This is a genomic window from Vicinamibacterales bacterium (assembly GCA_036496585.1).
GTDB lineage: Bacteria > Acidobacteriota > Vicinamibacteria > Vicinamibacterales > 2-12-FULL-66-21 > JAICSD01.
The window spans coordinates 1-57,671 of record DASXLB010000007.1; the positions used below are offsets into that span (position 1 = coordinate 1).

Below are 57,671 nucleotides of genomic sequence, written 5' to 3' on the forward strand. Positions count from 1 at the left end.
TCTTCGATGAAGTCGCCAAGATGCGAATCTTCCTCCTCGCCGATCGGCGTCTCGAGCGAGATCGGCTCCTGCGCGATCTTCAGGACCTTGCGGACCTTGCTGACCGGGATGTCCATCCGCTGCGCGATCTCTTCCGAGGTGGGCTCGCGGCCGAGCTCCTGCACCAGCGCTCGCGAGGTACGAATCAGCTTGTTGATCGTCTCGATCATGTGGACCGGGATGCGAATGGTCCGCGCCTGGTCGGCGATGGCGCGGGTGATCGCCTGGCGGATCCACCACGTCGCGTAGGTCGAGAACTTGTAGCCGCGGCGGTACTCGAACTTGTCGACCGCCTTCATCAGGCCGATGTTGCCCTCCTGGATCAGATCGAGGAACTGCAGGCCGCGGTTGGTGTACTTCTTCGCGATCGAGACGACGAGACGGAGGTTGGCCTCGACCAGCTCCTTCTTCGCCTGCTCAGCCTGTGCCTCGCCCTTCGAGATGGTCTCGAGCGTGCGGAGCAGCTGCTCGGGCTTCTCCTCGAGTTCTGCCGCCATCGTGTTGACCTGCAGCTTCAGCTCCTTCTGCTGCTTCTGCAGGTTCTTGCGGTCGTCCTCTTTGAGCTTGGGGCGGCGGTTCTTCATCGTCAGCTGCCGCTCGATGTAGGCGATCTGCCGCTGCAGGCTCTGGACGGCCGCGACCTTGTCCTTGATCTGCTCGATCATGCGCCGCTTGATCGTCTCGGTGAACTCGATCTTGCGGATCAGGCGCGAGACCTCGATCTGGGCGCGCATCGACTCCCACCGCACCTTGCGGTACTTCTTTCTCTCCCGCGCGGTGGAGCCCTTGGCGGTGTCGGCGAGCTTCTCCTTGCACTTCTCGGCCGCCTGCCAGGCTTTGCGGACGTTGTCGATCTGGCGCAGGACCTGCTTCTTGCGGTCGTCGATCTTCTCGTCGGTCAGCTCGTCGTCGATGAAGGTGACCAGCTCGCGGATGCTGCGCTCGTCATTGCGCAGCTGATCGCCCATCTTCATGATCTCGCGCGCGATCGTCGGGGTGCGCGAAATCGACTTGATCACCGCCAGCTTGCCCCGCTCGATGCGCTTGGCGATCTCGACTTCCCCTTCGCGGGTGAGCAGCGGCACGGTGCCCATCTCGCGCAGGTACATGCGCACCGGGTCGTTCGTCTTGTCGAGCGCGCCCGGCGTCAGATCGAGCTCGAGCTCCTCGGCGCCTTCGCCGGTCCGATCGAGCAGCTTCTCTTCGCGGTAGGTCTTCTCGGAATCGACGACCTCGATGCCGGCGCTCCCGAACGTGCTGAACAGATCGTCCAGTTCGTCGGACGAGGTGATGTCTGCCGGCAGCAGCTCGTTGACCTCGTCGTAGAGGAGATAGCCCTTCTCCTTGCCCATGGAGATGAGTTGCCGTACCTCGTCGTATTTTTCTTCAATCGACAACGCCGTGTCCTCCTGACACCGGACCTCGCGGTCCGGGCCGCGTAATATTAGTGCGCGAGCCCTTCAGTATGACCGATCCGCTGAAGCGCTTCCTTCTTTCTGAGCAATTCGTTCAAACGTTCGCCGTCGCGCCCTGCCGGACTCTCCTGCAGCCGGTCGATTTCCTGCTGGATGAACGCCCGCTCCCGGTCGTGTCGTTGTTTGCGCAGGGTGCCGACGCAATCAGACACCTCGGCCGGAGCCCGCTTGTCCGCCGCAATGTTTTGAACCACCGCGGTTTCCCCTTCGTTTAGACGCTCGAACAGCGCTTCCGGTATCGCGGCCGGCTCCCAGGCGTGCAGGGATCGGGCCTGCCCGAGAATGGAAGCGGTCGCTAATCCTTGTAAATCCTCGGTTTCCAGCTCAGCAATGGCCGCCATCGCCTTGGCGGGCTCACGGATCAGACCCCAGATGAGCCCGCGCTCGGCCACCTTTATTTGACCCAGCGCGGGGACCCGGCGTTCCACCTGCGCGACGTCGGTCTGCCGCAGGACGGCCGCCTTCCGAATCTCGGCCCTGACAACCTCTTCCGTAATCCTCGCCTTGTGGGACAGCCGATCGGCGAACTGGTCGCGCTGCGCCGCGTCGGGAATCCGGGCCGCCACCGCCAGCATCTTCCCTAGGAACGACCGACGCCCCTCATCCGTTGACAGGTTTTCGGCGGCCGCCGACCGATCGAGCAGATAATCCAGATACTGTCGGGACGCCCGCAATTGTTCCTGGTAGGCGGCGGCCCCCTGCTTGCGGATGTAATTATCGGGATCATCGCCGGCGGGCAGCACGGCGACGTTCACCTGAAAACCCTCCGTCACAAAGAGTTCCGACGTCTCGGCTGCCGCCTTCTGGCCGGCCGCATCCGGATCGAAGCTCAGCACCACCTTGGAGGCATACCGCTGCAGCAGCTTCACCTGCGCGGATTTCAGGGCCGTCCCTGAGGAGGCCACGACGTTCTGAATGCCCGCCTGCCAGGCCTGCGCCCAGTCGAAGTACCCCTCGACCAGGACGGCGAACTTCAGCCGCGCGATTGCCGGCTTGCTCCAGTTCAGGCCATACAGCGTCCGCCCCTTGACGTAGATGGGCGTCTCCGGTGAGTTGAGGTACTTCGGTTCCTGGCCCGCTTCCATCGCGCGCCCGCCGAAGGCGATGACGGTCCCCGTATCGCGGTGAATCGGGATCATCAGCCGGTTGCGGAACCGGTCGCGCGGCTCGCCGCCGTCGCGCGGCACGACGAGCCCGCTCTTCATCAGCAGCGGATCGGCGAAGCCGCGCTGCAGCAGGTGCGCGCGCAGGCCGGTGTTCGGCGCGTAGCCGAACCCCAGGAGCTCGATGGTCTCGCCGGTCATGCCGCGCTCGCCGACGACCCGCAGCGCGGCCCGTCCGACGGGGGCGTGGAGCTGCGCGGTGAACCAGGCCGCGGCGACCTCGTGCACCTTCAGAATCGCTTCCCGCTCGCGCGCGCTCTCGGCGTCGGCCTTGGCGTCTTCCGGTTCCGGCACCGTCAGGCCGGCACGCCCGGCGAGCTGGCGGACGGCATCCGGGAACGTCAGCGTGTCCATCCGCTTGGCGAACTCGAACACGTCGCCCGTCGCGCCGCAGCCGAAGCAGTGGAAGAACTGCCGGTCGCCGTGGACGACGAACGATGGCGTCTTCTCGCCATGAAACGGACACAGCCCCTTCCACGACGCGCCGCCGGCCTTCCGCAGGTGCACGCGTTCGCCGACGATCTGGACGATGTCCAGGTGCGACTTCAACTCGTCGACGAAGGTGGCGGGGAAAAGCGGCATCCTAGTTCTGGAGTGGCGGGGGCGTCATTCTTTCAGCTCCACCACCGTGACGCCGCCGCCACCCTGGTTGTTGGGGGCCGGGCCGAAGTGCGAGACGAACGGGTGCTCGCGCAGGAATTCGGCGATCGAGCGCCGCAGGGCGCCGGTGCCGTAGCCGTGGACGATCCGCAGACTCCTGAGCTCGCCGATCGCCGCCTCGTCGAGGAACCGTTCGACCCGGCCGACCGCATCGTCAGAGGTGGCGCCGATGACGTTGATCTCGGAGGCGATTGCCGCGTCGCGCCGCGCCAGTTCGACGTGGACGCGCACCTGCGGCTTCGGTGGAGTGCCGCCGCCACCAGCCAGCACGCGCAGATCGTCGACGCGCGCGCGCATGCGCTTGCCGCGCACGTCCACCTCGGCTTGATGATCGTGGATCGACTGGACGACCCCCTCGAGTCCGAGCGGGCCGACCGCCACTCTGTCGCCGACCGCCGCGGGCCGCTGGGGGCCGGCCGGGGCCACGGGCGCCGCGCTCAGACCGCTCGACGCCTCGCGCGCCTTGCTGCCGGCTTGTTCGATCGCCGCGCGCGCGTCGGCCCGAGCCGAGCCGATCTCGCCGGTCGGCACCAGCCGCGCAGCGCGCCGCTCGGCGTCGGCGGCGATCGACGAGGTTCGCGCTTTCAACGCGTCGACCACGGCGTCGATCTCGCGGCGCGCCTCGCGCAGCCGCTCGTCGAGCTTCTGATCGAGGCGGCGCCGGAACGTCTCCTCGCGATCGCGCAGGTCGTGCTCGCGCCCCTGCAGCTTCGCCTGCGACGCTTCGAGCATCTGCCGCTCGCGCGCCACGAGCCGGCGCTCGTGATCGAGCGACTGGACCTCGCGCTCCACCTTGGCCAGGTGTTCGGCGAGCTGGGCCTCGCGGGCCGTGCGCTGTGCCCGCGCCTTTTCGATGATCGCGGCCGGCAGGCCGAGACGCGTCGCGATCTCGAGCGCCAGGCTGCTGCCCGGCGATCCGTAGTGCAGGCGGTAGGTCGGGGCGAAGGTCTCGGGGTTGAAGCCGAAGCCCGCCGAGCTCACGCCCTGGGTGGTCGACGCGTAGGTTTTCAGCACGTCGAAATGCGTGGTCGCCACCACCATCGCGCCGCGCTGGCGGAACTGGTCGATGATCGCCGTCGCCAGCGCGCCGCCCTCGTTCGGATCGGTGCCGCCGCCGGCTTCGTCGAGCAGGACGAGCGCCGGCAGCACCAGCGCCCGGTCGGAGGCGACGATGTTGGCGATGTGCGCGGAGAACGTGCTCAGGCTTTCGGCGATCGATTGCTCGTCCCCGATGTCGGCGAACACGCTCCGGAAGACCGGCACCTGCGATCCCGCGGCGACCGGAATCAGCAGCCCCGCCTGCGCCATGAGCGGCAGCAGGCCGGCGGTCTTCAGCGTCACGGTCTTGCCGCCGGTGTTCGGGCCGGTGATCACCAGGACCCGCGCAGGCGGGACGAGGAGGATGTCGACAGGGACGACATCCTTCGCCGGAGCGGGCCGGCCCGATCCCGCCGAACCGGCGAACTTCGTGACGAGCAAGGGATGCCGCGCTCCGCGGAGCTCGAGGCGCCCGTCCTGGGACCCGGGCTTCGCCCCGGCGGCCCCCGCCCAGGCGGACCCCGCCGTTCGTTCGCTCACGGCGACGGAGAGGCGCGGCTCGATTCCCCCGATACTCAGCGAGTAGCGGGCCTTCGCCTGAAGGACGTCGAGCGCCGTCGCCGCCTGGATGGTGCAATTGAGATCGGCGCCGCGCTGGCGGAAGGCGTCGGTCAGCATCAGCAGGATCCGCCGTACCTCCTCCTGCTCCTGCTGCTCCAGCGCCACGATGTCGTTGTTGATCTCGACGGTACTGAGCGGCTCGAGATACAGGCTCGCGCCGGTCGCCGAGCTGCCGTGGACGATTCCCGGAATCGCCGTCCGATGCTCGGCGCGGACGACGAGCACGTAGCGGCCGTTGCGATCGGTGACGATCTGCTGCTGCAGGTACTTCGACGTGTCCTTGCCGCGCAGGTACGATTCGAGCGTCCCGCGCAGACGCGCGCGCTGCTTGCGGAGCCGGTCGCGCAGGCTCCTCAGCTCCGGGCTGGCATCGTCCACCACTTCGCCGGCGGGATCGATCTTGCGCCGGACATCGGCGGATTCCCGATCGAAGCCGGCCGCGTGCTCGGTCGTGGCGGCGAGCAGGGGAAAGGCGGCCTGCTGCCGGCGTATGCCGCCGACTGTCACGTCGATGGAGGCGAGAAGGGTCGAGAGTCCCAGCAGCTGCAGGGCCTCGAGAGCGCGTCCCTCGACGGCGAGCGCCGTCAGGATCGTGTCGAGATCCGCCGGCGCGCGGAGCAGGATCTCGCCGCTGCCGGAGAGGAACCGCGCCGTTTCAGCGGTCTCGGCCAGCGCCGCTGCAACCGCGTCTGCGGCGTCGGCGGGATGCAGCGCCGCCAGACGCAGCGCGCCGGGCGGCGTCTGCGCCAGCCGGGCGACGGCGTCGACGATCCGATCGAACTCCAGCGCCTTCAGCGCTCCAGCGTGCATGGATGCGACAGGGGATTGCGCCGGGGCGAAGCGCAATCCTCAAGTATATGTGGAAATTTGGAGATGTGGAAAGGTGGAAATGTTCACATTTTTACATTTCCACATCTCCACATTTCCACATCACCCCAGGTGGTTGATCGATGAGGCGATGGCGGCCGCACCGAAGCCGTTGTCGATGTTCACAACCGACACTCCCGTGGCGCAGGAATTGAGCATGGCCAGGAGCGCGGTCAATCCCCCGAAACTGGCGCCGTAGCCGACGCTGGTCGGCACGGCCAGCACAGGCACGTCCACCAACCCGGCCACGACGCTGGGCAGGGCTCCTTCCATTCCGGCGCAGACGACGATTACGCGGGCGGCCGTGAGGCGGGCGTGCTCCTTGAGGAGCCGATGCAGCCCCGCCACACCAACGTCATACACGCGGTCGACCGTATTGCCCATAATCTCCGCGGTGACGGCCGCTTCCTCGGCGACCGGCAAATCGGCGGTGCCGGCGGCGGCAATGACAATGGTGCCGTGTCCTTTCGGGGCGGGGTGCACCTCGCAGGTGATGCAGCGGGCGACCTCGTGGAAGCGCGCGGCAGGCACCTCCGACGCGACGGCGCGGTGTGCGTCGGCGACGGTGCGTGTCACCAGGAGGTTCTGACCGGCGCCGACGAGGGTCTTCCCGATGGCGGCGATTTGTCCGGGTGTTTTCCCCTGGCCGAACACCACCTCGGGGAATCCCTGCCTGAGCTGGCGATGATGGTCGACGCGGGCGAACCCCAGGTCCTCGAAGGGGCTCTGGCGCAGGAATTGAAGGAGCTGCTCGTGGGCCGCCTCGGTCGTGGTACCGCCCGACCGGACGTCGTCGAGGAGAGTGCGGAGCTGCTGGCGGTTCATTGCGCCAAGTTGCTCAAAATGTTTGACTTTGCCGTGAGCTGGACCATAACATCATCGATTGGACTGCCTGTGCCCTTGATCCCTTCATATGCCGTCGCTGACTGAGACACTCATCCTCGTTCTGTACTTTTTCGTCCTGAGCATTCTGGCGATCTACGGCTGGCATCGCTACTACCTGGTTTATCTATACATGAAAAACCGGGAGCGGGTCCCGCCGGCTCTGGCGCCGCTGCCGCTCGCCGATCTGCCGTGCGTCACCATCCAGCTGCCGATCTACAACGAAATGTACGTGGCGGACCGGCTGATCGACGCGGTCTGCGAAATGGACTATCCGCGGGATCGGCTGGAGATTCAGGTGCTGGACGACTCGACCGACGAGACGACCGACATCGCCGAGCTCGCAGTCCGCCGGCACGCGGCGCGCGGCTTCGACATCCAGTACCTGCACCGCGTGGATCGCACCGGCTACAAGGCCGGCGCGCTCGAGGCCGGCCTGAAAGCCGCCAAGGCCGACTACATCGCGATTTTCGACGCCGACTTCATTCCGCCGCGAGATTTCCTGATGAGGACGTTGCCGCACTTCGCCGACGCCACGGTCGGGATGGTGCAGGCACGCTGGGGACACATCAACCAGGACTATTCGCTCCTGACCAAGGTGCAGTCGATTTTGCTCGACGCGCATTTCATCCTGGAGCACGGCGGCCGCAACCGTTCGGGCTGTTTCTTCAACTTCAACGGCACCGCCGGCATCTGGCGGCGCGCCGCCATCGATGCGGCCGGCGGCTGGCAGCACGACACGCTCACTGAGGATCTCGACCTCAGCTATCGGGCGCAGCTGGTCGGATGGCGTTTCGTATTCCTGCCGCAGGTCGTCTCGCCGGCCGAAGTGCCGGTCGAGATGAACTCGTTCAAGTCGCAGCAGCACCGCTGGGCGAAGGGGTCGATCCAGACGTGCATGAAGCTGCTGCCGCGCATCCTGCGCTCTAAGCAGCCGTTGAAGGTGAAGGTGGAGGCGTTCTTCCACCTGACCGCCAACTTCAACTACCTGCTGATGTGCGCGCTCTCGGTGCTGATGTTCCCGGCCATGTACGTCCGGTACAACATGGGCTGGACCGAGATGCTGCTCATCGACATCCCGATGTTCTTCGCCGCGACGATGTCGTTCTTCAATTTCTACATGGTGTCGCAGCGCGAGCTGCACGCCGACTGGCGGTCGCGCCTGAAGTACCTGCCGTTCCTGATGTCGATCGGCATCGGCCTGTGCGTGAACAACACACGCGCGGTGCTCGAGGCGATGTTCCACAAGGAAAGCGAGTTCGCGCGCACGCCCAAGTACGGCATCGAACGCCAGAGCGACGAGTGGGCCGGCAAGAAGTACCAGCAGAAGGTCGGCGTGCAGTCGCTGATCGAGCTGGCGCTGGGGCTGTATTTCACCGGTACGGTGTTCTACGCCCTCATCAACCAGATCTACGGCACGCTGCCGTTCCTGATGCTCTTCCAGGTCGGCTTCCTCTACACGGGACTCCTCTCGATCCTGCAGCAGTTCTCCGGAGGCGAAGAAATGTCGCCGGAAATCGCCAAGTAGGCCCGCCAGGGGCCTTTCCCCTGCCCCGCTCCCGCGACTTGATATGATCCGGTCATGGCGGTAGAAGAAGCGAAGCCGAAGGCAGGGCTGGAAGACGTCGTCGCCGCGACCTCGTCGATCTGTTATCTCGACGGGAATCGCGGCGTTCTCGCGTACTACGGCTACGACATCCACGATCTGGCCCAGGGCGCGACGTTCGAGGAGACCTGCTATCTCCTCTGGCACGGACGGCTGCCCACCCGCGCCGAGCTCGGCGACCTGCAGTCGCAGCTCGCCGCGGCGCGTCCGGTTTCGGAGCCGATCCTGCGACTGATGAAGCAGCTGCCCCCGTCCGACGGGATGGACATGCTGCGGACGCTGATCTCCGCGCTCGGCCAGTACGATCCGGAAGTCAACGACAGCTCCCCGCAGGCCCAGTACCGCAAGGCCGTACGCCTCACCGCACAGATGGCCAGCATCGTCGCCACCTGCGGGCGGCTGCAGACGGGCGGCGGACCGATCCAGCCTGATCCGGCGCTGGGCCACGCGGCCAACTTCCTCTACATGCTGAAAGGCGAACGGCCCAACGCGCTGGCGGTGCACGCGTTCGACATCGCGCTCACCCTGCACGCCGATCACGAGCTGAACGCGTCGACGTTCGCCGGCCGCGTGATTGCGGCGACGCTCTCCGACATCTACTCGGCCGTGGTTGGCGCGATTGGCGCGCTGAAGGGGCCGCTGCATGGCGGCGCCAACGCCGACGTCATGCGCCTGCTCATCGAGATCGGGCCGGAGGCCCCGCCGGAGCGTATCGACGAGGCCGTCCGCGGCAAGTTCGCCAAGAAGATCAAGATTCCTGGCTTCGGCCACCGCGTCTACCGCACCGAGGATCCGCGTGCGACGCACCTGCGCCGCATGTCGAAGGAGCTGGGCGAGCGCGCCGGCAACACGCACTGGTACGAGATGTCGCAGCGCATCGAACAACTCGTGACCGGCGAGAAGAAGCTCTATCCGAACGTCGACTTCTACTCGGCGTCGACCTACTACACGCTCGGCATCCCGATCGATCTGTTCACGCCGATTTTCGCGGTGAGCCGGGTCTCGGGCTGGACGGCCCACTGCCTCGAGCAATACAAGAACAACCGCTTGATCCGCCCGCGCACCGACTACATCGGTCCGTCGTACCCGCAGACGTTCCTGCCGATCGATCAGCGGTAGGCGGCGGGCCTGAAGGCCCGCGCTACGAAAAGGGGAGCAAGCCCGCGGTGGCTTTTCGGCCGCGACCTCGATCAACAACGTCGCCTTCGCCGCGACCGGCGGCGCGGGTGGCGTAGCGCGGACCTTCAGGTCCGCTCGCGCATTCGGCGGGGCGGGTGACGTAGCGCGGACCTTCAGGTCCGCTCGCGCATTCGGCGGGGCGGGTGGCGTAGCGCGGACTTTCAGGTCCGCTCGCGCATTCGGCGGGGCGGGTGGCGTAGCGCGGACCTTCAGGTCCGTTCGCGCATTCGGCGGGGCGGGTGACGTAGCGCGGCCCTTCAGGTCCGCTCGCGCATTCGGCGGGGCGGGTGACGTAGCGCGGCCCTTCAGGTCCGCTCGCGCATTCGGCGGGGCGGGTGACGTAGCGCGGCCCTTCAGGTCCGTTCGCGCATTCGGCGGGGCGGGTGACGTAGCGCGGACCTTCAGGTCCGCTCGCGCATTCGGGCAGGTCCGCCTCAGGCCGCCTACCGCCGGCGCAGGACCAGGATGGTGATGTCGTCGAACTGCGGCGCGCCGGCCACGAACAGATCCACGGCCGCGAGCACGGCGTCGGCAACGACGTCGGGTGAGGCGCCCGCGTGTCGCGCGAGCAGTTCATAGAGCCGGCACTCGCCGAATTCCTCACTGTCGCCGTTCTGCGCATCCGTGACACCGTCGGAATACAGCACCACGAGATCGCCGGCGGCCAGCGTCTGCGTCGTCTCGGTGTAGGGACCGCCGCCCTCCATCAACCCGAGCGGCAGACCGGTCGATGCCAGCGGTACGATCGAACCGTCGGCTCGGACGATCACGTTATCGAGATGCCCGGCGCCGACGAACCGCAGGCTGCCGTCGGCGGTCGCGATCCTGAGCAGCGCCGCCGTCACGTACTTCTCCGGAGCGGTCGCCGCAAACAGCAGATCGCTGGCGCGCTGCGCCAGCTCGGGCAGCGGCAGGCCGCCGCCGGCCAGCGCCCGCAGCGTCGCCTGCATGTTGCTCATCACCAGCGCCGCCGGCAGCCCCTTGCCGGCGACGTCGGCCACGCACAGCAGCAGCTCAGCGCCGCCGTCGGCGGTGACGAGGGCGTCGTAGTAATCGCCGCCGCAGTAGCGGGCAGCGCGGTTGCGCGCCGCGAGATCGTAGCCGGCCGCCTGCGGCAACTCCGACGGAAACAGATCGGCCTGGATGCGTGACGCCACGGTCAGCTCGCTCTGCAGCTTCGCCCGCGCCAGCTCGGTCTGCTGGTTGAGCGCCAACAGGCGTTCCCGTTCGCGCGCCGACTCCATCGCGCGTTCGAACAGCCGGGCGTTCTCGATGGCGGTCGCCGCCTGGAGGCCGAGCGTCGTCAGCAGCTTGAGTTGCGCGGCGGTGTAGGCCATCGGCACCGTGCTGCCCAGCGCGATGATGCCGATGATGCGTTCGCCGACGGTCAGCGGCGCGCAGACGACGGCGCGGATGCCGGTGGTGTCGACGGCGCGGCGGCGATCATCGGCGACGTCGTTGACGATCTCGCCGTTGCCGCTCGCCGCCACCGCGCCGATGATGCCGCGGCCGCGGCGGAATCCGCCCAGCTCCGGTTCGTCGCCGAAGCCGGCGACGCGCGCCAGCGTCTCGCCATCCTCGGCCACCAGCATCAGGACGCCGTCGGTGGCCACGATCATCTGGCGGGCCTGCTGCAGGGTCAGCGCGGCGACGCGCTCGAGGTCGAGCAGGGCGGCGAGCTTCTCGGAGAACGAGTAGATCAGATTGATTTCGCGGTAGAGGTGCAGGACTTCGGCGCCGAGCGCGTGGCGTTCGGACTCGCGTCCGGCCAGATGCGCGACCAGTGCCGCGACGGCGGCGGCGCGATCGCCGCCCGCGACCCATCCGAGGTGGGTTTCCCCGACGACCACCGGTACGCGCGCCGCGGCGCTGGCCAGCGGATCTCCGAACAGGGCGCGGCCGTCGGCGTCCTCGATGGCGACCGGCGCGGCGAGCGCGTCGGCGATCGTCGACACCAGCGTCCGGGTCTGGCCCGCCTTGCCGAGCAGGGCGCGGAGCGGCGCGGCTGCCATCGCCTCAGAGACCGAGCACGTCGCGCGCCTTCTGCAGCAGGGCGTCGGGGTCGAAGGGCTTGGTCATGTAGAGATCGGCGCCGACTTCCTGGCCGCGCTGGCGATCGAACTCCTGGCCCTTGGCGGTGAGGAGCACGACGTAGACGTCGGTCAGGCCGAGATCCCGCTTGGCGCGCTGGCAGACGTCGAAGCCGTTCATCTTCGGCATCATCACGTCGAGGAAGACGAGCTGCGGCCGCGCCGACTCGATGGCGGCCAGCGCCTCCTCGCCGTTCGCCGCGGTCAGCAGTTCGACGCCTTCGTCCTCGAGATCCTCCAGGGTCTGCTGGATCAGGGTGCGCAGATGCGCCTCGTCGTCCACGATCAGAATCGTCGCCATGCAAATGGTCCTCTACTGATAGACCAGGAAGAGCACGTGTTCCATGCCCTTTTCGAAGCGGAGCAGTCGCACCGCGTCGGCCTGGGCCGGCGACAGCGCGTTGAGCAGGATGATGTCGGGCTGGCTGGCGACCGCGCGCTGGATCAGGTCGCCACCGCGCGCCTCGACGACGGTGTAGCCGCGCGCCGTCAGCACGTCGGTGAGCGTCTTGACCGTCGAGGCGTCCTCGTCGACGACCATCACCCGCTTGTGCGATTTCTTCTGCTCGATGAGCGCGCCGACCTCGCGAAAGAGCAGGTCGGTGTCGATCGGCTTGGTCAGATAGCGGTCGATGCCCAGCCGGAAGCCGCGCTCACGGTCCTGGACGATCGACAGGATGACGATCGGAATGTCCATCGTCTGCGGATCGTTCTTGAGGACCGCGGCGACGTCGAAGCCGTTCATCTCCGGCATCATGACGTCGAGCACGACCAGGTCCGGCCGCTCGCGGCGGACGACCGTCAGCGCTTCGCGGCCGTTGGCCGCCGACAGCACCTGGTAGCCGGCGTCGGTCAGCTCCTGGGTCAGGAGTTCGCGGATGTTCGGGTCGTCGTCGACCACCAGGATGCGCGACTGCCGCTCGCCCGACTGCGGCGTGCTGACCAGCACCTCGTCGCGGAACTGGCGGATGAGCGCTGCCAGTTCGACCGGAGTGCTGGCGTCGGCGGCCGCGGCCGCGGGCAGCGGCAGCGAGAAGCTGAAGGTGCTGCCTTGGCCCGGCACGCTCTCCACCCAGATGCGGCCGCCGTGGTGATCGACGATCTCGCGGCAGATCGGCAGACCCAGGCCGGTGCCCTTCGGCTTGTCGGTGAGCGTGTCGCCGACCTGCTTGAACCGCTCGAACACCTTCGGCTGATCGGCCGGCGCGATGCCGACGCCGGTGTCGGTGATGCTGACGACGATGTTGCCGCCGCGCCGCGCGGCGCGGCAGGTGATGGTGCCGGCCGGCGTGAACTTGACGGCGTTCGAGACGAGGTTGATCACCACTTGGATCAGCCGGTCACGATCGCCGACGATCGCCGGCAGTCCCGGCGCGACCTCGCTCGCCAACCGAAGCCCCTTCTGCTCGAAGAGCGAGGCCGTGGCGGTCGTCGCGCGCTCGACGACCTCGGCGACGCTGACCGGCTCCATATGCCACTCGAGTTTGCCCGCCTCGATCTTCGCCAGATCGAGCACGTCGTCGATCAGCTTGGTCAGGCGCTCCCCTTCGCTGATCACCACGCCGAGGTTGTCGTCGACCTGGCGGATGGTCTGGGCGACGCGCGGCTCCGGGTTGGTGATCATCGGGAAGATCCGATCCTCGAGGCGCTTCTTGATGATTTTCGCGAAGCCGAGCACCGAGGTGAGCGGCGTGCGCAGCTCGTGGCTCACCGTCGAGAGGAACGCGCTCTTGGCGGCGTCGGCCTCCTCGGCAACGGCGCGCGCCTTCTGCGCTTCCTCGAAGAGCCGGCGGATCTCGTGCTCGTGCTCGTTGAGCTGGCGATAGGCGTCGGCGTTGTCGAGCGCGATCGCCGTATACGAGGCGAGACTGCGCATCACGTTGAGGTGATGCGGGGTATAGGCGTTCTTGCGAAGGCTCTGGATGGTGATGACGCCGAGCACGCGGTCCTTGCTGACCAGCGGGAGATAAATCAGCGACTGCGGCTGCTGCGACATCGAGCCGTCCTCGAGTGCCTGGCTGTTCTCGCGGTAGCTGGCGATGTAGCGGCCGTGCTCGGCGACGACGTCGTTGATGAACACCGGCTCGCGATGATCGATGCACCACACCGGCAGCTGGTTGGGATCGGTCGTATCGCGCGTATACGGCGCGTAGCGCTTGCCGTTCTCGATGGCCAGCCGGTACTCGATCTCGTGCCGGTCCGGGCGATAGAGGCCGACGCCGAACACGTCGGCGTCGGCGAGCTGGTTGACGTGTTCGTAGAGCTTGCCGAAGATCGTCTCGATCTCGAGTGACGAGGTGATCTCGCGGCCGATCTCGCTCAGGAGCTCGACGTTCTTCTTGCCCTCGCGTTCGGTCTGGGCCAGCGATTCCGCGGCGTCGGCGCGCAGCTTGGCCTCGGTGAGCTGCGACCGCTGGCGTTCGCGCGCCACCGCGCGGCCGCGCGTGACGCGCGTCAGCGTGAGCAGCCCCAGCCCCGCCAGCAGTGCGTAGGCCGCGTAGGCCCACCACGTGCGGTACCACGGCGGCAGGATCGCAAAGGCGAACGGCGCCTCAGCGGCGCCGGCCGCCGCCGAGTTCCGCGCTTTCACGCGAAACGTGTAGGAGCCGGCTCCGAGGTTCGTGTACTCGCGGAACGCCTGATGGCTCCACGCCGACCACTCCGTGTCGAAGCCGTCGAGGCGCGTCTGGTATTCCGGGCCCTCCTCGTCGAGATAGGTCTGCGCCGCATACTCGAAGCGCAGGCTGTTGGAGGTCGACGCCAGCGAGAGCGGGGGCCGTGTCGAGCCCCTGAGGTCGAACAGCAGGCGGCTGTCGGTGCCGGTGACGCGGCTGATCGACACCGGAAACGGCGTCGGCTGCGAGCGCGCCAGGCTCATGTCGAAGCGGATGAGTTGACCGTCGCCCGACGCCAGCCAGACGACGCCCGGCGGGTCGGCGACGAGGCCGCTGAGCAGCGCGCGGCCAAGCGGCTGGAAGGTCGATTTTTCGGAACTCCAGTGTCCGCCCGCCTGTTTTGTGAAGACGGCGGTCTCACGGCCGGCGTTGGCATATACCGCGTGGCCGTCGGTCTCGAAGAAGCCGCCTGCCGCGGGATTGACGGCGACGACGTTATCGAAGTCGGTCTGGCGGACGAATCGCCGCGCGGCCGTGTCGAACGCGAATATCTGGTTGTCTTCGAGGCCGCCACTGAACAGCGGCAGGCCGTCGACGGCGATGATCGCGATGCCGCCTGCGGGCAGGCCGTCTTTCGTGCCGTACGTGTCCACGGAGGCGGCCGGGCGCGGGACGCCCGCGACCGGCGGACTGGCGAAGCGCACGCGGAGGGCGCCCTGCGACTGCGTGCCCGCCCACAGCGTGCCGTCCGCACTCTCGACCAGCGTCCGCAGCTGTTCGCCGATTCCGTCGATGCGCCCCTCGTCGATCCAGCGTCCGCCGACCCAGCGGAGCGATGAGAGGCCGTCGAACTGGCCGACCCAGACGCGGGTCGGATCGATTTTGGACTCGGTAAAGGCGGAGGGTCTGAATGAGAGATCGTCGTGGTGCAAGGTGGGCACCAGTTGATCGCCGCGCACCTCCCACAGCGTGGTCGTGCAGCCGAGGATGGTGCTGGTGTTCGAGGGCGTCGCCGGATCGCTGCGCGATGCGAAGTCCCAGCATTGGCCCGAGGCGGGCAGCAGCTTGACGAACGCCGCCGGTGAGGAGCCGTCCGGCGCGGCCGGACGCAGGTAGGCGGCGCCAACGCCCAGGGCGGCATAGAGGCGTCCGCCGATCCGGCGCAGCCGCTGCACACCCGGCTCGTCGAAGTGGGTGAGCGCCGACGTCATGTCGACGCGCGCCACCCCCTGCGCCAGACCGAGCCACAGCGCCCCTTCGCGGTCGGAGGTGATGAAATAGATCGTCGAATCGTTCAGGCCGTTGCGCGCGTCGAGATGGCGGCGCAGGCGGCCATCGTGGCCGAAGACGAACAGGCCGGCGCCGATCGTGCCGATGGCGAACGAGCCGTCGGGAAGGGACGCCGCGCGATAGACGTAGGCCTGTCCCAGCTGGCCGCCAAAGGACAGCGGAAAGGGCATGGCCGAGGTGCCGTCGTGCAGGACGAAGGCCCCCGCGCGAGTGCCGAGCAGGAGATGGTGGTCGTCGTACTTCAGGACGATCGGAAACGGTTCTGTCGCGAGCGCCATCGTGCCGGGCACCGGCTCGACGTGATCGCCCTTGAGCATCGTCAGGCCCGATTCCGGCGTCGCCACGAAGATCCTGCCATCGACCATCGAGGCCCGGCTGAAGCGCGACGCCGGTCTGATGACGGTCAACGTCTCGTTGGCCCACCGAAAGATGGCGCGCTCGGACTGGAAGACGATGCCGGTATCGGTGACGAACACGCGCCAGACGTCGCCGAACGCGACGTCCTTCGGCACGTGGCCGGCGAGCGACACGGGTTTCAGCGTGCCCGAGGCATCGGCTGTGAAATAGCCGAAGTCGGCGGCGGCGCCGTACCAGAGGCGGTTGTCGGCATCCATCGCCACCGCACGAGTCGTCGCGCCGGCGCCGACGCCGAAACGCTGCCAGCGGCTGCCGTCGTACTCGAGCACCGCGCGGTTGGTGGCGAAGTACATCGCACCGTCGCGCCCCTGGGTGATGGACCACGTCTGGTCGCCGCCGCCGATGTCGAGAGGTCCGTAGTACCGGACGAATGGCTGGCCAGCTTCGGGGCTCTGCGCCGCTCCCGGCGACGCGGGCGGAGGCGTGGCCGTTTGGGCGAGGCTGGACGCAGGTAATGACAGCAGCGCCAGCAGCGCCACGTAACTCGTTCGGATCATGCAGGCCACTCCAGCGGGCCGGATGTCGAGGATTGCGCGTGGATTCTATCGCATGGTGATGGCTTGATCCCGAGAAGCCGCCGGAAACGGCGCAAAAGTGGCGGTCCACGCTGCCGGAGGTCGCCCGACATGCTGAAGGACATGGTGGCGGAAGCGCGGGCCGCGAGGCCGGCAAAGGAGATCCGACCGCGGCAGTCTCCCTTCGTCCGTAGTAGCTGCGATAAGATTCGCAGAGCGTGCGTTCCCCGGTCGCCGTCGTTCTGTTACTGCTGGCTGGTGCTCCGGCCGTCGCGCAAACCCGTCCGGCCGACGGTCTGACTGACGGCGCCCAGCTCTTCGCCGCCGGCTGCGCCGGTTGTCACGGTCCGGAGGGATCGGGCGCCCTCGCTTCCACGATCGGTTTCGAGAAGCCGCCCACGTATCCCGAATTCACCGCCTGCGACCAGACGAGCCCGGAGGTCGAAGCCGACTGGTACGCGACGATCCACGACGGCGGCAAGGCGCGCGGCTTCTCGCGGATCATGCCGGCGTTCGGCGACCTGCTCAGCGCGGATCAGATCACGGCGCTGGTGAAATTCATCCGCGGTCTCTGTCACGACAAAGCGTGGGCGGCGGGCGAGTTGAACCTGCCGCGGCCGCTCTTCACCGAGAAAGCGTTCCCCGAGAGCGAGACGGTGTTCGCGTCGAGTATCGCCCCCGCCGCCGAGAGCGGACGCGGCCACGACGCGACCTATGCGCTCCAGTACGAGCGACGCTTCAGCGCGCGCGGACAGCTCGAGCTGTCGATCCCGATGGCGGTGAGCCACGACCAGACGGGCGCGTCGCACACGGGCGTCGGCGACGTCGAAGTCGGCTGGAAGCAGGTGCTGTGGTCGAGCCTCCACAGCGGCTCGATCTTCAGCGCCCAGGGAGTCGTAACCGTCCCGTCGGGCAATCAGGACAAGGGGCTCGGCTCCGGCACCACGGTACTCGAAGCGTTCCTTGCCGCCGGACAGCTGCTCGGCCGCGGCGGCGGCTTCGTGCAGGGACAGCTCGGCTTCGAGCAGCCGACCGACAGCAGCGTGCTGGCGCGCGCGATCTACGCGCGCATGGCGGCCGGCAGGTCTTTCCGCGCGGATCGCGGCCTCGGCCGCATGTGGACGCCGATGGCCGAGCTCATCGTCGATCGTGACCTCGAGAGCGGCGCGCCTTCGAACCTCGACGTCGTCCCGCAGATGCAGGTGACGATCAATCGCCGGCAACACATCCGCGGCAGTCTGGGCGTGCGGATGCCTGTCAACAACCGCGACGGCCGAGCCAACTCCGTCGGCTTCTACCTGCTGTGGGACTGGTTCGACGGCGGCTTGTTCGACGGCTGGAAATGACGCGGACGGCACTTCTCCTCACCGTGACGATTGGCGCGCTGGCCTGCGTGGCCCTGGCCGCCCAGTCGGTCAAGCCCGGCGCCGCCGCGCCCGCCTCGTTTCTGACCTCCGATCGCTGCATCGCCTGTCACAACGGCCTGACGACGGCGTCGGGCCAGGACGTCTCGATCGGGTTCGACTGGCGCGCGACCCTGATGGCGAACTCGTCGCGCGATCCGTACTGGCAGGGCAGCATCCGCCGCGAAACAATCGATCATCCCGAATCGACGGCGGAGATCGAGGACACGTGCGCGCGCTGCCACATGCCGATGGAACGCTACACGGCGAAGATCCAGGGGCGACAGGCGCAGGTCTTCGCGCAGTTGCCCTTCAAATCGCGCCGCGACGGCGGCAGCCTCGCCGAAGACGGCGTGTCGTGCGCCTTGTGCCACCAGCTGAGCGCCGGGCATCTCGGCGAGGCCGCGACGTTCACGGGCAACTTCACGATCGATCCACCCGACGCGCAGGGCAACCATCACGAGTACGGTCCCTATCAAATCGACCACGGTCACATGCTGGTGATGAAGACGTCAACGGAAGGGTTTGAGCCCACCACGGCCGCGCACATCCGCAAGTCGGAACTGTGCGCCAGCTGTCACACCCTCATCACCGAGACGCTTGGCCCCGGCGGCAAACAAATTGGACGGCTGCCGGAGCAGGTGCCGTTCCAGGAGTGGCTGCACAGCGACTACAAGGACACCGAGAGCTGCCAGTCGTGTCACATGCCGGTCGTCAGCGAGCCGGTGTCCATCACGCGCGTGTTCGGCGAGCCGCGTCAGCTCGCGCGCCACGTGTTCGTCGCGGGCAACTTTTTCATCCAGCGGATGCTGATGCGCTACCGCGACGCGCTCGACGTGGCGGCGCTGCCGCAGGAGCTCGACGCCGCCGCGGCGCGCACCGAGCGGTATCTGGCCACCCAGGCCGCACGCCTCACGCTTGGCGAGGTCAGAGTGGAGGGCGGCCGGCTCGAGACCACCGTTGCGATCGAGAACCTCGGCGGCCACAAGCTGCCGACCGCCTACCCGTCACGCCGGGTCTGGATCCATTTCACCGTCAGCGACAGCGGCGGCCGCGTCGTCTTCGAATCCGGCAGGGTGAACCCCGACGGATCGATCGCCGGCAACGACAACGACGCCGACAAGACGAAGTTCGAGCCGCACTACGCGGCGATCCGTGACAGCGGCGAAGTGCAGATCTACGAAAGCATCATGGGGGACGCGAACGGCGGCGTGACGACGGGCCTGCTCAACGCGTCGCAATACGTGAAGGACAACCGACTGCTGCCGAAGGGATTCGACAAGCACACGGCCGAACCCGACGTTGCCGTCCACGGCGCGGCCGCCGAGGACGCGGATTTTACCGGCGGCGGCGATCGCGTCCGCTACTCGGTCGACGTCGCCGGCGCGTCCGGCCCGTTCACGGTCGATGTCGAGCTGTTGTATCAGCCGATCGGTTTCCGCTGGGCGCAGAACCTCAAAGCCTATTCCCAGGCGTCCGAGCCTCGCCGCTTCACCGAGTACTACGACGCCATGGCTGGCGGCACGACCGCGACGCTGGCGCGCGCCACCTCACGCAAGTAACACTTTCCCCCGGCTCCGGTGTTCAATCAGTAACGTGAGGGACCTCGACGTCGAGGCGCTGGCCCGGCGGTACGGCCCGATGGTGCTGCGCCGCTGCCGGCGGCTGCTCCGCGACGAGGAGTCGGCGCTCGACGCCTGCCAGGACGTCTTCGTCCGCGTGCTCGAACACCGCCTGCGGCTCGACGTCCGCTACCCCTCGAGCCTGTTGTATCGGATCGCCACGAACGTGTGTTTGAACCGGCTCCGCGACGACCGCCGCGAACCGGTGACACACGACGAGGCCATCCTGGCGGAGATCGCGAACGCGGAGGAGCCCGGCGGCGCCAGCGAAGCCCGACTGCTCCTGGCGCGCCTGTTCGGCCGGCACCCGGAGTCCAGCCGGACGATGGCGGTACTGCGCTACGTGGACGGCTTGACGCTGGAGGAAGTCGCCGCCGACACCGGCATGTCGGTGTCGGGCGTGCGGAAGCGCCTGCGGGCGCTGCGGCTGTCGCTGACGGAGATGATCGATGACGCGAACCATCCCTGACCTGCTGCTCGAACGCTACGCCCTGGACGAACTGCCTCCCTCCGCAAGGGCGGCGCTCGATCGCGAGATCGCCGTCAACCCGTCGGCGCGCGCAGGGCTGCTGGCCATCGCGCGTTCCGACGCGGAGATCTGGCGGCGCCACACGCCCGCCGGTCTGGTTGGCGTCGCCGCGGCGCCGTCGCGATCGGCGCGCGGCATAGCGCTGGCGATCGCGTTGGCGACCGCGGTCGTCACCATGCTGGCGGTGATGCCGCACCTGCCGTCGCCAACGGATCGGATCAAGGGTTCGGCCGGCGACCGGCCGTCGCTGGCGCTGTATCGACGCACGCCCGCCGGCAGCGAGCGGCTCGCCGACGGCGACGTCGCACGCGCGGGCGATCTGCTGCGTGTCGGCTATCAGTCCGCGGGGCGCGGCTACGGCGTCATTCTTTCGATCGACGGCCGCGGCGCCGTGACGCTGCACCTGCCGCCGGCCGGCGCCGAAGCCGTGCCGCTCGCGCCGGTGAAGATGACCCTGCTCGACAGCGCCTACGAGCTCGACGAAGCGCCGCGCATCGAGCGCTTTTATTTCATAACCGGCACGCGGCCGTTCGCGGTCGCGGCGGTTCTGGCCGCCGCGCGCGCCGCCGCGACGGCGCCTGCCACGCTGCCGCTTCCCCCCGGCCTCGAACAGGCCACGTTCGCGGTGCAGAAAGAAGGACGACGATGAAAACCAGTTTCGCGGCCCTGACGTGGGCGATCGCCATGACCGGCGCGGCCGCCGCGGCATCCGCGGCGGTGCCGGTGCAGCGCTTCGTCCTCGTGGTCGGTGCCAATCTCGGCGGCGGCGACCGGGCGAAACTGCTGTACGCGATTTCCGACGCCGAGCGCTTCGCGCGCGTCATGCTCGATCTCGGCGGCGTGCCGCAAGCCAACGAGGTCGTGCTGCGGCAGCCGAAACTCAACGAGCTGATCGACGCCCTCGACGCACTGAACGCGCGCGTCGTCGAGGCGCGACGCCTGAAGGAGCCTGGGCGCATCGAAATCATCGTCTACTACTCGGGGCACGCCGATGAACAGGGGCTTCTCATCGGCAGCGACCGCTACTCGTATCGCACGCTGCGCGATCGCCTCGATCAGATTCCGGCTGACGTCCGCATCGCCGTGCTCGATGCCTGTGCGTCGGGCGCCTTCACCCGGCTCAAGGGCGGCAAGGTACGCCCGCCGTTCCTGGTTGACGAGTCGGCCGCGATGCGCGGCCATGCCTTCCTGACCTCGAGCGCCGAGACCGAGTCGGCGCAGGAATCGGATCGCATCCGAGGCTCGTTTTTCACCCACTACTTGATCTCCGGCTTTCGCGGCGCCGCCGATCTCTCTGGCGACGGCAAGATCACATTGAACGAAGCCTACCAGTTCGCCTTCAACGAGACGCTGGGCCGCACGGTCGACACGCGCGGCGGCGCCCAGCATCCCTCCTACGACATCAACCTCTCCGGCTCCGGCGACGTCGTCATGACGGACGTCCGCCAGACGACGGCGACGCTGGTGCTGGGAGAAGACCTCGAGGGACGCTTCTTCATCCGCAACGCCGCGCAGGAGCTGGTCGTCGAGCTCTACAAGCCGTACGGGCGGAAGATCAATCTCGGCGTCGAGCCTGGCGCCTACGAGGTACGGCTCGATCGCGACAAGCAGTCGATGCTGGCGAAGACGCGGGTGGAGGACGGCGGCACGGTGACGCTCGAGCCGAAGCAGTTCGGCCAGGTGACCCTGGAAGCGACGAAGAAGCGCGGCGACAGCGTGCCGCCCGTCAAGTTCGCCGTCAACGGCCGGTACCGCATCGAGGTCACGGTCGGCGGCGCGCACGGGCTCGACGCGTCGAATACGCCTTCGGGGGTGCTCGTCTACAGTACCAACACCGCACTCATCGTCGGCGGGCTGCAGTTCACGACGTTCATGCGGGAAGGCCTGGCGCTCACCGTCGGTGCCGACGCGCGGACGGGGTCCGCAGACAGCACCGTCAGCGCGCACAGCATGTCGGCGAGCCACACGTCGCTGGTGGCGGTGCCGATTGGCGTGCGCTGGAATCCGTTCACGTCGAACCGCCCCTCGTCGGCGGTCAAGCCGTTCATCGGCGCCACGCTTGGACCGGTGTTCGGCTCGACGTCCCAGTCGGTCGTCGCGTCCGGCGTCGTCTCCAGCAGCAATTCGACGCACTCGACGGTTGGCGGCGACGTCCTTGCCGGGGCCGACTTTCACATCGTGCGCTGGCTGTCGTTCGACGTCAACGGCGGCTACAACTGGATGGCGAATTTCGACGAGCCCGGGTTGCGTGGCAACCACAACGGCGCGAAGTTCACGGTGAGCTTCGGGTTCCTCTGGGGACACGGGCGGTAGACGTGGGGCAGACTCCAGGCCCGCCGTTTGGACCGCGCGCAGCCGAACGCGGGCGCGCGGCGTCTAAAATGATGGAGCACTGGCGTGGCCACTTTCCCCCTTCTCGTGCTGCTGTTGGCGCAGGCGCCCAGCCTTCCGGCCCTCCCGGCCCAGGACACGCCGCAACTCGACCGCATCCGGGACGCCGTCGCCGAAACGCCGGCGATCACGGTCCAGGCTCAGCCCGACGACAGCGGCAGGCAGGTGTTCCGCGTCAAGGTCCAGGCCTGGACGTTCACCGGCCATCCGTGGGACCAGGACGCGACGACGGTGCCTGACTACGTCCGGCCGACGATGCCGCTCGCGCACTACGAATTCCTGCAGATGGTGACGCCGGAGGCCTTCCGGGCCAGCACGCTGTATCACCCCATGGCGGGCATGAGCTTCGATCCCGGCCAGGTGAAGGCGCTCATCGCCAAGTGGCATCGCGCGGCTGTCGAGCGGTCCGCGCACGAAGAGGTCCGCCGCGATTTCGACGCCTACCTCCAGGCCCGCGCCGCTACCGAACGCTAAATCCTCCTCCAACCTCCCGTCCTGCTACAATTTAGTGCTCACGATGGACCAGTCCAGGATCCGCAATTTTTCCGTCATCGCCCACATCGATCACGGCAAGTCGACGCTCGCTGACCGCTTCCTCGAGATGACCGGCGCGCTGCAGAAGCGCGAAATGGAAGCGCAGGTGCTCGACTCGATGGATCTCGAGCGCGAGCGCGGCATCACGATCAAGGCGCACGCGGTCCGGCTGACCTACCACGCCGACGACGGTGAGACCTATATCCTGAATCTGATCGACACGCCGGGGCATGTCGATTTCTCGTACGAGGTGACGCGCTCGCTCGCCGCCTCCGAGGGGGCGCTGCTCATCGTCGACGCATCGCAGGGGGTCGAGGCGCAGACACTCGCCAACGCCTATCTGGCGGTCGAGAACAACCTCGAGATCGTCCCCGTCATCAACAAGATTGATCTGCCGGGCGCGCAGCCCGACGAGGCCAAGCGACAGATCGAAGACATCGTCGGGCTCGACGCGAGCGGCGCCATCCTCGCGAGCGCCAAGGAAGGTACCGGCGTCCACGAGATCCTCGAGGCGATCGTCCACCGGCTGCCGGCGCCGAAGGGTGATCCCGAGGCACCGCTGAAGGCTCTGGTCTTCGACTCGTGGTACGACCCGTATCGTGGCGTGATCATCCTGACGCGTGTGATCGACGGCTCCGTCCGCGCCGGCATGAAGATCAAGTTCATGCAGAAGGGGCAGGAGTACCAGGTCGAGCAGGTCGGCACGTTCTCACCCAAGCCGATGCCGGTCGAGGAATTGGGCGTGGGTGAAGTCGGGTTCGTCTTTGCGGGGATCAAGACCGTCAGCGACGCCCAGATTGGCGACACCATCACCGAGGCCGCGCGGCCCGCGCTCGAGGCGTTCCCCGGCTTCAAGGAAATGAAGCCGATGGTGTTCGCGGGGCTCTATCCCGTCGAAGGCAGCGAGTATCCGCAGCTGCGCGATGCGCTCGAGAAGCTGCGCCTGAACGACGCCTCCTTCCACTTCGAACCCGAGACCTCGCTCGCGCTCGGGTTCGGATTCCGGTGCGGCTTTCTCGGCCTGCTGCACATGGAGATCATCCAGGAGCGGCTCGAGCGCGAGTTCGACGTCGACCTGATCACGACCGCGCCGGGCGTCTTGTACCGCGTGACGACGACCGACGGCGGCGTGCAGGAGATCGACAGCCCAGCCAAGCTCCCTGACGCCGGACGCATCGAAAAAATCGAGGAACCGATCATCACCGCGATGATCCTGACGCCCTCGATCCACGTCGGCGGCATCCTCGAGCTGTGCCAGGAGAAACGCGGCATCCAGAAGGGTCTCGAGTACCTGTCATCGGACCGGGTCCTCGTGACCTACGAGCTGCCGTTCAACGAGGTCGTCCTCGACTTTTACGATCGCCTGAAGACGATTTCGCGGGGCTACGCGTCGCTCGATTATCATGTGACCGGCTACTGGGAATCGCCGCTCGTCAAGATGGACATCCTGGTCAACGAGGAGCCGGTTGATGCGCTCTCGATCATCGTGCACCGCGACGCCGCCTACGCCCGCGGCCGACAGCTGGCGTCGAAGATGCGCGAGCTGATTCCGCGGCAGATGTTCGAGGTGGCGATCCAGGCGGCCATCGGCGGCCGGATCATTGCGCGCGAGTCGGTCAGGGCGATGCGCAAGAACGTGCTCGCCAAGTGTTACGGTGGCGACATTTCGCGCAAGCGCAAGCTGCTCGAGAAACAGAAGGAAGGCAAGAAACGCATGAAGCGGGTCGGGCGCGTCGAGATCCCGCAGGAAGCGTTCCTCGCCGTCCTCAAGATGGATACCGAATGACGACGACGCCTGCCGCCCCGTTCAAGAAATCCGTTGCGCGCGAGTACTTCGAGTCGATCGTCATCGCCGTCGTCCTGGCGCTGTTCGTGCGCACCTGGGTGGTGCAGGCGTTCAAGATCCCCACCGGGTCGATGGAGAACAACCTGCTGATCGGCGATCACCTGCTGGTCAACAAGTTCATCTTCGGGCCGACACCGCTGGCCATCGGCCGCCACACGCTGCCGGTCCGCACCCTGCGCCGCGGCGACATCGTCGTCTTCAAGTACCCCGAGGAGCCCGACCGCGATTTCATCAAGCGAGTCATCGGCCTGCCGGGCGACACCGTGGAGCTGAAGGCCAAGCGGGTCTACATCAACGGCCAGCCGCTCGACGAGCCATACGTGCACTTCCTGACGCCGCCGTCGAACGACCTGCAGGAGGTGACGTCGGCCGACGTGCGGGAGCGCTTCGGCCCGGTGACCGTCCCCGACGACCGATACTTCGTGATGGGGGACAATCGCGACAACTCGCAGGACAGCCGCTATTGGGGGTTCCTGCCGCGCGAGTACGTCAAGGGACGGGCCCTGCTGATCTACTGGTCGTACGAGTCGGGCCGCGAGGACTATCTGGACGAGGGGCTCGGCGCGTCGATCAAGCGCCTCGGCTCCGTCGTGATGCACTTCTTCACCAGAACGCGGTGGGAGCGGTTGTTCCACCAGATACGCTGAGCGTCACGTGATCATCAAGCGCATCGTCAGCGTCGTCATCTTCCTGCTGCTCGGGCACGCGGTCTATCGCCTCGGCACCCTCTACTTCCACGATCAGCAGTTCAAGGACGCCGTCCGCGAGTACGCCATCCTCGCCGGCCAGCCGCCGGCGAAGGGCGACGAGGTCGTCAAACAGAAGGTGATGGACCTGGCGCAGGAGAACCAGATTCCGCTCGATCCCGACTACATCGAGGTGTCGCGCCAGAACGGCGCCGGCCTGGGGGAGAAGATCACGATCAAGTTCGCCTACGCCGAGATGGTGCCGTTGGTGCCGGGGTTCGACAGGCGCTTCGACTTCTCCTACACGACACCGTAAGCGCGGCCCGTCGCGCGCGGGCTATCCGTTCTGGAGCACGCGCCCCGCCGCGGCCGATTCGTGGCCGATCGCGCGCGCGAACTCGGTCAGGTCAGCCTTCACCTTCCCGACGTAGTCCGCGTCCTTCACGCTTCCCAGATTGATTTCGACATTGAGCGCGGCGCCGCGCAACCCGGCGTTGAGGAGCTCGAGGCCGACCCGCAGGTCGCTCGACGCGGACGGGTTGCCGAGCGCGGCCACGACCACGGCTTGTTCGGCGGCGCCGGCGCACGCGCGCATCACGGCGAGCGGGGCGGCGATCGCCTCGCGCATGGCGGCCTGAATCGCGGCGGACCGGGCAGCCTTGTCCTCGTCGGTCACCTTGGGCCGCTTGTAGGCGGCCATCACCAGATCGTAGGCGGCGCTGTCGACGTCGACGAGTCGCTCCAGCTCGACGGCGATCCCCCCCGAGCGATCACCCGCGGCGCGCAGGCGCTGCACGTCCTCTTCGGTCGCGGCTGTTGGTTTGGGCAACCCGGCGACCATCGCGACGAGCGATGCGCCCATCGCGCCGGCCAGGGCGGCGGCCGACCCGCCGCCGGGCGTCGGCGTCGCCGCGCGGAAGGCGGCCAGCACATCCGAGACGGATTGTTTGACCAGGAGCATCGGGATGTGATCGGATCCTACCAGCATGACCGACCCGCACCTCGCCGAGTGGGAGAACTTCTACGTCATCGTCGGCTCGTCGGCAGCGGCGCTGACCGGGCTCCAGTTCGTGGTGATCGCGCTCGTCGCCGATCGCGGCCTGGGCGACCCGACCGCGACCAGCAGCTTCTCGACGCCGACCATCGTCCACTTCTCGGCCGTGCTCGCCCTGTCCGGGGTACTCAGCGCGCCGTGGCACGGCATGACCGTGCCGCTCGCGACGCTGACCGCCCTGGGCATCGCCGGCTGTGCCTACGTCGTGTCGATCCGCCGCGCCGCGCGCCGGCAGCGTGAGTACCGGCCCGTGCTCGAGGACCGCATCTTCCATTGGTGGCTGCCGTTTGCCAGCTATGCCGCGCTCGCGGCGAGCCTGGCATTCCGGCACGACGTCGATACGCTGCTCTTCGGCCTCGGCTTCGTGGCGATGCTGCTGCTGTTCATCGGGATCCACAACGCCTGGGATTCCGCCGTCTACGTCACGCAGCGCGGTAAGCCTGAGGGTGCCGCGAAACAGCCGACGGCGTCCGAAGACTCGGGCGACTGACGACTACTCCGGCGCCCCCGGGGTCCGGTCCGGTGTCCACGGACGCAGCCGCGGCACGATGCGCGGCACGTGGCGGCAGTACTCGCGATAGGCCTCGCCGAAGCGGGCACGCAGCATCGGTTCTTCGAGGAGGGGCGTGGACACGGCGTTGATGCCAAGAAACGTCAGGGCCCAGAGTCCGTGCGGGCGGGAGAGGAGCAGCATCGCCTCTGCCGCGAGTACGAAGAGCACTCCCGAGATCATCGGATTGCGCACGTAGCGGTACGGCCCGCCGACGACGAGGTGTTGCGGCGGATCCCAGGGAGCGAGCGTGCCGTCGCCTTCCGATTCGAATCGCCGCAGCGACGACACGAAGAGGAGCAGGCCGACCGCGAGCACGCCGACACCAGCGGTTTGCAGCAGGAGTTCGGCGGCTGTCGCGCCGAGTCTCGGGATGGTCGTCTCGTCGCGCGCGATCCACAGCGGCACGAGTACCGTCACGGTGAACGGCAGCACGGCGATCGCCAGCAGGTGGCGGAGCGCTCTCATGGCCGGCCGCCCCTATAGCAGGCGCCCCCGCTTGACGACGCGCGCGATCGACGCGGCGCCGACGCGAATCAGGTCGATCGCGTCGCCCCGCACGAGCACCGCGTCCATCTGCTTGCCCGGCTCCAGGCTGCCGAGCGAAACGTGGCGATCGAGCGAGAACGCGCCATTGATCGTCGCGGCGACCAGCGCCTCCTCGAACGTCAGCCCCATCCCGAAGCAGGCGAGCGTGATTGCGAACGGCATCGACGGCGAGAAGCCGCCACCTGGGTTCACGTCGGTTGCGAGCGCGACCGGCACCCCCGCGTCGATCATCGCGCGGGCCGGCGCGAACCGCCCGAGCTTGAGGTAGAAGGCCGCGGTCGGAAGCAGCGTGGCGACGGTGCCGGCGGAGCGCAGCGCCTCGATCGACGCGGCGTCGGCGAAGATCAGGTGGTCCGCCGAGCGCGCGCCGACCTTGGCCGCAACCTGCGAGCCGCCGCTGGCGGCCAGTTCGTCGGCGTGGATCCGCGGCCTCAGCCCATGCCGCTTGCCCGCTTCGAGAATTGCGATCGACTCTGCTGGCGTGAAAACGCCGGTCTCGCAGAAGACGTCGCACCAGTCGGCCAGCCCGGCGCGCGCCACCGCGGGGATCATCTCGTCGATGATCAGCCGCAGGTAGTCGTCGCGGCGCGACCGGTAGTCCACCGGGATTTCGTGAGCGCCCATGAAGGTCGCGACGATGTCGAGCGCCACTTCCGCGCGCAGGCGCTCGATGGTCCGCAGCATCTTGAGCTCGTCTTCGAGGGTGAGGCCGTAGCCGCTCTTGATCTCCACGGTCGTCGTGCCGCAGGCCAACATCTCCTGCAGGCGCGGACGTGTGGCGGCCGCCAGTGCCTCTGTGGTGGCGGACCGCGTCGCCGCCACCGTCGAGACGATGCCGCCCCCCGCCGCGGCGATCTCGGCATAGGTGACGCCGGCGAGCCGGCGTCGCAGCTCGTCGCGGCGGTCGCCGGCGTACAGCGCGTGCGTGTGTCCGTCGACGAAGCCGGGGACGACCGAGCAATCGCGCCCGTCGATGATGTCGCCGTCGGCGACTCCGCGCGGCAGCCCGGCGTCGGTGCCCGCGTAGACAATGCGTTCGCCTTCCCACGCGATCGCGCCGTCGAGGATGATCTCCACGTCGCGCTGCCGCGCCCCGGCCCGCGGGGCGGGCCCCGCACAGGTGATCAGCTGTCGCAGGTGTCGGATGGCAACCATCAGGAAGAGCGCGCAGCGAAAGTGAAATGCTACTTCAGAAGCCGGGCGCGGGCCTCGGTCTCGTCAAGGCCCTCGATGCGGACGCGCTTGTCGCGAGACGTGTTGCCGGCGACGATCGCGACCTGACGGCGGGGAACGCCGAGCGCGTCGGCCAGGAAGGCGACAAGCGCCGCGTTGGCGGCGCCGTCGACAGGAGGTGCCGCGAGGCGGACGAGGATGGCACCGCCGCGCTCGCCGTCGACCTTCGTCTGCGGTGCGCGCGGGATGACCCGGATGTCGAGGCTAGCTCGACGCCTTCCGTTCGTCGACACGGACGTCGGCCGGTCGGGCCGGCAGGGTCAGTTCGGTCTGGCGGGGACGGTGCAGGAGGACCTTCTCTTCGCCGCGCGTCTCGTCCTGCTCGCGGATGAACTCCAGCGCGCGATACAGCGCCTGAATCGCCGATTCCAGCGAGCCCTCGGTGTCGCGCCGCCGCAGCTTGAGCTCGTTGATCTCGCGATCGATCTCCTCGAGGCGGCCCTGCGCCTTCTGCAACAGCAGGTCGGCGCGGCCCTGGGCTTCGCGGACGATCAGCTTCGCCTCGTTCTGCGCCCCCTCTTTCATGTCGTCGGACACCCGCTGTGCCGTGACGAGCGTGTCGCGGAGGTTGTTCTCGCGCTGGCGGTGCTCGACGAGCAGCGACTCGAGGCGGGTCATATCGGTCCGCAGGCGGTCGATCTCCCGCATCGCGTGCTCGTAGTCGTCGGCCGCCTCGGTCAGGAACGCCACGACTTCGGTGCGGTCGTAGCCGCGGAACGACGAGCGGAAGCGCTGCTGCCGCATGTCCATCGGGCTGATCCGCATCACGCGTTCCGGCGGCTGGGGCGCGATCATCTCGTCGGTCTGGCTGCGCTCGAACATCAGGTCCTCACAATCCGTTTGCCGAATATCGCGGTGCCGACGCGCACGAGCGTGGCTCCCTCCTGGATCGCCACCTCGAAATCGTGGCTCATCCCCATCGACAGCTCCGTCAGGTGCGAGCCATCCGTCCCTGCCTCGATCAGGCGCTCGCGCAGCAGCCGCAGGCGTCGGAAATAGGGTCGCGCCTGTTCGGGGTCGTCGGACCAGGGCGGCAGCAGCATCAGCCCCCGCATTGTCGCGGCGCGGCAGTGGCCGGCCGCTCGGACGATGTCACCCACCTCGGCCTCCGCCGCCCCGAATTTCGTCGTCTCGCCAGCGAGATCGACCTGGACATAGATCTCCGGGCGCACCCCTTGCTCGACTGCCGCCGCGTCGAGCCGACGCAGCAGGTCGATCGAATCCACCGAATGGAGCGCCGCGAACGCCCCCGCCGCCCGTCTGGCCTTGTTCGACTGCAGATGGCCAATGAGATGCCACCTGATTGGTAATTCGGCCGTTGCCTCGATCTTCTGCAGGGCTTCCTGGACCTTGTTCTCGCCGAAGTCGCGCTGGCCGGCCTCGTAGGCCTCGCGCACGGCGTCGGCGGGGAAGGTCTTCGAGACGGCGAGGAGGCGGACTGACGCGGGATCGCGTCCGGCGGCGCGGGCGGCGGCCTCGATCCGGGACCGGATCGAGGCCAGATTGGCGCTGATGCTGGAGTCGGACACCCGCTATTTGATGTACGGCTTCAGCATCTCGAGCGTCTTGGTCGCGTCGTCGTGGTTCGCGCCGTTGGGCGACAGACGCAGGTATTCCTGCAGCTCCTTGGCCGACTCGGGCAGCTTGCCCAGATTGATGTAGGCCTTGCCGAGCAGATAGTGCGCCTCGGGGAAGGCCGGGTCGGTCTTCGTGGCCTGTTCGAGCTTGTCGGCCGCGTCCTGCGCCTTGTTCTGGTTCCAGAGGATGACGGCCTGGTTATAGAGGGCCGACGCGCTCGCCCCACCGGCGGCTCCGGCACCGGCCGAGCTCAGCTCCATGGCCTTCTTGCCCGCGGCCTCCGCCTCGGGGAATTTCTTCTGGGTGTTGTAGACGTTGGCCAGGCTGTCGTAGGCCTCCGGGGTCGGTTTGATCTCGATCGACTTGTTGAACGAGGCGATGGCGTCGTCGTACTTTTTCCCGTTCATCTGGATGGTGCCGATGTTCAGGTAGCATTCGGCACAGGTCGGAACCAGCGCTGCGACCTCCTGGAACTTGGCGATCGCCTCGTCGTTCTTGCCGTCCTTGCTGAGCTGGACGCCTTCGGCGAACGTCGCCTTGATCTTCTCGTTCTTCGCCGCTTCTTCCTTGTTCGCCGCGGCACTTCCGCCACCCGCGCCGCCGCCGCCGCCGGCAACGAGCCTCACGTCGAAGTTGAGCATGTCGAGGTGGACGTCGGTCTCTTTCGTGACCGTCAGGTCGCCCTTGGTCACCGTGACCTTGTAGTGGCCCGGCGACAGTCCGACCTGCATGTACTCACCGCGCTTGTTCGTCTTGACGTTGATGGGCTTGCCGCCCTTATCGGTGCTGGAAAGGCTGATGGTCGCGCCGTCGACCGGCTGATCCTGTGCGTCCGTGATCTTTCCCCTGATCGATCCGCTCTGCGCGTGAGCCGGCACGGGGACGAACACGAGCGTGAGAGCCAGGATGCAACTGGCGATAACGGCACGGCGAAGAGTGGCGCCGTTCATGGAGTCCTCCACTGGAAGTTGGTCAAAGTATCTTACAACGTCACAGTGAGGGCTTGACGTTGGTGATGAGATATTCGCGGATGGGCCCGCGGCTGGACGCTCGCGAGTTGATGGCACGCCGCGCCGCGACGGTACTCGCCTGCAGCCCGGCCTTGAGCGCCCGTCGGTCGCGCGCATACAAGGCGCGAATCTGCGGGGCGGCGGAGTTGCTGAGCAGGACGGACGCGCCACGGGCGGTCAGGCGGAGCACCTCCCGCTGCAGGCGTTTCTGCTCGTCGGCGCCGAACCCGCCGGCCGTGTAGGACGTGAACCGCGCCGTGGCGCTCAGCGGCGCGTACGGCGGGTCGAGGTAGACGAAATCATTGCGGCCGGCGCGCGTCAGCGCCGATTCGAACCCGCAGGCCTCGAGGTGGAGGCCGCGGCGGCGCAGCAGCGCGCTCCAGGCCCGCAGGTTGTCTTCGTCGCAGATCCGCGGATTGGCGTTGCGGCCGTGCGGGACGTTGAAGGCCCCCTTGCCGTTCAAGCGGAACAGGCCGTTGAATCCGGTGCGGTTCAGGAAAATCAGCATCGCCGACAGGTCGGCCGTATAGGCGGCCGCCGGATCCGCCGACGCGTGCACGTCGCGGCGCGCCGGGTTGAACTCGTCGTCGCGCACCTTGTAAAAATGCGCGCCGCCCCCGGTCCGGTAGTCGCGTTCGTGGCGGCGCAGCGCTCCGATCACCGCTTCCACGTGGCCGCGGACCGCCAGATAGCAGCCGACGACGTCGGCGTTGATGTCCGACAGCCACACCTCGCGTCCGTCGAGCAGTCCCAGGTTGTGGAGGTCGAGGAACACCGCGCCGCTGCCGAGGAACGGCTCCAGATAGCGCGGGAACCGGGCCGGGTAGAAGGGGCGGAGCTCGGGAAGGAGTTGCCGCTTGCCGCCGGCCCACTTCAGGAGGGGCCGCAGCCGCGTACGCACGTCAGGCATCGAAGAACTTATCGAGCGTTGCGAGGTCGTGCGTTACGGGGGCGGGCGGCAGCGAGGCCAGAAAACGCCGCCCGTAGGCCATCGTGGTCAGCCGGGCGTCCAGGATGGCCAGCACGCCCCGGTCGCTGCGATGGCGGATCAGCCGGCCGAGTCCCTGCTGGAGCGCCAGGATGGCCAGCGGAATCTGATAGTCCGCGAAGGCGTTGCCGCCGGCCTCGTTGATCGCCTCGATCCGCGCGGCGGTAATCGGATCGCCCGGTGAGGCGAATGGCAGCTTGTCGATGATCACGCAGCTCAGCGCCTCGCCGACCACGTCGACGCCCTGCCAGAAGCTGGCGGTGGCGAAGAGCACCGCGTTGGGGGTCGACTTGAACTCGCGCAGCAGCGTCGAGCGCGGCGCGCTGCCCTGGATCAAGATCGGATAGGGGAGGCGCGGGGCCGCGAACTGGTGCACCTGGCGCAGGTTGTTGTAGCTCGTGAACAGCACGAAGGCTCGGCCGTCGGTGCGCCGCAGGATCTCCACCACTTCGCGCGAGGCCGCCTCCGAGAACTGCGGCGACCTCGGGTCGGGCATCTTCTTGGGCAGGTAGAGGACCGTCTGCTCGCGGTAGTCGAATTCCGAGTGTAGCCGCAGCTCGTGCGCGCGGCGGATTCCGAGCCGCCCGCGGACGTAGTCGAAGCGGCCGTCGACGCTCAGCGTCGCCGAGGTCAGCACCGCGGCGGTCATGCGATCGAACAGCATCTCGCGCACGATGTCCGAGACGTCGATCGGCGAGCCGCGCAGGAACACGCCGCGCCCGCGCACGTCGAGGTAGTAGACGTAGCCGCGATCGTCGGCCTGCGTCAGGAACCGGACGTCCGCGCCGATCTCCTCGGCGCGCCGCTGCAGCGCCAGCACGTCTTCGGGGACGTCCTTGGCGAGCGCGATCGTCGCCGCCAGCGCCTCGAGCGCGTCGACGACGGCGACGGCGTCGGAGAGCAGCGGCTCGAGCTGCGCCGCCTTCACCCGGATGCGCGACTCCCCGCCGGCGCCCTGCTCGAAGCGCAGCGTCTGGAGCGCGCCGAAGAACATCCGCGCGAAGTCGCGCACGTGCTCGACGTCGCGGCGCAGCGTTTCGACGGTGTCGAGGTCGGCGATCTGCCGCGCGGCCAGTCCGCGGTCGACGTCGCGCGCGAAGTCGTCGACGCGGAAGTTGCTCACCATCCGCCCGAAGTACTGCGTCGCCACGTCCTCGAGCTGGTGCGCCTCGTCGACCACCGCATACCGGCACGCGGGGATCACCTCGCCGAACGCGTGCTGCCGAACCGCCGCATCGGCGCACAGCAGGTGATGGTTGACGATGACGACGTCGGACTCGGCGGCGCGGATCCGCATCCTGGTCACGAAGCAGTCGTCGAATTGCGGGCACTCGGCGCCGAGACAGTTCTCGGCCGACGCGGCGATCTCGGACCACAACGGCAGGTCCTCGGGCAGGTCCTCCATCTCGGCGCGATCGCCCGTCTGGGTCCGGCGCGACCACTCGTCGATGGCCTCGATAACCCCCCTGTCGCTGACCGGCGCTCGCAGCCGCCGCTCGGCGGCGGTGCCTGCCTCGCCCGACTCGTCCTGGCGTCCCCCACGGGCGTCGCCCCCGTGGCGTTCGATGCCCCACGCGTCCGCGAGCGCGTCGAATCGGTGCAGGCAGAGGTAGTTGCCGCGTCCCTTCATGTAGGTCGCGGTGAACGGCACGCCGAGCGTCTTCTGCAGCACCGGCAGATCCTTGAAGTAGATCTGCTCCTGCAGATTCTTGGTGCCGGTGGACACGAGTACTCGCTGCCGGCTGAGGATCGCGGGGACGAGATACGCCAGCGTCTTGCCCGTGCCCGTACCGGCTTCGGCGAGGAGGACACCACCGCCGGCGAACACGTCGGCGACCGCCGCTGCCATCTCGAGCTGCGCGGGCCGTGCCTCGAAGGCGTCGAGCGAGGAGGCGAGCGGCCCGCCGGGCGCGAAGACCCGCGCCACGCTGGCGTGCAGGCTGGACCGATCGGGTCCAGCGTTCGCTAACCCTCCGGGTAGAGCGGGAACTTCCGGCACAGGGCCTCGACTTCCACCTTGACGCGGGCCAGCGCCAGATCGTCTTCTGGCGACGCCAGCGCCCGGGCAATGAACTCCGCGACGCGATCCATCTCGGGCTCGCGCATGCCCCGGCTGGTGATCGCGGGCGTGCCGACCCGGATGCCGCTCGCCACCATCGGCGGGTTGCGGTCGAAGGGGATGGCGTTCTTGTTGACGGTGATGCCGGCCTTGCCGAGCGCCGCCTCCGCCAGCTTGCCGGTCAGCCCCTTCGAGAACACGTCGACGAGCATCAGGTGGTTGTCGGTGCCGCCGCTGACGAGACGGAAGCCGGCGGCGCCGAGTCCGGCGGCGAGGCGCACCGCGTTGGCGACGATCTGCCGCTGATAGTCCTTGAAGCCGGGCTCGAGCGCTTCCTTGAAGCACACCGCCTTGGCGGCGATGACGTGCATCAGCGGCCCCCCCTGGATGCCGGGGAATACCGTGCGATCGAGATCCTTGGCGTACTGCCCCCGGCAGAGGACCATGCCGCCGCGCGGTCCGCGCAGCGTCTTGTGCGTCGTCGTGGTCACGAAATCGGCGTGCGGCACCGGGCTCGGGTGGATGCCGGCGGCGACCAGGCCGGCGATGTGCGCCATGTCGGTGACGACCGCCGCGCCGATCGCGGTGCCGACCGCGCCGATCCGCGCGAAGTCGATGACCCGCGGATAGGCGCTGGCGCCGACCATGATCATCCGCGGCTTGTGCTCGTGCGCGAGCCGCTCGAGCTCGTCGTAGTCGATCCGCTCGTCGTCCTGCCGCACGCCGTAGGGGACGATGGTGTAGAGCTTGCCGGAGAAGTTGAGCGGGTGCCCGTGCGTCAGGTGGCCGCCGTGCGCGAGGTTCATGCCGAGCACCGTGTCGCCCGGCTTGAGCAGCGTGAAGTAGACGGCCATGTTGGCCTGCGCGCCGGAATGCGGCTGCACGTTGGCGTGCTCGGCGCCGAACAGCTCCCTGGCGCGGGCGATCGCCAGCGTCTCGGCGACGTCGACGAATTCGCAGCCTCCGTAGTAGCGCCTGCCGGGGTAGCCCTCGGCATATTTGTTGGTCATCACCGAGCCGGCCGCCTGCAGCACGGCCTGGCTGACGAAGTTCTCCGACGCGATCAGCTCGAGGCCGCTGTTCTGCCGGTGCCGCTCGTCGTGAATGGCCTTGTCGATCTCGGGATCGGTGGCGGCCAGCGTACGCCAGCGGGACGGAGTGTCGGTCGTGTGTGCCATGCGTTCCTCTTACGAGCAGACCTGAAGGTCTGCGCTACTTGTCACGGGCAGACCCGAAGGTCTGCGCTACTTGTCACGGGCAGGCCCGAAGGTCTGCGCTACTTGTCACGGGCAGACCTGAAGGTCTGCGCTAGTTTTCTCGCCGCAGGGCTGGGTTCAGTCCTGTGCTTGTAGCGCAGGGCTTCAGCCCTGCCTCACTGTCTCTCACGCTCGATCTCCATGACCTCATCGATCCGCCGCTGGTGGCGTCCGCCCTCGAAGGCGGTCGCCAGCCACAGCGCGACGATCTCCTCGGCCAGCCCGAACCCGACGATGCGCGCGCCGATCGCGAGGACGTTGGCGTCGTTGTGCTGCCGTGACAACCGCGCGGTGTAGAGATCGTTGCAGAGCGCGGCGCGGATGCCGCGCACCTTGTTGGCGGTCATCTGCTCGCCCTGGCCGCTGCCGCCGATGACGATGCCGCGATCGACGACACCGACCGCGACCTGACGGGCGACGTCGGCGCAGATGGGGGGATAGTCGATCGGGGTGTCGTTGTGGGTGCCGCGATCGTCGACGTCGTGGCCAAGCCCCGCGATCAGCGCCAGCAGGTGCTCCTTGAGCGCGAAACCTGCATGATCGGCGCCGATCGCGATGCGCATAGAATGCTGATTATAGCCGTGTCCACCGCCGTCATCACACGCAAGGGGGAAGACCGCGCGCGCGGCGGACACCCCTGGATCTATCGCAGCGACGTCGCCGACGTCGAGGCGACGGCGGGTGATCTGGTGCGGGTGCTGGGCGTACACGGGCGCGTGGTCGGCCACGCGCTCTTCAGCGACCGATCGGAGATCACCCTGCGGATGGTGACGCTCGGGCCGGAGCCGCCGGCGGCGACGTTCGTGCGCGATCGGATCGCGGCCGCGATGCGGTTCCGCGAGTCGCTCCAGCCCGACGCGACGGCGTATCGTCTCGTGCACGGCGAGGCGGATCGGCTGCCGTCGCTGATCGTCGATCGCTACGGCGACTACCTCGTGGTGCAGGCGTTGTCGCAGGGCATCGATCGCCGGCTTCCGGAGATCGCCGCCGCGCTCGGCGAGCTGGCGCAGCCGGCCGGCATCCTGGCGCGCAACGACCCGCGCGTGCGCCAGCTCGAAGGCCTGGAGCAGAAAGTCGAAGCGCTCGCCGGCGAGGTGCCGGCGACGATCGAGATTCGTGAGGGGGCGGTCCATTACGACGTCGACCCGTGGCACGGACAGAAGACGGGACTCTTCCTCGATCAACGTGAGAACCGCGACGCGGCGCTCGCCTACGCGCGAGGACGGCTGCTCGACGCCTTCAGCTACAACGGCGGCTTCGCGCTGGCGCTGGCGCCGAAGTGCGACACGGTGCTGGCGGTCGACATCTCCGAGGAGGCAGTGGCGCGCATTCGGGCCAATGCCTTGCGCAACCGCCTCGCGCACGTCGAGGCGCGCGCGACCAATGTCTTCGACGAGCTGCGCGAGCTGGAACGGATCGGCGCCCGCTTCGACACGATCGTCCTCGATCCGCCGGCGTTCGCCAAGAACAAGGCGTCGGTGCCGAAGGCGCTGTCGGGCTACAAGGAAATCAACCTGCGGGCGTTGAAGCTGCTCGAGCCGGGCGGCTTTCTCGTCACCTGCAGCTGTTCGTACAACGTCAGCGAGGGTCTGTTCCAGGAAGTGGTCGCCGCGGCGGCCGTCGACGCCCGCGCGGTGGTCTCGATCGTCGAGAAGCGCTCGCAGGGCCGCGATCACCCGATTCTGCTGAGCGTTCCGGAAACGCACTATCTGAAGTGCCTGATCCTGCGGAAGCTGGCCTGAGTCCGGCGACGGCGGTGCCATACCGATCGAGCGGCCGCTACCTGAACCGTCGGCCACCGGTGCCGCCGGGACGGCGATGGTAAGGGAATTACCGTTGGCGTAACCCGGCACGGCAGGGCTTCTCGGGCTCGGACCGGCGGTTACGCGGCATGCCGGTTGCGGACGTATTCGACGATGACCAAGATGCTGATCGCAGCGGCTGTCCTGTCGTTGATGGCGCCCGATCCGACAGGGGGCGTCGGCATCGACATGCGCAACGTCCACCTGCGGGTCGCCGCCGATGCCGCGCTCGACATCAACTGGCTGCACGGCACGCTGCGCCCGACGCGTCCGGGGCAGATTCCCGTCTTCGACGATCCGTCTTCCTTCGACATGGCGATCGAGGACGCCGAGCTGTCGATCGACGCCGCCAGCCTGACCGCGCTCGTCAATCACGCGTTCGCGTTCAAGGGATCGAATCTGTCGGACCTCACGGTGTCCTTCGAGGGGCCCTACATCGTGCAGCACGGAAAGCTGTCGAAGGGCGTGACCGTACCGTTCACCGTGACGGCATCGGTGAGTGTCACACCGGAAGGACTGCTGCGTATCCATCCCGAGAAGATGAAGACCGCCGGCGTGCCGGCGTCGGGTTTGATGCACCTCTTCGGGATCGAGCTCGACAACCTCGTCCACCAGAACCCGGCGCGCGGCATCCGGATCGAGAAGGACGACCTGCTGCTGGATTCCGGCAAGATGCTGCCGCCGCCTGCGACGAGCGGTCATCTTGTCGGCGCCGCGGTGCGCGACAACCACCTCATGCAGACGTTCGGGCGCGGCGCCGCGCTGCGTCCGAAGAGCGGCGGCAACTACATCTGGTTCCGCGGCGGCACCATCCGCTTCGGCAAGTTGACGATGAGCGACGCCGACCTCCAGTTGATCGATCAGCAGCAGGCCGACCCGTTCGACTTCTACTCCGCGAAGTACGACGCCCAGCTCGTCGCCGGTTATTCGAAGAACACGCCGCAGCACGGGCTCCGTACCTACATGCCGGACTACCGCCGCGTCGGGCGTTGACGGTCTCGCCCCAGCGCCTCGCTTACTCGCTGTGCGCCAGGCGGAAGCCGAGGCTCGGCCCCCGGTCCTCGGGCCGGTGCGTGTAGCGCGTTGCGCAGCGGGCGGAATCGGCGGCGAAGAGCCAGCTGCCGCCGCGGATCACCTTGCGGTCGGGCGTGTAGGCGGGGCTGTCGGGCGCGGCGGCGCCGGGATAGGGCGCGTAGTTCGTCGCGGTCCACTCCCACACGTTGCCGGACATGTCGAACAGTCCCCACGCGTTCGGTGGATACGAACCGGCCGGCCGCGTACCGCGGCCGTTGATGTTCGCGCGGCCTGTGTCGATCGTGCCGCTGTCGCCGTAGGCACCGTTCCCACCGGCGCGGCAGGCGTACTCCCACTCCGCCTCCGTCGGCAGCCGGAACCCGGGCCACGCGCTCTGTTCGTTCAGCCGCGCGATGAAGCGCTCGACCTCGTCATAGTTCACCTGCTCAACGGGACAGCCGCTGCAGCCGGCGTGCTGTGACGGGTTGGTGCCCAGCACGTTCGTCCACTCCGCCTGCGTCACTTCGTGGACACCGAGATAGAACGGCCGCTCGACGATGGCCCGGTGCCGGCGTTCCTGTGCCTCGCGGTCCTTCTCGGTCTCCGGCGACCCCATCAGAAACGATCCCGCCGGCACGAGCACGAACGGCATCCCGGTGACCGGATCGGCGCGTTGCGCGAGCGCCGCTGCCAGCGTCAGCAGGAGCCCGCTGAGGCATAATCGTGCCATGGCTACCCGCACAGACTACACGCCTCTGACCGCGGCCGACTTCGCGACGGCGTTTCCGAACTCCCGCAAGGTCCACGTCGCCGGGTCGAGCGGCGTGCGCGTGCCGATGCGCGAAATCATGCTGAGCAACGGCGAGACGCTGCGCGTCTACGATGCGAGCGGGACGCAGGGCGGCGACGTGCGCGCCGGCCTGCCGAAACTGCGCGAGCCGTGGATTGCACCGCGACGGGGGGGGCCGGTCGTCACACAGCTGCATTACGCGCGGTCGGGCGCGGTCACGCCAGAAATGGAGTTCATCGCGATCCGCGAGGGGCTCGACCCCGAGTTCGTCCGCTCCGAGGTGGCCCGCGGGAGGGCCATCATCCCCGCCAACGTCAACCATCCCGAGCTCGAGCCGATGATCATCGGCCGCAATTTCGCGGTGAAGATCAACGCCAACATCGGCAACTCCGCCGTCAGCTCGACGATCGAGGAGGAAGTGGACAAGCTCCGCTGGGCGACGTTGTGGGGCGCCGACACGGTGATGGATCTGTCGACCGGCAAGGACATCCATCAGACGCGCGAGTGGATCCTGCGCAACTCGCCGGTGCCGATCGGCACCGTGCCGATCTACCAGGCGCTCGAGAAGGCGGGCGGCCGTCCCGAAGATCTGACGTGGGAGATCTACCGCGACACCCTCGTGGAGCAGGCCGAGCAGGGAGTCGACTACTTCACGGTGCACGCCGGCGTCCTGCTGCGCTACGTGCCGATGACCGCGCGCCGCGTCACCGGTATCGTCTCGCGCGGCGGGTCGATCCACGCCAAGTGGTGCCTGGCACACCATCAGGAGAACTTCGCCTACACGCACTTCCGCGAGATCTGCGAGATCATGCGCGCCTACGACGTGTCGTTCTCGCTCGGCGACGGGCTGCGCCCGGGATCGATTGCCGACGCCAACGACGAGGCGCAGTTCGCCGAGCTGCGGACGCAGGGGGAGCTGACGAAGATCGCCTGGGAGTACGACGTGCAGGTGATGAACGAGGGCCCGGGCCACGTACCGATGCACCTCATCCGCGAGAACATGGACAAGCAGCTCGACTGGTGCGGCGAGGCGCCGTTCTACACGCTCGGGCCGCTGACGACCGACATCGCGCCGGGCTACGACCACATCACCTCGGCGATCGGCGCCGCCATGATCGGCTGGTACGGCACGGCGATGCTGTGCTACGTGACGCCGAAAGAGCACCTCGGCCTGCCGAACCGCGATGACGTCAAGGCCGGGGTCATCGCCTACAAGATCGCCGCCCACGCCGCCGACCTGGCCAAGGGGCATCCGCGCGCCCAGGCGTGGGACGACGCGCTGTCGCGGGCGCGATTCGAGTTCCGATGGGAGGATCAGTTCAACCTGGCGCTCGATCCGGTGACCGCGCGCGCGTACCACGACGAGACGCTGCCGGCCGACGGCGCCAAGGTCGCGCACTTCTGCTCGATGTGCGGGCCGAAATTCTGCTCGATGGAGCTGACGCAGCAAATCCGAGCCGGCGCAGCCGGCGTCATGGATCCTGCGGATGCCGCGAAGGGCATGGCCGAGAAGTCCGCGGAGTTCCGCGACAAGGGGTCGGCGCTCTACCTGAAGCAGGACTAGCCGGGTGCCTCTGCGTCCTGCGCGCTGCTGACTTCCGCGCGCGTCGCGAGCGTCAGCACGTTCTCGGTGGTATCCGTTTCGGCAAGCCGGGGAAAGATCTTCTCGATGCAGAAACGGTGTACCTCGGGGTCCATATCCGTGATTGCATCCGTGACGACAACGACGTTGTAGCCGTGATCAGCGGCGCTGCGCGCCGTGGCTTCGACACCAGTGCCGGTCGCAACGCCGGTCAGAAAGACCTGGGTCACTCCGCGCTCGCGGAGGATCTCGTCGAGTTCGGTCCCGATGAACGCACCCGCCCGCTGCTTGCTGATGAGGATGTCACCAGGCTGCTGATCCAGTTCCGGAACAAGCTCTGTCCAATCGTTGGAGAAAGAGAAGCTGCGCGGACCGGCGTCGGTGCGACCTGGAGCGGCCGCCGTCACGTTGATCAGTACGACCGGCAGGCCGCGCCCGCGGAAGGTGCGCGCCAGTTGAGCCGAACGGCGGACAATCTCGCCGGCAGGGTGAACGGTCGGAAGGCCGACGATGCCTTTCTGAAGGTCGATGACAATCAATGCGGCGAGCGGATCGAGTGTGGTGACTGGCATGGCGTGTCGTCTGCTACCTGGCGTGCTTGGTTGCGAAGCTCACGCTCCCCATGATGCTGATGGCGACGATGCCAGCGAAGAAGAAGACGAGTCGTGCGACGTCTCCACTCGAAACGCGTCCCACCCGGAACAACAGGTAGCCGACGACCAGATTCGCAAGCGCCCAGACCACATTCACGGTCGGGGAAGACAGCCCTTTTCCGCGAGGTCTGGCGAACGGTGTCGGGAAGCCGTCACCCGAGATGCCATGTACGAAGTGAGGGACGACGTTCGTCAGGAACGCTCCTGCGAGAAGACACTCGATGGACTGAGTCCAATTCATTGTGGCTGCCTTTCGAACACCGAGATGAGATTGCCTGGCGTGCCGCCGGGGAGCAGCCCCTTTTCCCGGTAGATCGGCTCGATGATGGCGCTGATCTGCGGCAGCTCGAAGGAGAACCAGACGGCTCCTGCGACGCAGAAAGCGCCGGTGATGACCACCGCGTGAGGCGCTCCTATCCGCGCCGCCAGGGCGCCCGCCAGGAGACTCCCAAATGGGGCCGCCCCGAAGAACGCCATGGTGTAGTAGCTCATCGCCCGGGCGCGTTTGTCCTCTGGCACCAGCGATTGGATGATGGTGTTGCTGACCGAGGCCACCTGCAGCATGCCAAAACCGACGCAGACCATCAATCCAAGCGACAGCCACAGTCTGTGCGACAGACCGAAGAGCATCAGTGAGCTTCCCAGCATGGCACTTGATATGGGAAGCATGCGTGTCAGGCCGGTCACCGATTTGCGGAGAGCAAGAGAGACTGCCGAGAGCAGCGCGCCGATTCCAGATGCGCCCATGAGCCAGCCGAGCGTGGTCGCCCCGCCGTGAAATATCTGGACCGCAAACACCGGCATGAGCACCGACCACGAGTAGCCCATCAGGCTCATCACAGAAAACAGCAGGAGAATCGTGCGGATCGGGCGAAAGGTACGGACGTAGTCCCATCCCTCGCGCATCTGCTCGAGCATGTTGGTTCTCCTGCGGCCGATGTCCAATGGCGTGATGTGCATCAGGAGCAGCGACGCGATCACGGCACCGTAGCTGATCCCGTCGATCAGAAAACACGCGCCTTCACCGAAGCCGGCAACCACCAGGCCCGCGATCGCCGGGCCTACCAACCGCGCCCCATTGGCCATCGATGAGTTGATGGCAATGGCGTTGCTCAGGTCGTGCGGGTCGTCGACCATCTGGATCAGGAAAGACTGGCGCGCGGGCATGTCGAACGCGTTGATCACGCCCTGTAAGGCGGTGAGTCCGATGATCTCCCAGAGCGTGATCAGGTGGGCGATGGTGAGAGCGGCCAGTGCCAGCGACTGGATGCCGGCAGCGGCTTGCGTCCACACCAGCAGCTTGCGTCGATCCAGGCGATCCACCCAGACGCCCGCCCAGGGGCCCAGCAGAAAGGACACGATCTGCCCCGCGAAACTCACCACGCCGAGCAGCAGGGCCGACTCCGTCAGATGGTAGACGAGCCAGGTGGTCGCCAGCCGCGTCATCCACGTGCCGAGGACGGAGATGCTCTGGCCGACGAAGAAGAGCTTGAAGTTGCGGCTGCGCAGGGCGCGCCATGCGTGCGAGATCGAGGCCCGTGGCCGAGGACGCGGCGTCATCGCGGCTCGCTTTCCGCCAGCCGCCGCATGATTCGGCCGGCTTGGAAGACGATCGCTTGTTCCCGCTTCTCAAGCTGGGAGACCGCGCGCACGATCCAGGCGCGTTTCGCATCACCCGCCGCCTTCTGCGCCGCCGCACCTCTGGGTGTGAGCCGGAGATTGATCTGGCGGCCGTCCGTCGCATGCGGCTTGCGTTCGACGAGCCCCATCTTTTCGAGCGTGGCGACGATGGGACGCATCGACTGCGGTCGCATGCCTTGCAGGCGCGCCAGGACGGCGGTGGTCGCGGGTCCGTCTTTCGCGAGCCGCTTCATCACGGCGGTTTCGCTCCACGAGAGGTCGTGAGAGGTGCCCGTCGCGCGAACGCGACGCACCAACAGACCGATCGATTCGGCGAAGTCCGTGATGGCGATCTCGAACGCGTCAGGCGACATCCAGCCAGACTACCAACAACAGGCAATCTTGCAAGTTAAACTTGCGATATTTCCCGTCAACAATGGCTGCGATGGCCTGACAGCTCTGAGACGCGCACTCCCGCGGTCTAGAGTGTCGCCGGTACGATCTGGATGACCGTCTTGAAGCGCGCCGGCTGCTTGCCGCGCTTGGGGTTCAGGTAGCCCGCCGATCCGCCCCACGCATAGTCCTTCACCGTCACGCTCGGCGGGAAGACCATCGACTCTTCCTTGAACTTGCCGATGTCGAACTCGTGGATCGCGGGTTCGTCGTAGATGAGATCGCCCTTCTGCTTCAGTTGGTTCCGATAGTAGTTGACGATCTCGCTGAACGCCGCGTTCGTCCCGAACAGATAACCGCGCTGCCCCTTCCCGATATCGAAGGAAGTCAGGAACTCCGCCCCCGGGTAGACGTCCACCCCCAGCATGGCAGCGGTGGGCGGATCGGTCGAACGCGGCGGCACCGGCGCGACCTGGGTCGCCGGCGGCGCGACGACGGGGGGCTTCGACGGCGTTTGCGCCGGCTGCGCGGCCGCAGGCGGATTCGACTTCGACGTGCCCGGTTTCGGGAATGGTTGCGGCGTCTGCGCCGCCGCCACCGAGCCGACGGCGATGAGAAGCGATGCCGCCGCCAGTCTCCTACTCATGCGGCGATTATACCGGCGCGGCGCGCCCGATGCCGCGAGTCGCGCCGGTTCAGCTTGGCGCCTCGTGCACTGTCGAAACACCCGTGGTGATCGAGGAGGCGCGGATCGTCAGAACGTCTGCTCGTCGGCCGACGGTCCATACAGCGCGGGGACGGCCGCGCCGTTGAGGCGGATGTAGACGGTCAACTGTCCCCGATGGTGCGCCAGGTGCATGAGCGCGTCGCGCATCATCACGTGCCGCGGCCCCTCGGCGACGACGACACCCCGCGCCTTCAGACGCCACGGCTGCATCAGATGATCGTCGCTCGTCGACTGGAGCGCCTGCGTGGCGCCGTCGAAACCGGCATCCACCGCCTTCAGCAACTCCTCGCGCGTGGTCAGCGGCTTCGAAAACGGCGACGACTGCCCGGCCGGAGGTGCGACGTCGAACTCGTCCTGGCCGATCATCATCGTCAGCCATCCCGGCATCATGGCCACCAGGCCGGTCAGGCGTCCAAGCGGCATCGATTTCTCATGCGGCTTCCAGTCGCCTTTGCCTTCCGGCACCGCCGCGACGGCCTTGCGTGTGATCGGCCGCTCGCGTTCGAGGTCCGCCATGAAAAGCTCGCGCAGCTGCATCCTCGCCCTCCTCTCGGGTTTGCCGCCCGGCGGCCTTCGCTTCAGCGGATCGGGGGGACGACGCCGTTCGGCGTCATCTTGTCCACCACCTGCGGCAGCACCTGTGACAGCGTCTGCGTCAGGTCCTGCACCGACAGGCCCGATTTTGCGGCGAGCTGCTGCAGGAGATCGGGACCGAGTGCCCGGTGCAGATCGTCCGGCGAAACAGGCTGATTCGGCCCCGCGCTCACCCACGACTGAACGGTGTTGCCCAACCCGTTGCTCTCGAGCTGGCGCACGATCCCCGACAGGCCGCCGTGCTGCTCGAGGACGCCGTTGACGACCGAAACCATACCCGCGCCCACCAGCCCGCCGAGAATGCCGTCGAACATGCCCATTTGTGGCTCCCTCATAGGAAGCCTACCCGATCGGTGCCGGGACCGCATCCTTGCCGCACGCTGCCACTACAATTGTCATCGCCCGCCATGCCGGCCATCCTCGACTACGCGCGACAGCACGTCGGCACGACCATCGCGGCGATCGAGCGTCTCGTCGGGCTCGAGTCGCCGAGCACCGACAAGGCCGCCGTCGATCGTTGCGGCCGCGAACTGGCGGGCATGTTGCGCGACGCGGCCGCCACGGTCGACGTCGTGGCGAACGCGGACTACGGCGACTGTCTCCGCGCGCGGTTCGGCGGCGACGGGCCGGCGGTGATGCTGCTCGGTCACTTCGACACGGTCTGGCCGGTCGGCACGCTGGAGCGGATGCCGCTGCAGGTCGATCGCGACAGATTGTCCGGTCCAGGCGCCTTCGACATGAAGGCCGGCATCGCTATCGGGCTGGCGGCCCTGCAGGCGCTGCGCGCCACGAACACGCCGCATCCACCCGTGCAGATGGTGTGGACTGCCGACGAGGAAATCGGCAGTGGAACGTCGCGCGGGCTGATCGAGGTCGAGGCACAGCGGGCGCGCGCCGTGCTGGTGTTGGAGCCGTCGCTGCCTGGCGGCGCCTTGAAGACGGCGCGCAAGGGATGCGGCGAATTCGAGCTGGTGGTCCACGGCATCGCCGCGCACGCCGGACTCGATCCCGGCAGGGGCGCGAGCGCGATTCAGGAGCTGGCAGCGCAGATCGCCGCAATCGATCGGCTCCAGGATCTCTCGAACGGCATCAGCGTGAACGTCGGCACGGTCGCGGGCGGCTCACGCCCGAACGTCGTGGCGGCAGAGGCGCGCGCCGTCATCGACGTCCGCGCTCCGACGCGCCCGGCGGCGGAGCGGATCGAAGCGGCCCTGCGCGCGCTGCAACCGCTGCGGCCGGGGACGCGTCTTACGATCACGGGGGGATTCGATCGCCCGCCGATGGAGCGGACGGCCGCGATCGCCGGGCTCTTCGAGCGCGCGCGGAGCATCGCGGCGGCGCTTGGACGTGACCTGGGCGAAGGGGCGGCCGGTGGCGGCTCCGACGGGAACTTTACCGCGGCGCTCGGCGTCCCAACTCTCGATGGCCTCGGCGCGATGGGTGACGGCGCGCACGCCGCCCACGAGCATGTCGACGTGCCGTCGCTGCCGTGGCGGGTGGCGCTGGTCGCCGCGTTGATTGCAGGGCTGTAACCTGTTGCGGCGTCTGAGCGTGGCGCGGAACACACGGACTCTCCGCCACCGCGGCAAAAAACCTCTAGAATAGAACCATGCCCAACGGCTTGAAAACGGTGCTGCTGCTCGGATTGCTCAGCGGAGTGCTGCTCGCGATCGGAGATCTGTTCGGCGGTGCCAATGGGCTGCTCATCGGCCTTGTCATCGCCGTGGTGATGAACTTCGGGTCGTACTGGTTTTCGGACAAGCTCGTCCTCCGCATGTATCGCGCGCAGGAGGTCGGCCCGGGGCATCGTCTGTTCGGGATTGTCGAGCGCCTCTCGCGTCAGGCGATGCTGCCGATGCCGAAGGTCTACGTCATCCCCGATCCGTCGCCGAACGCCTTCGCGACGGGGCGCAATCCCGAGCACGCCGCGGTCGCCGCGACCGACGGCATCCTGCAGGTGCTGAACGACAACGAGCTCGAAGGGGTGATCGCGCATGAACTGGCGCACGTCAAGCACCGCGACATCCTCATCAGCTCGGTGGCGGCGACGATCGCCGCGACGATCATGTTTGCCGCGCGCGCGGCGCACTTCGCGGCGATCTTCGGCGGCTACGGCGGCCGCGACCGCGACCGCGGCAGCAATCCGATTGCGCTGCTGGCGACGATCATCCTGGCGCCGATCGCCGCGATGCTGATCCAGATGGCCATCTCGCGCTCGCGCGAGTACGCGGCGGACGCGGGCGGCGCCAAGATCGCCGGCAATCCCTACGGCCTGGTCGAGGCCCTGAAGAAGATCGAGGCGAAGAGCCGGCAAGTGCCGCTCGATGCCAACCCGGCCACCGCCCACATGTTCATCATCAACCCGTTCACCCGCCCCGGGCTGACGTCGCTCTTCAGCAGCCACCCGCCGACTGAGGAGCGCATCCGCGCGCTGCTCGGCACCCTCCGGTAGGTACTGTCCTCCACAGTGGGTGGGCAGGCGGCTGAACAGTCGCCGGCTCCAGCGAGGCGCGGGTGACACCCCGCCGCCACTCTCCTCTCTATTCCCTCAGCCGACGCGGCTTGTACCGCGTCGCCGGCGCTTCCCGAAACGGATCGCGAATTGCTGTGGAGGGGGGCAGTAGCGACTGGCGCGGGAGGACGACGTGAAAGAGGACGATTTCGACATTCCTCAGAGCAAGCTGGCCGAATCAGCCGAGCGCGTCGTCGACCGCTCGCTCGAAGACGCCCGGCGGCGGAACCATGCCCTGCTCACCAACGAGCACGTCTGCCTGGCGTTCGCCCAGTCGGAATGGGACATGTTCGGCGAAGTCATGCGCGATCTCGAGCTGAATCCGCACGAGATCGTGCAGGCCCTCGAAGAGCACCTTCGGCTTCTGCCGAGCCTTCCCAGCCGTGAGCTGCGTGTCGCCCCGTCGACCAAGCTCCTGTTCAAGCTGGCACTGCTGCACGCCAGCCGCTGCGGCCGTCACACCATCGAGGCGACCGATCTGTTCTCGGCCATCTTCGAGGAGACGCAGGGCATCCCGGTGTCGATCATCCGCAGGCACGGGATCGAGCCCGAGACGCTGGTCACTCGGCTGGCGACACGAATGCGCGACCACGAGATGCAGGAGGAGCGTCTGAAGAAGCGCTTCGAGCTTCCCCCGTTCCTCAAGCACTTCGCCACCAACCTGAATCAGCTGGCGCGCCAGGACAAGGTCCCGCCGGTGTTCGGCCGGGACGCGGAGATGGACCGCATCTTCGAGGTGTTGTGCCACCGGGAGCGCGCCAACTCCGTCCTGCTCCTCGGGGAGCCCGGCGTCGGCAAGACCGCGATTGCCGAGGGCCTGGCGCGGCGGATCGAGTTCGAGCCGGACACGGTTCCGGTCCGGCTGCGCGACTGCCAAATCGTCAACCTGCAGATGAACACGATGGTGGCCGGGACGATGCTGCGCGGCATGTTCGAAGATCGCATCCAGAACGTGATTCGCGAGATCAAGGAACGGCCGAACCTCATCCTGTTCATCGACGAGGTGCACACGATGATCGGCGCGGGCTCGGCGCTCGGGGCGCCGTCAGACGCGGCCAACGTCTTCAAGTCGGTGCTGGCCCGCGGCGAAGTCCGGATCATCGGCGCCACCACCGAGAGCGAGTACAAGGAATTCATCCAGGAGGACGAGGCGCTGGCACGACGCTTCCGTGCCGTCCACGTCGGGGCGCCGAGCATCGAAGAGACGCGGACGATCCTCTATAGCCTGCGGCCGCGCCTCGAGCGCAACTACTCGGTGCAGATCAAGGACAGCGCGATCGAGAGGGCGCTCGAGATGTCGCCGCGCTATATGCGCCACCTCCAGCTCCCCGACAAGGTCATCGGCTGGCTCGACACCGCCGCCGTCAAGGCTGAAATCGATCGCCGCTGGGAGGTCACCGGCGAGGACGTCGTCAACGTCATCTCGCAGATCGCGCGGATTCCGGAAGACATGGTCTTCCGCGAGGTGACGGATCGCTTCCGCGGCATCGAAGACAAGCTCGGCCAGCGGGTGGTCGGACAGCGCAAGGCGATCGACGCGGTGGCGCGGCGGCTGGTGCTGAACAAGGGTCCGCTCAAGGACGGATTCGACCGGCCCGACGGCGTGCTGCTGTTCCTCGGCCCGACCGGCGTCGGCAAGACCGAACTGGCCAAGTCGGTCGGGCAGTTCCTGTTCGGCGACGAGAAGAAGATGATCCGTGTCGACATGTCCGAGTATCAGGACGGCGCGGTCGCGGTCGACAAGATGATCGGCATGCCGCGCGGCATCGTCGGCAGCGAACGCGGCGGCGTCCTGACCAACCAGCTGAAGGACAACCCCTACTCGGTGATCCTGCTCGACGAGGTCGAGAAGGCCAGCCCGAGCATGCTGAACCTGTTCCTGCAGGCCTTCGACGAAGGGTGGGTCACCGACGGCCGCGGCAAGCGCGTCTACCTCTCCGACGCGATCGTCATCATGACGTCGAACATCGGCTGCGAGCACTTCCGCAAGCTGACCAGTCCGCTCGGGTTCCACAAGACGCAGGTCGGCGTCGAGCAGATCGAGGGAGACATCCAGCGCGAGCTGGAACGCCGCTTCTCGCCTGAGTTCAGAAACCGCATCGACGAGGTGGTGATCTTCTCGCCGCTGTCGAAGGACGAAGTGCGGCAGATCGCGCTGCAGCAGATCGAGAAGATCGAGCAGTCGCTCAATCGCAGCGGCCGGACGCTGTCGGTGACGCCGGCGGCGCTCGAACAGATCGTCACCGACGGCTACAGCCTGGCTTACGGCGCGCGCTTCCTGAAGCGCGTCATCGAGTCGAAGATCAAGGTGCCGATCAGCCAGCGCTGGGCGGAAGGCGCGTCGTTCGTCGCCGATGCCGCCGACGGGCAGGTCGAGATCCACGTCAACGACGCACACGGCCAGTATCCTGCGCTGGCGGCGACGGCCTAGCGGTAGAATCGGCTCCTGCAGAAGGAGCCTCCCATGCCGATCGGCCGTTCGCTGCGCGTTGCCGCCTTGCTCGCGGCACTTCTCGCGCCGGTTCTCGTCGCCCAGGGCCCGTCCCGCGCCGAGCCCCTGCACTACATGCAGCCGCCGAAGAACATTGTCGACGCCTTCGACGCCGAGCCGCTGCCGCAGACGATCGTCAGCCCGAACCATCAGACGATCGCGCTGATCTCGGCGCGGCAACACCCGTCGATCGCGGAGCTGGCGCAACCGATGTATCGCCTCGCCGGCGTCCGGATCAGTCCCCGGACGAACGGGCCGCGGCTCGGCGGGAGCGTTTACGCGATCACCCTCAAGACGATCGCGACGGGCGCCGACGTCAAGGTGACGCTGCCGCCGGAGCCGCGCGTCTCGAACGTGAGGTTCTCGCCCGACGGATCGCACCTGTCGTTCCTCAACACGAAAAACGCGGCAATTGAAGTGTGGGCGGCGGATGCGGCGACCGGCGCGTCAAGACTGGTCAGCGGGAGCGCGCGCGCCAACGCCACCGCCGGCGACCCCTGCGACTGGCTGCACGACAACGTGACGCTCGTCTGCGAGCTGGTGGCGGCCGATCGCGGCCCCGCTCCGACGGAACCCGAGGTGCCCGCGGGTCCCAACGTGCAGGAGACGTCCGGCAAAGCGGCGCCGGCCGCGACCTACGAGGACCTGCTCCACACGCCGTTCGACGACGCGTTGTTCGAGTACTACTTCACCAGCCAGCTGGTCGCGATCAACACCACGACCGGCGCGCAGAGCCCGTTCGGCAGGCCGGCCATCTACGCGAACGTCACGCCGTCGCCGGGCGGCGATTACGTGCTCGCCACCGCCATCAAGCGGCCGTACTCGCATCTCATCCCGATCAACGGCTTTCCCCAGGACGTCGAGATCGTGGCGCGCCGCGGTGGCGCGGTCACCAAGCTTGCCGACCTGCCGAGCCGTGAGGGGACGCCGCTGACCGGCGTCGAACCGGGTCCGCGCAGCCATCAATGGCGGGCCGACGAGCCCGCGACGATCGTCTGGATCGAGGCGCTCGACGGCGGCGACCTGAAGAACCAGGTACCCTTCCGCGACAAGGTGATGGCGCTCGACGCGCCGTTCACGGCGCAGCCGCGAGAGTTCGCGAAGACCGAGTGGCGCTTCGGCGGCATGTCGTTCACGGACAAGGGTACCGCGCTGCTGACCGAAAACGATCGCGCCTCGCGCCACACCCGCACCTGGCTGCTCGAGTCTGGCGCCCAGCCGCGCAAGGTGTGGGATCGGAAACAGGAGGCGGCGTACGACAATCCGGGGACGCCGATCGCGCACGGCCCGTCCGGAGGCGGCGGCCGCGGCGGCGGCGCCGCCGCGCCGCTGATCCAGAACGGCGACTTCATCTATCTTGCCGGTGAGGGCGCATCGCCCGGCGGCGACCGGCCGTTCGTCGACCGGCTGAACCTGAAGACGCTGGCCACCGAACGCATCTTCCGATCGGGCAGCGACGCGCTCGAGACGTTCGTCGCGCCGCTCAGCGACGACATGAACCGGTTCCTGGTCCGCTACGAGACGCCGGCAGATCCGCCGAACTACTACGCGCGCAACCGCGACACGACGACGAAGCGCGCCGTGACGGCGTTCAAGGATCCGCAGCCGCAAATCCGCGGAGTCACGAGCCAGTACGTCACCTACAAACGCAAGGACGGCGTGACGCTGTCGGGCACGCTGTACCTGCCACCGGACTATCAGAAGGGCACGAAGCTGCCGCTCATCATGTGGGCGTATCCGCGCGAGTTCGGCGACGCCGACTCGGCCAGCCAGGTGACCGGCTCGCCCAACCGCTTCACGACGATCAGTGGCTACTCGCACATGTTCCTGCTGCTGTCGGGCTACGCGATCTTCGACAACCCGACGATGCCGATCATCGGGCCTGGCGAGACGGCGAACGATCACTATGTCGAGCAGCTCGTCGCCAGTGCCGAGGCGGCCGTCGAGCAGGTCGTGTCGATGGGGGTCACCGACCGCGATCACATCGGCGTCGGCGGCCACAGCTACGGCGGCTTCATGACGGCCAACCTGCTCGCGAACTCACGGCTGTTCCGCGCCGGCTTCGCCGAGAGCGGCGCTTACAACCGGACGCTGACGCCGTTCGGATTCCAGAGCGAGCGCCGCACGTTCTGGGAAGTGCCGGACATCTACGGCCGGATGTCGCCGTTCTTCCACGCCGATCGCATCAAGGATCCGATCCTGCTGATGCACGGCGAGATGGACGACAACTCCGGCACGTTCCCGATCCAGTCCGAGCGCCTCTACATGGCGCTGAAGGGCCACGGCGCCACCGTGCGCTACGTCACGCTGCCCTACGAGGCCCACGGCTACGTCGCGCGTGAGACGCTGCTGCACGTGCTGTGGGAGCGCCTGACCTGGTTCGACAAGTACGTGAAGAACGCGGCACCGCGCCCGTAGGCCGCCCACTCACGCATGCGGCAGCGATTGTGAGTGAGCGCGGAGTCCGAGGGACGACGCCGCTCGGATGAGACTAGAACCGCAACGACGCCTGCTGCGGCTGCGCGGCAGGCGTTATCGCCTCCTCCGGCTCGGCGTCGTCGAACTCACGGTGCTTGTCCGTCATCCCGTGACGCGCCTTGAACATCTCGATGATGCCGCGAACCTCCTTGACGTAGGCTGGCGCGGCGTAGGCGCCGACGTAGAGCCGGTTGTAGCTCTTGACCATCTTCGGGAACGCGCCGGCGAGAAAGCCCATGAAGTGATCCTTGGTCCCGCCCTTGAGATACATCACGTTGGCGCCGAGGAACGCGGCGTCGTGATCGGCGATCGCTTTGATCGTCGCGTCGAGCTTGGCCGGCTGTGTCGTGAACCCCGGTACGACCGGCATCATCAGGACGCCGGCGCGGACGCCCGCTTCGCGCAGGATCTTGACGGCGCGTAGGCGCTGCAGCGGATGCGCCGTGCCGGGCTCGAGAGCTCGCCAGGCATCCTCGTCGACGGTCGGCACGCTGACGCACACCGTGCAGCCCGCGACCCGCGACAACTCAGCCAGCAGCTCCTTGTCGCGCACAATCATCGGGCCCTTGGTGACGATGCCAACCGGCGTGCGGCCGGCGATCAGCGCCTCGATCGAGCGGCGGGTCAGTTTGTAGTGCCCTTCGATCGGTTGATAGGGATCGGTCGCGGTGCCGAGCGCGACCTGCTCGCGCGTCCACGAAGGATGATCGAGCTCACGCTGCAGCACGTCTGGGAAGTTCGTCTTGACGAAGATCAGCGAGGAGAACTCGTCCCCAGGGCCGAGGGCGAACTGCGTCTGGTAGCGGCGCGCGAAGCAGTAGTGACAGCCGTGAGTACAGCCGCGATAGGGATTGAGCGTCCACTTGAACGGCATCCCTTTCACGGGATTCAGCGCCGACCGGCAGGTAATCTCCTGGTAGCGCGCCTCGTCGGCGCGCCGCTGCGCCTCGTCGAGCGAATCGGCTCCGTGATCGCGGACCTGCAGGGCGATCATCCTGCTGGTCGGAGGGCGGGGAGCAAGGTCGAAGAGCATGGCGAAAATTTAGCGAAACCATCGCCATGGTAACACGGTGGCCGGGGCACACGCCCCGGCTCACTTCCCCCGCACGCGGCGGTGTTACTTGCCCTGCCCGTCGTGCTTCTGCGCGTAGATGCGGTGGCTCTCGGTGTTCAGCAGATGGTTGAGCTGCTTGCGCTCAGTCGGGTCCAGCCCGCCGCCGCTCTGCCGGTCCTTCGACTGCAGCTGTTTGATCCGCGCTTCCTGCCGCTCCAGCCGGGCGGTTTCCTTCGGCGTCAGACTTCCGTTTTCGATGCCCTCGGCGATCCGGTGCTGCTGATTGGCCTCGCGCTTGTGCACGTTCTGCGCGAATGCGGGGGCGCTCGCCAGCGCGAGCCCGAGTGAAACGACGGCGACAATACTCTTGTTCATTGATCACATCCTCCGGTCATGGGCGCTCCTACACTTAGACCGGGCCCGCCGCCGAGAGTAAAAAGCGATCTTCCGCTCATAACAAATATGCAACCGCGAAACCGATTTGGGCGACGAACATCATGCGGTACATGTGCGCCCACGAGACGTGGTTCTCTTCGACCGCGAGGTCCTCGGGGCGGCGCAGCATCAGGTAGCAGACGTAGATGCCGTACGACGTCATGACCAGGGCGAGCCACTGCAGCAGCACGGCGTTTCCGGTCAGCACGCCGGTCCACGCGCCGACCGCGATCAGCACGAACGGGACGACGAACGACGGCGAGATCATCCAGGCGGCGCGCTTCACACCGTAGATGATCGGCAGTGTGCGGCAGCCGCCGCGCGCGTCTCCCTCCATGTCGGCGAAGTCCTTCGTCGTCGAGGCGCCGAGCAGGAACAGGCCGAAGATCGCCCCGATGTACCAGGGCTCGAGACCGGCGATCGATTTTACCGACGACCAGCCCGCCACCTTCAGCAGCAGGCCGCGCGGGATCGCGATGGTCAGGTTGGCCCAGAGCCCGTGCCGCTTGGTGCGGAGCGGCGGCACCGAATAGACGAACGTGCCGATCGTCGCGACGACGACGATCCAGAAGCACTCGTGCCGCCCGCCCGGCTCGACGAACCAGGCGAGCGTCAGCGCGACCGCGTAGGTGACCCAGGTGAAGATCCACGCGCCCCGCAACGACAGCCGGCCCGACGTCAGCGGCCGTTTCGGCTTGTTGACGCGGTCGATCTCGAGATCGTAGATCTGGTTGAGCGCGTTCGACGCCGCGTTGAGCACGGCCGCCATCATCACGCCGACGATCGGATAGAGCAGGATCGCGGCCGTCCACTGTTCGCGCGGCGCCGCGCCGTACGCGGTGGCGGCACCGGACGCGAAACCGAGCGCGGGCGCGACGAGCGTGAAGGGGCGCGAGAGCTCCAGGAGTATCCGGGCCGGCTTCGACCCCCCGGGCCCCGCCGCACGCTCGCTCGCGGCGCTCGCTCGAGGCGTCAACGCAGCCCTTGCGACACGGCGAGCGTCACGGCGATGCCGACAGTCGAGTTGATGAAATTGAGCACGTCGTTGTTCAGGATACCCGGCTCTTCGAGCGTCGCGCCCAGCCAGCTCTCGACGAGCGCGCCAACGCTGGCGCCGACTACGACTGCGGCAAGCTCGGACAGCGGAATGAGGCCAATCGCGGCAGCGGCTGCACCCAGTCCGAGCGCGCCGAGTACGCCGGCGGCGGTTCCTTCGAGCGACATCGCGCCGGAGGTGCCGGGCACGACCCGCGAGAACGACCTGATCGAGAACGTGCGGCGTCCGTATGCCTTGCCGATCTCGCTGGCGATGGTGTCGCTGCCGGCGGTCGCGAGCGCCGCGACGAATGCCAGGCGCGCGGCCTCGGGATGGACGTCGAGCCCGGCGAGGAGCGCCGCGATCGCGGCGGCGCCGGTGTTGGCGATGGCATTGCCAGGACCGCGGCGTCCACCGCGGTCCTCGTCGATCCCGAGCCGCTGCTTGCGGGCAAGGCCCAGGCGCGACGCGACCGACGCCGCGACGAACGTCAGCAGCAGCAGCAGCCAGCCCTGCCAGCCGAGCGACACGAAGATGGCGATGCCGATGATGGCGCCGCAGATCGCGCCGGCGATCGAGACACTCCGCCCTGCGTAGCCGGCCACGGCGACGAGGGCGTTGGCGGCGAGTGCGAGGGCGACGCGGAGGTTGGGAAGCGCTACCGCGACATACTCGTCCTCGAAGAAGTCGCCGTGGTGATAGTCGACACGGCGAGCCACGACCATTGCGCCGAGCCACAGCACACCGCCGGCTGACAGCGAGACCGAGAGGTTGTCGTCGAGCTTGATCGGAATCGTCTCGACGAACGCTGCCGCGAGCGCGGCGACGGGAACGGCGAAGGCCGCGAACGCCATCGGCACCGTCGCGACCGGCCGGCACCACAGCGCAAGCCCGACGCCCATCGCGGTGCCGGCAACGAAGAACGCCACCGAGCCGGCGACGGTCTTGTCGCGATTCCATGGCCAGCGGGCGCCGCCGATGGCGCGGCCCGCCAGCGTGGCCGCGCCATCGCCCGCGGCGAGAATGCCCCACGCCGCAGCGACGCTGTCGAGGCGGTGTGGAAAGAGCAGCAGCAGCGCCAGAACCGAAATCGGGTAGTAGACGATGCCGTGCAGCCCCGCCCCCCGATCGCCGGGACGGTACAGCCGGCCGGCGACGTGCGGCAGCACGAAGACGTTGAACAGGAGCGCGCCGCCGGCAAGCGCCATCGCCTGCCACCACGCCGTCCAGCGCAGCAGCAGCGCGAACGCACCCATCGAGATGTGGACGATCTGACGGGCCGACTCGGAATGCGGGGCGCGGTTCATGCCGCCGGCGTCACGGACCGCCAGTACTCGAGCAGATCCGCGAGCGTGCGCTCGATCGGGATGCGCGGCTGCCAGCCGGTGTCGGCGCTCAGCCGCGCATGGTTGCCGACGACGACCGGATTGTCGCTCGGGCGAAGCCGCTCGGGGTCGACCTCGACGCTGACGCGCACGCGCGCGTGCGACAGCAGCGCGTCGAGCAGGTCACGCATCCGGTAGCCGCGCCCGCTGCAGACGTTGTAGGGGCGGAGCGGCGTGCCCGAGTCGATCAGCGCCCGATAGGCGCGCACCGTGTCGCGCACGTCGGTGATGTCGCGCTGCGCGTCGAGGTTGCCAACGCGGAGCACCGGCGGGGCGAGCCCGGCCTCGATGCGGGCGATCTGCTGCGCGAAGGCGGAACTCACGTAGGCCGGCGACTGCCGAGGCCCGGCGTGGTTGAACGGCCGCGCCAGCAGCACCGGCAGACCCGACGCGGCCGCCGTCATCTCCTGCGCCAGCTTGCTCACGCCGTAGGGGTGGTTCGGGGCGATCGGATCGTCCTCGGCAATCGGTGCCGTGCGCTGCGCATAGATCATCGCCGACCCGGTGACCACGACTCGGCAGGTGAGCTGCACCTCGCGGCACGCCTCGAGCAGCGTGTGGGTGCCGAGCACGTTCAGCCGCAGCGCGCGCGCCGGCGCCTTCCACGCCTCGTGGACGTCGGCATGTCCGGCACAGTGGTAGATCGCCGCCGGTCGGGCCTGCTCGAGCACGTCGCGGACGGCGGTCCGATCGAGCACGTCGACGGTCGCCCAGCGAAGGCCGTCGCGCGGCCGCGGCGGGGCGCCGCCGCGGTGGGCGAGCCCCCAGACCTCGACGCCCGAGCCAACGAGCAGGTCCACCAGGTGGCCGCCCGCGAACCCCGTCGCTCCCGTGATCAGCGCAGCGCCGTGCACGTCGGACCTGCGGTCAGCGGTTGCCGTACTGCGCCTGATAGTACCGCTGGAATGCCGGGTCCTGATCCTTGATCGGCCGCCACCACGCCTCGTTGTCGTGGTACCACTGCACGGTGGCGGCGAGCCCCGCGGCGAAATCCTCGCGCGGCTCCCAGCCGAGGGCGTGCAGCTTGGCGGCGCTCAGCGAATACCGGCGATCGTGGCCGGCCCGGTCGGCGACGTTCTTGATCAAGGAAGGCGGTTTGCCCGCGAGTTCGAGCAGCCGGTGCGTCAGTTCGACGTTCTTCACCTGGTTGCCGCCGCCGATGTTGTAGACCTCGCCGGATGCGCCGCGGTCGATCAGCAGGTCGATGGCGCGGCAGTGATCGTCGACGTGGAGCCAGTCGCGCTCGTTCTGGCCGTCGCCGTAGAGAGGCACCGGCAGATCGTCGATGAGATTGGTGATGAACAGCGGGATCACCTTCTCGGGGAACTGGTTGGGACCGTAGTTGTTCGAGGCGCGCGTG

Annotated in this window: 51 protein-coding genes (1 of these 51 running past the window's edge); 19 read left to right on the top strand and 32 right to left on the bottom strand. The window is 67.7% G+C overall.

The window, feature by feature from the left end; genetic code table 11:
- From VGI12_02390 to larB, 4 genes are all read right to left on the bottom strand, one after another.
- Positions 1-1,436, bottom strand: a 1,436-nt coding sequence (locus tag VGI12_02390; protein ID HEY2431492.1) for a sigma-70 family RNA polymerase sigma factor, incomplete at its 3' end; no start/stop codon positions are given.
- A 47-nt stretch (positions 1,437-1,483) separates the two neighbouring features.
- Positions 1,484-3,259: a DNA primase gene (gene dnaG, locus VGI12_02395; protein ID HEY2431493.1), complete on the bottom strand. Its 1,776-nt coding sequence runs from the start codon at positions 3,257-3,259 to the stop codon at positions 1,484-1,486.
- A 24-nt stretch (positions 3,260-3,283) separates the two neighbouring features.
- Positions 3,284-5,806 carry a Smr/MutS family protein gene (locus tag VGI12_02400; protein ID HEY2431494.1) on the bottom strand — a complete coding sequence of 841 codons (2,523 nt, stop codon included), beginning with the start codon at positions 5,804-5,806 and terminating at the stop codon, positions 3,284-3,286.
- A gap of 120 nt (positions 5,807-5,926) precedes the next feature.
- Complete coding sequence (larB, locus tag VGI12_02405) at positions 5,927-6,688, bottom strand: nickel pincer cofactor biosynthesis protein LarB (GenBank protein ID HEY2431495.1); 762 nt, start codon at positions 6,686-6,688, stop codon at positions 5,927-5,929.
- An 88-nt stretch (positions 6,689-6,776) separates the two neighbouring features.
- Between larB and VGI12_02410 the strand changes: the two genes are divergently transcribed.
- The gene (locus VGI12_02410) at positions 6,777-8,273 is read left to right on the top strand and encodes a cellulose synthase family protein (protein ID HEY2431496.1); all 1,497 of its coding nucleotides are present in this window, start codon (positions 6,777-6,779) and stop codon (positions 8,271-8,273) included.
- A gap of 54 nt (positions 8,274-8,327) precedes the next feature.
- Positions 8,328-9,470: a citrate synthase gene (locus VGI12_02415; protein ID HEY2431497.1), complete on the top strand. Its 1,143-nt coding sequence runs from the start codon at positions 8,328-8,330 to the stop codon at positions 9,468-9,470.
- Between the two features lie 503 nt (positions 9,471-9,973).
- On the opposite strand, the gene VGI12_02420 is transcribed toward VGI12_02415, so the two are convergent.
- From VGI12_02420 to VGI12_02430, 3 genes are read right to left on the bottom strand one after another with little or no spacing between them, the layout of a single operon-like run.
- Positions 9,974-11,542 carry a SpoIIE family protein phosphatase gene (locus tag VGI12_02420; protein ID HEY2431498.1) on the bottom strand — a complete coding sequence of 523 codons (1,569 nt, stop codon included), beginning with the start codon at positions 11,540-11,542 and terminating at the stop codon, positions 9,974-9,976.
- Positions 11,543-11,546: 4 nt separating this feature from the next.
- The gene (locus VGI12_02425) at positions 11,547-11,921 is read right to left on the bottom strand and encodes a response regulator (GenBank protein HEY2431499.1); all 375 of its coding nucleotides are present in this window, start codon (positions 11,919-11,921) and stop codon (positions 11,547-11,549) included.
- 12 nt (positions 11,922-11,933) lie between these two features.
- Positions 11,934-16,439, bottom strand: coding sequence for an ATP-binding protein (locus VGI12_02430; GenBank protein HEY2431500.1), 4,506 nt, complete (start codon positions 16,437-16,439; stop codon positions 11,934-11,936).
- A gap of 236 nt (positions 16,440-16,675) precedes the next feature.
- Here VGI12_02430 and VGI12_02435 point away from each other — a divergent pair, with 236 nt between their 5' ends.
- The 9 genes from VGI12_02435 to VGI12_02475 all read left to right on the top strand — a co-directional run bounded on the left by VGI12_02435 (position 16,676) and on the right by VGI12_02475 (position 25,784).
- Entirely contained in the window at positions 16,676-17,803 is a 1,128-nt protein-coding gene (locus VGI12_02435) for a cytochrome c (GenBank protein ID HEY2431501.1), read from the top strand.
- A complete protein-coding gene (locus VGI12_02440) occupies positions 17,800-19,422 on the top strand; it encodes a hypothetical protein (protein HEY2431502.1) in 1,623 nt (540 codons plus the stop codon). The genes VGI12_02435 and VGI12_02440 overlap by 4 nt, the downstream gene beginning before the upstream one ends.
- 34 nt (positions 19,423-19,456) lie before the next feature.
- Positions 19,457-19,951: a sigma-70 family RNA polymerase sigma factor gene (locus VGI12_02445; protein HEY2431503.1), complete on the top strand. Its 495-nt coding sequence runs from the start codon at positions 19,457-19,459 to the stop codon at positions 19,949-19,951.
- Entirely contained in the window at positions 19,932-20,660 is a 729-nt protein-coding gene (locus VGI12_02450) for a hypothetical protein (GenBank protein ID HEY2431504.1), read from the top strand. The genes VGI12_02445 and VGI12_02450 overlap by 20 nt, the downstream gene beginning before the upstream one ends.
- Complete coding sequence (locus VGI12_02455) at positions 20,657-22,324, top strand: caspase family protein (protein HEY2431505.1); 1,668 nt, start codon at positions 20,657-20,659, stop codon at positions 22,322-22,324. The genes VGI12_02450 and VGI12_02455 overlap by 4 nt, the downstream gene beginning before the upstream one ends.
- Before the next feature lie 84 nt (positions 22,325-22,408).
- Positions 22,409-22,876 (top strand): hypothetical protein, encoded by a 468-nt coding sequence (locus VGI12_02460; protein HEY2431506.1) that lies wholly within the window; start codon positions 22,409-22,411, stop codon positions 22,874-22,876.
- A gap of 43 nt (positions 22,877-22,919) precedes the next feature.
- The gene (lepA, locus tag VGI12_02465; GenBank protein ID HEY2431507.1) at positions 22,920-24,722 is read left to right on the top strand and encodes a translation elongation factor 4; all 1,803 of its coding nucleotides are present in this window, start codon (positions 22,920-22,922) and stop codon (positions 24,720-24,722) included.
- Positions 24,719-25,429: a signal peptidase I gene (gene lepB / locus VGI12_02470; protein ID HEY2431508.1), complete on the top strand. Its 711-nt coding sequence runs from the start codon at positions 24,719-24,721 to the stop codon at positions 25,427-25,429. Before lepA ends, lepB begins: the two co-directional genes overlap by 4 nt.
- Before the next feature lie 7 nt (positions 25,430-25,436).
- On the top strand, positions 25,437-25,784 hold the full coding sequence (locus tag VGI12_02475; GenBank protein HEY2431509.1) for a hypothetical protein: 348 nt from the start codon (positions 25,437-25,439) through the stop codon (positions 25,782-25,784).
- A gap of 21 nt (positions 25,785-25,805) precedes the next feature.
- On the opposite strand, the gene VGI12_02480 is transcribed toward VGI12_02475, so the two are convergent.
- Positions 25,806-26,456, bottom strand: a complete 651-nt coding sequence (locus tag VGI12_02480; protein ID HEY2431510.1) for a cyclodeaminase/cyclohydrolase family protein — start codon at positions 26,454-26,456, stop codon at positions 25,806-25,808.
- Here VGI12_02480 and VGI12_02485 point away from each other — a divergent pair.
- Positions 26,455-27,012, top strand: coding sequence for a hypothetical protein (locus VGI12_02485; protein ID HEY2431511.1), 558 nt, complete (start codon positions 26,455-26,457; stop codon positions 27,010-27,012). The two genes, VGI12_02480 and VGI12_02485, sit on opposite strands and share 2 nt — an antisense overlap.
- A gap of 3 nt (positions 27,013-27,015) precedes the next feature.
- Here the strand turns inward: VGI12_02485 and VGI12_02490 are convergent, their stop codons facing one another.
- The 10 genes from VGI12_02490 to rpiB all read right to left on the bottom strand — a co-directional run bounded on the left by VGI12_02490 (position 27,016) and on the right by rpiB (position 36,308).
- Positions 27,016-27,540: an isoprenylcysteine carboxylmethyltransferase family protein gene (locus VGI12_02490; protein ID HEY2431512.1), complete on the bottom strand. Its 525-nt coding sequence runs from the start codon at positions 27,538-27,540 to the stop codon at positions 27,016-27,018.
- A gap of 12 nt (positions 27,541-27,552) precedes the next feature.
- Entirely contained in the window at positions 27,553-28,776 is a 1,224-nt protein-coding gene (gene hutI, locus VGI12_02495) for an imidazolonepropionase (protein HEY2431513.1), read from the bottom strand.
- Positions 28,777-28,805: 29 nt separating this feature from the next.
- Positions 28,806-29,087, bottom strand: a complete 282-nt coding sequence (locus VGI12_02500) for a DUF167 domain-containing protein (protein ID HEY2431514.1) — start codon at positions 29,085-29,087, stop codon at positions 28,806-28,808.
- Positions 29,059-29,676 carry a DivIVA domain-containing protein gene (locus VGI12_02505; GenBank protein ID HEY2431515.1) on the bottom strand — a complete coding sequence of 206 codons (618 nt, stop codon included), beginning with the start codon at positions 29,674-29,676 and terminating at the stop codon, positions 29,059-29,061. Before VGI12_02505 ends, VGI12_02500 begins: the two co-directional genes overlap by 29 nt.
- The gene (locus tag VGI12_02510; protein ID HEY2431516.1) at positions 29,676-30,383 is read right to left on the bottom strand and encodes a YggS family pyridoxal phosphate-dependent enzyme; all 708 of its coding nucleotides are present in this window, start codon (positions 30,381-30,383) and stop codon (positions 29,676-29,678) included. Before VGI12_02510 ends, VGI12_02505 begins: the two co-directional genes overlap by 1 nt.
- Before the next feature lie 3 nt (positions 30,384-30,386).
- On the bottom strand, positions 30,387-31,382 hold the full coding sequence (locus tag VGI12_02515; protein HEY2431517.1) for a tetratricopeptide repeat protein: 996 nt from the start codon (positions 31,380-31,382) through the stop codon (positions 30,387-30,389).
- 40 nt (positions 31,383-31,422) lie between these two features.
- Positions 31,423-32,352, bottom strand: coding sequence for a Dam family site-specific DNA-(adenine-N6)-methyltransferase (locus tag VGI12_02520; protein HEY2431518.1), 930 nt, complete (start codon positions 32,350-32,352; stop codon positions 31,423-31,425).
- Positions 32,345-34,357 carry an ATP-dependent DNA helicase gene (locus tag VGI12_02525; GenBank protein HEY2431519.1) on the bottom strand — a complete coding sequence of 671 codons (2,013 nt, stop codon included), beginning with the start codon at positions 34,355-34,357 and terminating at the stop codon, positions 32,345-32,347. The genes VGI12_02520 and VGI12_02525 overlap by 8 nt, the downstream gene beginning before the upstream one ends.
- Positions 34,358-34,395: 38 nt before the next feature.
- Positions 34,396-35,667, bottom strand: a complete 1,272-nt coding sequence (glyA, locus tag VGI12_02530; protein ID HEY2431520.1) for a serine hydroxymethyltransferase — start codon at positions 35,665-35,667, stop codon at positions 34,396-34,398.
- 194 nt (positions 35,668-35,861) lie between these two features.
- Positions 35,862-36,308 (bottom strand): ribose 5-phosphate isomerase B, encoded by a 447-nt coding sequence (rpiB, locus tag VGI12_02535; protein HEY2431521.1) that lies wholly within the window; start codon positions 36,306-36,308, stop codon positions 35,862-35,864.
- A gap of 18 nt (positions 36,309-36,326) precedes the next feature.
- Between rpiB and VGI12_02540 the strand changes: the two genes are divergently transcribed.
- Both VGI12_02540 and VGI12_02545 read left to right on the top strand, forming a co-directional pair.
- Positions 36,327-37,487 (top strand): class I SAM-dependent rRNA methyltransferase, encoded by a 1,161-nt coding sequence (locus VGI12_02540; GenBank protein ID HEY2431522.1) that lies wholly within the window; start codon positions 36,327-36,329, stop codon positions 37,485-37,487.
- Between the two features lie 174 nt (positions 37,488-37,661).
- The gene (locus VGI12_02545) at positions 37,662-38,540 is read left to right on the top strand and encodes a hypothetical protein (GenBank protein HEY2431523.1); all 879 of its coding nucleotides are present in this window, start codon (positions 37,662-37,664) and stop codon (positions 38,538-38,540) included.
- A gap of 22 nt (positions 38,541-38,562) precedes the next feature.
- Here VGI12_02545 and VGI12_02550 read toward each other — a convergent pair whose 3' ends face one another.
- Positions 38,563-39,291 (bottom strand): formylglycine-generating enzyme family protein, encoded by a 729-nt coding sequence (locus VGI12_02550; protein HEY2431524.1) that lies wholly within the window; start codon positions 39,289-39,291, stop codon positions 38,563-38,565.
- On the opposite strand from VGI12_02550, the gene thiC reads away from it, so the two are divergent.
- Positions 39,290-40,915 carry a phosphomethylpyrimidine synthase ThiC gene (gene thiC / locus VGI12_02555; protein ID HEY2431525.1) on the top strand — a complete coding sequence of 542 codons (1,626 nt, stop codon included), beginning with the start codon at positions 39,290-39,292 and terminating at the stop codon, positions 40,913-40,915. The genes VGI12_02550 and thiC overlap by 2 nt on opposite strands.
- Here the strand turns inward: thiC and VGI12_02560 are convergent.
- The 7 genes from VGI12_02560 to VGI12_02590 form a co-directional block, all read right to left on the bottom strand.
- Positions 40,912-41,505 carry an isochorismatase family cysteine hydrolase gene (locus VGI12_02560; protein HEY2431526.1) on the bottom strand — a complete coding sequence of 198 codons (594 nt, stop codon included), beginning with the start codon at positions 41,503-41,505 and terminating at the stop codon, positions 40,912-40,914. The genes thiC and VGI12_02560 overlap by 4 nt on opposite strands.
- Before the next feature lie 13 nt (positions 41,506-41,518).
- On the bottom strand, positions 41,519-41,683 hold the full coding sequence (locus VGI12_02565) for a hypothetical protein (protein ID HEY2431527.1): 165 nt from the start codon (positions 41,681-41,683) through the stop codon (positions 41,519-41,521).
- Positions 41,684-41,823: 140 nt separating this feature from the next.
- Positions 41,824-43,146 carry an MFS transporter gene (locus VGI12_02570; GenBank protein HEY2431528.1) on the bottom strand — a complete coding sequence of 441 codons (1,323 nt, stop codon included), beginning with the start codon at positions 43,144-43,146 and terminating at the stop codon, positions 41,824-41,826.
- Positions 43,143-43,580, bottom strand: coding sequence for a MarR family transcriptional regulator (locus tag VGI12_02575; GenBank protein HEY2431529.1), 438 nt, complete (start codon positions 43,578-43,580; stop codon positions 43,143-43,145). The genes VGI12_02570 and VGI12_02575 overlap by 4 nt, the downstream gene beginning before the upstream one ends.
- A 107-nt stretch (positions 43,581-43,687) precedes the next feature.
- Positions 43,688-44,245, bottom strand: a complete 558-nt coding sequence (locus tag VGI12_02580; GenBank protein ID HEY2431530.1) for a hypothetical protein — start codon at positions 44,243-44,245, stop codon at positions 43,688-43,690.
- Between the two features lie 108 nt (positions 44,246-44,353).
- Positions 44,354-44,863, bottom strand: coding sequence for a DinB family protein (locus VGI12_02585; protein HEY2431531.1), 510 nt, complete (start codon positions 44,861-44,863; stop codon positions 44,354-44,356).
- 41 nt (positions 44,864-44,904) lie between these two features.
- The gene (locus VGI12_02590; protein ID HEY2431532.1) at positions 44,905-45,255 is read right to left on the bottom strand and encodes a YidB family protein; all 351 of its coding nucleotides are present in this window, start codon (positions 45,253-45,255) and stop codon (positions 44,905-44,907) included.
- A gap of 72 nt (positions 45,256-45,327) precedes the next feature.
- Here VGI12_02590 and VGI12_02595 point away from each other — a divergent pair, with 72 nt between their 5' ends.
- The 4 genes from VGI12_02595 (at position 45,328) to VGI12_02610 (ending at position 52,341) form a co-directional block, all read left to right on the top strand.
- Complete coding sequence (locus tag VGI12_02595; protein ID HEY2431533.1) at positions 45,328-46,452, top strand: M20 family metallopeptidase; 1,125 nt, start codon at positions 45,328-45,330, stop codon at positions 46,450-46,452.
- Between the two features lie 77 nt (positions 46,453-46,529).
- Positions 46,530-47,372 (top strand): zinc metalloprotease HtpX, encoded by an 843-nt coding sequence (locus VGI12_02600; GenBank protein HEY2431534.1) that lies wholly within the window; start codon positions 46,530-46,532, stop codon positions 47,370-47,372.
- A gap of 193 nt (positions 47,373-47,565) precedes the next feature.
- The gene (locus tag VGI12_02605; GenBank protein ID HEY2431535.1) at positions 47,566-49,863 is read left to right on the top strand and encodes an ATP-dependent Clp protease ATP-binding subunit; all 2,298 of its coding nucleotides are present in this window, start codon (positions 47,566-47,568) and stop codon (positions 49,861-49,863) included.
- A gap of 33 nt (positions 49,864-49,896) precedes the next feature.
- A complete protein-coding gene (locus tag VGI12_02610) occupies positions 49,897-52,341 on the top strand; it encodes a prolyl oligopeptidase family serine peptidase (GenBank protein ID HEY2431536.1) in 2,445 nt (814 codons plus the stop codon).
- Positions 52,342-52,414: 73 nt separating this feature from the next.
- Here VGI12_02610 and VGI12_02615 read toward each other — a convergent pair whose 3' ends face one another.
- The 6 genes from VGI12_02615 to rfbB all read right to left on the bottom strand — a co-directional run.
- Positions 52,415-53,434, bottom strand: coding sequence for a radical SAM protein (locus tag VGI12_02615; protein ID HEY2431537.1), 1,020 nt, complete (start codon positions 53,432-53,434; stop codon positions 52,415-52,417).
- A gap of 84 nt (positions 53,435-53,518) precedes the next feature.
- Positions 53,519-53,830 carry a hypothetical protein gene (locus VGI12_02620; protein HEY2431538.1) on the bottom strand — a complete coding sequence of 104 codons (312 nt, stop codon included), beginning with the start codon at positions 53,828-53,830 and terminating at the stop codon, positions 53,519-53,521.
- 76 nt (positions 53,831-53,906) lie between these two features.
- On the bottom strand, positions 53,907-54,866 hold the full coding sequence (locus VGI12_02625; protein ID HEY2431539.1) for a UbiA family prenyltransferase: 960 nt from the start codon (positions 54,864-54,866) through the stop codon (positions 53,907-53,909).
- Positions 54,863-56,233, bottom strand: coding sequence for a DUF92 domain-containing protein (locus tag VGI12_02630; protein ID HEY2431540.1), 1,371 nt, complete (start codon positions 56,231-56,233; stop codon positions 54,863-54,865). The genes VGI12_02625 and VGI12_02630 overlap by 4 nt, the downstream gene beginning before the upstream one ends.
- A complete protein-coding gene (locus tag VGI12_02635) occupies positions 56,230-57,165 on the bottom strand; it encodes a GDP-mannose 4,6-dehydratase (GenBank protein ID HEY2431541.1) in 936 nt (311 codons plus the stop codon). Before VGI12_02635 ends, VGI12_02630 begins: the two co-directional genes overlap by 4 nt.
- 13 nt (positions 57,166-57,178) lie before the next feature.
- Positions 57,179-57,671: the final stretch of a dTDP-glucose 4,6-dehydratase gene (rfbB, locus tag VGI12_02640; protein ID HEY2431542.1), read on the bottom strand. The gene runs 518 nt beyond the window's last position; only the last 493 of its 1,011 coding nucleotides appear in the window; its start codon lies off the right edge, out of view — the gene reads right to left on this strand; the stop codon is at positions 57,179-57,181.

Excerpts from the sequence above, each read along its gene's own strand:
- dnaG (HEY2431493.1), bottom strand. The coding sequence starts at position 3,259 with ATGCCGCTTTTCCCCGCCACCTTCGTCGACGAGTTGAAGTCGCACCTG.
- VGI12_02400 (HEY2431494.1), bottom strand. The coding sequence starts at position 5,806 with ATGCACGCTGGAGCGCTGAAGGCGCTGGAGTTCGATCGGATCGTCGAC.
- larB (HEY2431495.1), bottom strand. The coding sequence starts at position 6,688 with ATGAACCGCCAGCAGCTCCGCACTCTCCTCGACGACGTCCGGTCGGGC.
- VGI12_02410 (HEY2431496.1), top strand. The coding sequence starts at position 6,777 with ATGCCGTCGCTGACTGAGACACTCATCCTCGTTCTGTACTTTTTCGTC.
- VGI12_02415 (HEY2431497.1), top strand. The coding sequence starts at position 8,328 with ATGGCGGTAGAAGAAGCGAAGCCGAAGGCAGGGCTGGAAGACGTCGTC.
- VGI12_02420 (HEY2431498.1), bottom strand. The coding sequence starts at position 11,542 with ATGGCAGCCGCGCCGCTCCGCGCCCTGCTCGGCAAGGCGGGCCAGACC.
- VGI12_02425 (HEY2431499.1), bottom strand. The coding sequence starts at position 11,921 with ATGGCGACGATTCTGATCGTGGACGACGAGGCGCATCTGCGCACCCTG.
- VGI12_02430 (HEY2431500.1), bottom strand. The coding sequence starts at position 16,439 with ATGATCCGAACGAGTTACGTGGCGCTGCTGGCGCTGCTGTCATTACCT.
- VGI12_02440 (HEY2431502.1), top strand. The coding sequence starts at position 17,800 with ATGACGCGGACGGCACTTCTCCTCACCGTGACGATTGGCGCGCTGGCC.
- VGI12_02450 (HEY2431504.1), top strand. The coding sequence starts at position 19,932 with ATGACGCGAACCATCCCTGACCTGCTGCTCGAACGCTACGCCCTGGAC.
- VGI12_02455 (HEY2431505.1), top strand. The coding sequence starts at position 20,657 with ATGAAAACCAGTTTCGCGGCCCTGACGTGGGCGATCGCCATGACCGGC.
- lepA (HEY2431507.1), top strand. The coding sequence starts at position 22,920 with ATGGACCAGTCCAGGATCCGCAATTTTTCCGTCATCGCCCACATCGAT.
- lepB (HEY2431508.1), top strand. The coding sequence starts at position 24,719 with ATGACGACGACGCCTGCCGCCCCGTTCAAGAAATCCGTTGCGCGCGAG.
- VGI12_02485 (HEY2431511.1), top strand. The coding sequence starts at position 26,455 with ATGACCGACCCGCACCTCGCCGAGTGGGAGAACTTCTACGTCATCGTC.
- VGI12_02480 (HEY2431510.1), bottom strand. The coding sequence starts at position 26,456 with ATGCTGGTAGGATCCGATCACATCCCGATGCTCCTGGTCAAACAATCC.
- VGI12_02490 (HEY2431512.1), bottom strand. The coding sequence starts at position 27,540 with ATGAGAGCGCTCCGCCACCTGCTGGCGATCGCCGTGCTGCCGTTCACC.
- hutI (HEY2431513.1), bottom strand. The coding sequence starts at position 28,776 with ATGGTTGCCATCCGACACCTGCGACAGCTGATCACCTGTGCGGGGCCC.
- VGI12_02505 (HEY2431515.1), bottom strand. The coding sequence starts at position 29,676 with ATGTTCGAGCGCAGCCAGACCGACGAGATGATCGCGCCCCAGCCGCCG.
- VGI12_02515 (HEY2431517.1), bottom strand. The coding sequence starts at position 31,382 with ATGAACGGCGCCACTCTTCGCCGTGCCGTTATCGCCAGTTGCATCCTG.
- VGI12_02520 (HEY2431518.1), bottom strand. The coding sequence starts at position 32,352 with ATGCCTGACGTGCGTACGCGGCTGCGGCCCCTCCTGAAGTGGGCCGGC.
- glyA (HEY2431520.1), bottom strand. The coding sequence starts at position 35,667 with ATGGCACACACGACCGACACTCCGTCCCGCTGGCGTACGCTGGCCGCC.
- rpiB (HEY2431521.1), bottom strand. The coding sequence starts at position 36,308 with ATGCGCATCGCGATCGGCGCCGATCATGCAGGTTTCGCGCTCAAGGAG.
- VGI12_02545 (HEY2431523.1), top strand. The coding sequence starts at position 37,662 with ATGACCAAGATGCTGATCGCAGCGGCTGTCCTGTCGTTGATGGCGCCC.
- thiC (HEY2431525.1), top strand. The coding sequence starts at position 39,290 with ATGGCTACCCGCACAGACTACACGCCTCTGACCGCGGCCGACTTCGCG.
- VGI12_02550 (HEY2431524.1), bottom strand. The coding sequence starts at position 39,291 with ATGGCACGATTATGCCTCAGCGGGCTCCTGCTGACGCTGGCAGCGGCG.
- VGI12_02560 (HEY2431526.1), bottom strand. The coding sequence starts at position 41,505 with ATGCCAGTCACCACACTCGATCCGCTCGCCGCATTGATTGTCATCGAC.
- VGI12_02570 (HEY2431528.1), bottom strand. The coding sequence starts at position 43,146 with ATGACGCCGCGTCCTCGGCCACGGGCCTCGATCTCGCACGCATGGCGC.
- VGI12_02575 (HEY2431529.1), bottom strand. The coding sequence starts at position 43,580 with ATGTCGCCTGACGCGTTCGAGATCGCCATCACGGACTTCGCCGAATCG.
- VGI12_02580 (HEY2431530.1), bottom strand. The coding sequence starts at position 44,245 with ATGAGTAGGAGACTGGCGGCGGCATCGCTTCTCATCGCCGTCGGCTCG.
- VGI12_02585 (HEY2431531.1), bottom strand. The coding sequence starts at position 44,863 with ATGCAGCTGCGCGAGCTTTTCATGGCGGACCTCGAACGCGAGCGGCCG.
- VGI12_02590 (HEY2431532.1), bottom strand. The coding sequence starts at position 45,255 with ATGAGGGAGCCACAAATGGGCATGTTCGACGGCATTCTCGGCGGGCTG.
- VGI12_02595 (HEY2431533.1), top strand. The coding sequence starts at position 45,328 with ATGCCGGCCATCCTCGACTACGCGCGACAGCACGTCGGCACGACCATC.
- VGI12_02600 (HEY2431534.1), top strand. The coding sequence starts at position 46,530 with ATGCCCAACGGCTTGAAAACGGTGCTGCTGCTCGGATTGCTCAGCGGA.
- VGI12_02610 (HEY2431536.1), top strand. The coding sequence starts at position 49,897 with ATGCCGATCGGCCGTTCGCTGCGCGTTGCCGCCTTGCTCGCGGCACTT.
- VGI12_02615 (HEY2431537.1), bottom strand. The coding sequence starts at position 53,434 with ATGCTCTTCGACCTTGCTCCCCGCCCTCCGACCAGCAGGATGATCGCC.
- VGI12_02620 (HEY2431538.1), bottom strand. The coding sequence starts at position 53,830 with ATGAACAAGAGTATTGTCGCCGTCGTTTCACTCGGGCTCGCGCTGGCG.
- VGI12_02630 (HEY2431540.1), bottom strand. The coding sequence starts at position 56,233 with ATGAACCGCGCCCCGCATTCCGAGTCGGCCCGTCAGATCGTCCACATC.